This is a genomic window from Bartonella sp. AC329YNZD (assembly GCF_042196685.1).
In the GTDB taxonomy this organism is placed as follows: Bacteria; Pseudomonadota; Alphaproteobacteria; order Rhizobiales; family Rhizobiaceae; genus Bartonella.
Window position 1 is genome coordinate 173,015 of record NZ_JBHIQS010000001.1, and the last position, 57,671, is coordinate 230,685.

At 36.7% G+C, this 57,671-nt stretch carries 45 protein-coding genes (2 of these 45 running past the window's edge); 22 read left to right on the forward strand and 23 right to left on the reverse strand.

Annotated elements, in window-relative coordinates; translation table 11 throughout:
- Together ACFIMW_RS00715 and ACFIMW_RS00720 are read left to right on the forward strand one after the other, a co-directional pair.
- A protein-coding gene (locus ACFIMW_RS00715) for a response regulator (RefSeq protein ID WP_375606339.1) crosses the window boundary here: on the forward strand, nucleotides 1–255 show its final stretch. Its footprint begins 450 nt before the window's first position; only the last 255 of its 705 coding nucleotides appear in the window; its start codon lies off the left edge, out of view; the stop codon is at nucleotides 253–255.
- An 8-nt stretch (nucleotides 256–263) separates the two neighbouring features.
- Nucleotides 264–1,604: an ATP-binding protein gene (locus tag ACFIMW_RS00720; protein ID WP_375607754.1), complete on the forward strand. Its 1,341-nt coding sequence runs from the start codon at nucleotides 264–266 to the stop codon at nucleotides 1,602–1,604.
- A 46-nt stretch (nucleotides 1,605–1,650) separates the two neighbouring features.
- Here the strand turns inward: ACFIMW_RS00720 and ACFIMW_RS00725 are convergent, their stop codons facing one another.
- Together ACFIMW_RS00725 and ACFIMW_RS00730 are read right to left on the reverse strand one after the other, a co-directional pair.
- Nucleotides 1,651–2,151, reverse strand: a complete 501-nt coding sequence (locus ACFIMW_RS00725) for a YbjN domain-containing protein (RefSeq protein WP_375607755.1) — start codon at nucleotides 2,149–2,151, stop codon at nucleotides 1,651–1,653.
- A gap of 374 nt (nucleotides 2,152–2,525) precedes the next feature.
- Nucleotides 2,526–2,789: an accessory factor UbiK family protein gene (locus tag ACFIMW_RS00730; protein WP_375607756.1), complete on the reverse strand. Its 264-nt coding sequence runs from the start codon at nucleotides 2,787–2,789 to the stop codon at nucleotides 2,526–2,528.
- Nucleotides 2,790–3,095: 306 nt separating this feature from the next.
- Here ACFIMW_RS00730 and lgt point away from each other — a divergent pair, with 306 nt between their 5' ends.
- The 4 genes from lgt (at nucleotide 3,096) to ACFIMW_RS00750 (ending at nucleotide 7,908) form a co-directional block, all read left to right on the forward strand.
- Entirely contained in the window at nucleotides 3,096–3,974 is an 879-nt protein-coding gene (gene lgt, locus ACFIMW_RS00735; RefSeq protein WP_375606342.1) for a prolipoprotein diacylglyceryl transferase, read from the forward strand.
- Complete coding sequence (locus ACFIMW_RS00740; RefSeq protein WP_375607757.1) at nucleotides 3,949–5,028, forward strand: class I SAM-dependent methyltransferase; 1,080 nt, start codon at nucleotides 3,949–3,951, stop codon at nucleotides 5,026–5,028. The genes lgt and ACFIMW_RS00740 overlap by 26 nt, the downstream gene beginning before the upstream one ends.
- Before the next feature lie 102 nt (nucleotides 5,029–5,130).
- Complete coding sequence (pgeF, locus tag ACFIMW_RS00745; RefSeq protein ID WP_375607758.1) at nucleotides 5,131–5,913, forward strand: peptidoglycan editing factor PgeF; 783 nt, start codon at nucleotides 5,131–5,133, stop codon at nucleotides 5,911–5,913.
- Nucleotides 5,914–6,975: 1,062 nt separating this feature from the next.
- Complete coding sequence (locus ACFIMW_RS00750) at nucleotides 6,976–7,908, forward strand: ribose-phosphate pyrophosphokinase (protein WP_375607759.1); 933 nt, start codon at nucleotides 6,976–6,978, stop codon at nucleotides 7,906–7,908.
- Here the strand turns inward: ACFIMW_RS00750 and ACFIMW_RS00755 are convergent.
- Nucleotides 7,905–9,404 carry a helicase HerA domain-containing protein gene (locus tag ACFIMW_RS00755; protein WP_375607760.1) on the reverse strand — a complete coding sequence of 500 codons (1,500 nt, stop codon included), beginning with the start codon at nucleotides 9,402–9,404 and terminating at the stop codon, nucleotides 7,905–7,907. The two genes, ACFIMW_RS00750 and ACFIMW_RS00755, sit on opposite strands and share 4 nt — an antisense overlap.
- 287 nt (nucleotides 9,405–9,691) lie before the next feature.
- Between ACFIMW_RS00755 and ACFIMW_RS00760 the strand changes: the two genes are divergently transcribed.
- Both ACFIMW_RS00760 and pth read left to right on the forward strand, forming a co-directional pair.
- Nucleotides 9,692–10,321 carry a 50S ribosomal protein L25/general stress protein Ctc gene (locus ACFIMW_RS00760; protein WP_375607761.1) on the forward strand — a complete coding sequence of 210 codons (630 nt, stop codon included), beginning with the start codon at nucleotides 9,692–9,694 and terminating at the stop codon, nucleotides 10,319–10,321.
- A gap of 76 nt (nucleotides 10,322–10,397) precedes the next feature.
- The gene (gene pth, locus ACFIMW_RS00765) at nucleotides 10,398–10,973 is read left to right on the forward strand and encodes an aminoacyl-tRNA hydrolase (RefSeq protein ID WP_375607762.1); all 576 of its coding nucleotides are present in this window, start codon (nucleotides 10,398–10,400) and stop codon (nucleotides 10,971–10,973) included.
- Nucleotides 10,974–11,387: 414 nt separating this feature from the next.
- On the opposite strand, the gene ACFIMW_RS00770 is transcribed toward pth, so the two are convergent.
- Complete coding sequence (locus tag ACFIMW_RS00770) at nucleotides 11,388–12,128, reverse strand: L,D-transpeptidase (RefSeq protein ID WP_375607763.1); 741 nt, start codon at nucleotides 12,126–12,128, stop codon at nucleotides 11,388–11,390.
- Nucleotides 12,129–12,398: 270 nt separating this feature from the next.
- Here ACFIMW_RS00770 and ychF point away from each other — a divergent pair, with 270 nt between their 5' ends.
- Nucleotides 12,399–13,502: a redox-regulated ATPase YchF gene (ychF, locus tag ACFIMW_RS00775; RefSeq protein WP_375607764.1), complete on the forward strand. Its 1,104-nt coding sequence runs from the start codon at nucleotides 12,399–12,401 to the stop codon at nucleotides 13,500–13,502.
- Between the two features lie 155 nt (nucleotides 13,503–13,657).
- Here ychF and ACFIMW_RS00780 read toward each other — a convergent pair whose 3' ends face one another.
- The 4 genes from ACFIMW_RS00780 to petA all read right to left on the reverse strand — a co-directional run bounded on the left by ACFIMW_RS00780 (nucleotide 13,658) and on the right by petA (nucleotide 16,901).
- Nucleotides 13,658–14,098, reverse strand: coding sequence for a PRC-barrel domain-containing protein (locus ACFIMW_RS00780; protein ID WP_375606351.1), 441 nt, complete (start codon nucleotides 14,096–14,098; stop codon nucleotides 13,658–13,660).
- A gap of 103 nt (nucleotides 14,099–14,201) precedes the next feature.
- Entirely contained in the window at nucleotides 14,202–15,098 is an 897-nt protein-coding gene (locus tag ACFIMW_RS00785; protein WP_375607766.1) for a cytochrome c1, read from the reverse strand.
- The gene (locus ACFIMW_RS00790) at nucleotides 15,092–16,348 is read right to left on the reverse strand and encodes a cytochrome bc complex cytochrome b subunit (RefSeq protein WP_375607767.1); all 1,257 of its coding nucleotides are present in this window, start codon (nucleotides 16,346–16,348) and stop codon (nucleotides 15,092–15,094) included. The genes ACFIMW_RS00785 and ACFIMW_RS00790 overlap by 7 nt, the downstream gene beginning before the upstream one ends.
- A 4-nt stretch (nucleotides 16,349–16,352) precedes the next feature.
- On the reverse strand, nucleotides 16,353–16,901 hold the full coding sequence (petA, locus tag ACFIMW_RS00795) for a ubiquinol-cytochrome c reductase iron-sulfur subunit (RefSeq protein ID WP_375606354.1): 549 nt from the start codon (nucleotides 16,899–16,901) through the stop codon (nucleotides 16,353–16,355).
- A 740-nt stretch (nucleotides 16,902–17,641) separates the two neighbouring features.
- Here petA and ACFIMW_RS00800 point away from each other — a divergent pair.
- Nucleotides 17,642–18,118 (forward strand): tRNA (cytidine(34)-2'-O)-methyltransferase, encoded by a 477-nt coding sequence (locus tag ACFIMW_RS00800; RefSeq protein ID WP_375606355.1) that lies wholly within the window; start codon nucleotides 17,642–17,644, stop codon nucleotides 18,116–18,118.
- Between the two features lie 485 nt (nucleotides 18,119–18,603).
- Here ACFIMW_RS00800 and ACFIMW_RS00805 read toward each other — a convergent pair whose 3' ends face one another.
- Nucleotides 18,604–19,857: a CCA tRNA nucleotidyltransferase gene (locus ACFIMW_RS00805; RefSeq protein WP_375607768.1), complete on the reverse strand. Its 1,254-nt coding sequence runs from the start codon at nucleotides 19,855–19,857 to the stop codon at nucleotides 18,604–18,606.
- Nucleotides 19,858–20,102: 245 nt separating this feature from the next.
- Between ACFIMW_RS00805 and ACFIMW_RS00810 the strand changes: the two genes are divergently transcribed.
- From ACFIMW_RS00810 to ACFIMW_RS00830, 5 genes are all read left to right on the forward strand, one after another.
- Complete coding sequence (locus ACFIMW_RS00810) at nucleotides 20,103–21,134, forward strand: AAA family ATPase (protein WP_375606357.1); 1,032 nt, start codon at nucleotides 20,103–20,105, stop codon at nucleotides 21,132–21,134.
- On the forward strand, nucleotides 21,135–22,046 hold the full coding sequence (locus ACFIMW_RS00815) for a DUF58 domain-containing protein (protein ID WP_375607769.1): 912 nt from the start codon (nucleotides 21,135–21,137) through the stop codon (nucleotides 22,044–22,046).
- Nucleotides 22,043–24,841: a DUF4159 domain-containing protein gene (locus ACFIMW_RS00820; protein ID WP_375607770.1), complete on the forward strand. Its 2,799-nt coding sequence runs from the start codon at nucleotides 22,043–22,045 to the stop codon at nucleotides 24,839–24,841. Before ACFIMW_RS00815 ends, ACFIMW_RS00820 begins: the two co-directional genes overlap by 4 nt.
- Nucleotides 24,838–26,934: a glutamine amidotransferase gene (locus tag ACFIMW_RS00825; RefSeq protein WP_375607771.1), complete on the forward strand. Its 2,097-nt coding sequence runs from the start codon at nucleotides 24,838–24,840 to the stop codon at nucleotides 26,932–26,934. Before ACFIMW_RS00820 ends, ACFIMW_RS00825 begins: the two co-directional genes overlap by 4 nt.
- A gap of 594 nt (nucleotides 26,935–27,528) precedes the next feature.
- Nucleotides 27,529–28,413, forward strand: coding sequence for a metallophosphoesterase family protein (locus ACFIMW_RS00830; RefSeq protein ID WP_375607772.1), 885 nt, complete (start codon nucleotides 27,529–27,531; stop codon nucleotides 28,411–28,413).
- A gap of 1,380 nt (nucleotides 28,414–29,793) precedes the next feature.
- Here ACFIMW_RS00830 and ACFIMW_RS00835 read toward each other — a convergent pair.
- The 12 genes from ACFIMW_RS00835 to ACFIMW_RS00890 form a co-directional block, all read right to left on the reverse strand.
- Nucleotides 29,794–30,618, reverse strand: a complete 825-nt coding sequence (locus ACFIMW_RS00835; RefSeq protein WP_375607773.1) for an outer membrane protein — start codon at nucleotides 30,616–30,618, stop codon at nucleotides 29,794–29,796.
- A 768-nt stretch (nucleotides 30,619–31,386) separates the two neighbouring features.
- Nucleotides 31,387–34,332: a bifunctional [glutamine synthetase] adenylyltransferase/[glutamine synthetase]-adenylyl-L-tyrosine phosphorylase gene (locus ACFIMW_RS00840; RefSeq protein ID WP_375617354.1), complete on the reverse strand. Its 2,946-nt coding sequence runs from the start codon at nucleotides 34,330–34,332 to the stop codon at nucleotides 31,387–31,389.
- Nucleotides 34,333–34,409: 77 nt separating this feature from the next.
- The gene (locus ACFIMW_RS00845; protein WP_375607775.1) at nucleotides 34,410–35,792 is read right to left on the reverse strand and encodes a sensor histidine kinase; all 1,383 of its coding nucleotides are present in this window, start codon (nucleotides 35,790–35,792) and stop codon (nucleotides 34,410–34,412) included.
- On the reverse strand, nucleotides 35,789–36,475 hold the full coding sequence (locus ACFIMW_RS00850; protein WP_375607776.1) for a winged helix-turn-helix domain-containing protein: 687 nt from the start codon (nucleotides 36,473–36,475) through the stop codon (nucleotides 35,789–35,791). The genes ACFIMW_RS00845 and ACFIMW_RS00850 overlap by 4 nt, the downstream gene beginning before the upstream one ends.
- Before the next feature lie 71 nt (nucleotides 36,476–36,546).
- The gene (locus ACFIMW_RS00855; RefSeq protein ID WP_375607777.1) at nucleotides 36,547–38,058 is read right to left on the reverse strand and encodes a Do family serine endopeptidase; all 1,512 of its coding nucleotides are present in this window, start codon (nucleotides 38,056–38,058) and stop codon (nucleotides 36,547–36,549) included.
- A 186-nt stretch (nucleotides 38,059–38,244) separates the two neighbouring features.
- Entirely contained in the window at nucleotides 38,245–38,697 is a 453-nt protein-coding gene (locus ACFIMW_RS00860) for a cytochrome c-type biogenesis protein CcmH (protein ID WP_375607778.1), read from the reverse strand.
- Nucleotide 38,698: 1 nt separating this feature from the next.
- The gene (locus ACFIMW_RS00865) at nucleotides 38,699–40,678 is read right to left on the reverse strand and encodes a heme lyase CcmF/NrfE family subunit (protein ID WP_375607779.1); all 1,980 of its coding nucleotides are present in this window, start codon (nucleotides 40,676–40,678) and stop codon (nucleotides 38,699–38,701) included.
- A gap of 7 nt (nucleotides 40,679–40,685) precedes the next feature.
- Nucleotides 40,686–41,165, reverse strand: coding sequence for a cytochrome c maturation protein CcmE (ccmE, locus tag ACFIMW_RS00870; protein ID WP_375606368.1), 480 nt, complete (start codon nucleotides 41,163–41,165; stop codon nucleotides 40,686–40,688).
- Nucleotides 41,166–41,475: 310 nt separating this feature from the next.
- Entirely contained in the window at nucleotides 41,476–42,234 is a 759-nt protein-coding gene (locus ACFIMW_RS00875; RefSeq protein ID WP_375607780.1) for a tetratricopeptide repeat protein, read from the reverse strand.
- Nucleotides 42,235–42,531: 297 nt separating this feature from the next.
- On the reverse strand, nucleotides 42,532–43,950 hold the full coding sequence (locus ACFIMW_RS00880) for an ATP-binding protein (protein ID WP_375607781.1): 1,419 nt from the start codon (nucleotides 43,948–43,950) through the stop codon (nucleotides 42,532–42,534).
- Nucleotides 43,947–44,615 (reverse strand): response regulator transcription factor, encoded by a 669-nt coding sequence (locus tag ACFIMW_RS00885; protein ID WP_375607782.1) that lies wholly within the window; start codon nucleotides 44,613–44,615, stop codon nucleotides 43,947–43,949. The genes ACFIMW_RS00880 and ACFIMW_RS00885 overlap by 4 nt, the downstream gene beginning before the upstream one ends.
- Nucleotides 44,616–44,629: 14 nt before the next feature.
- The gene (locus ACFIMW_RS00890) at nucleotides 44,630–44,866 is read right to left on the reverse strand and encodes a hypothetical protein (RefSeq protein WP_375607783.1); all 237 of its coding nucleotides are present in this window, start codon (nucleotides 44,864–44,866) and stop codon (nucleotides 44,630–44,632) included.
- A gap of 342 nt (nucleotides 44,867–45,208) precedes the next feature.
- Between ACFIMW_RS00890 and ACFIMW_RS00895 the strand changes: the two genes are divergently transcribed.
- The 4 genes from ACFIMW_RS00895 to ACFIMW_RS00910 all read left to right on the forward strand — a co-directional run bounded on the left by ACFIMW_RS00895 (nucleotide 45,209) and on the right by ACFIMW_RS00910 (nucleotide 49,824).
- Nucleotides 45,209–47,359, forward strand: a complete 2,151-nt coding sequence (locus ACFIMW_RS00895) for a transglycosylase domain-containing protein (RefSeq protein WP_375607784.1) — start codon at nucleotides 45,209–45,211, stop codon at nucleotides 47,357–47,359.
- A gap of 17 nt (nucleotides 47,360–47,376) precedes the next feature.
- A complete protein-coding gene (locus ACFIMW_RS00900) occupies nucleotides 47,377–47,973 on the forward strand; it encodes a DUF1214 domain-containing protein (RefSeq protein ID WP_375606374.1) in 597 nt (198 codons plus the stop codon).
- Nucleotides 47,966–48,505, forward strand: a complete 540-nt coding sequence (locus ACFIMW_RS00905; protein ID WP_375606375.1) for a hypothetical protein — start codon at nucleotides 47,966–47,968, stop codon at nucleotides 48,503–48,505. Before ACFIMW_RS00900 ends, ACFIMW_RS00905 begins: the two co-directional genes overlap by 8 nt.
- Nucleotides 48,506–49,038: 533 nt before the next feature.
- Nucleotides 49,039–49,824 (forward strand): DUF1499 domain-containing protein, encoded by a 786-nt coding sequence (locus ACFIMW_RS00910; RefSeq protein WP_375607785.1) that lies wholly within the window; start codon nucleotides 49,039–49,041, stop codon nucleotides 49,822–49,824.
- A 1,311-nt stretch (nucleotides 49,825–51,135) separates the two neighbouring features.
- On the opposite strand, the gene ACFIMW_RS00915 is transcribed toward ACFIMW_RS00910, so the two are convergent.
- Nucleotides 51,136–51,297 carry a hypothetical protein gene (locus tag ACFIMW_RS00915; protein ID WP_375607786.1) on the reverse strand — a complete coding sequence of 54 codons (162 nt, stop codon included), beginning with the start codon at nucleotides 51,295–51,297 and terminating at the stop codon, nucleotides 51,136–51,138.
- Between the two features lie 2,279 nt (nucleotides 51,298–53,576).
- Nucleotides 53,577–54,173 (reverse strand): hypothetical protein, encoded by a 597-nt coding sequence (locus ACFIMW_RS00920; RefSeq protein WP_375607787.1) that lies wholly within the window; start codon nucleotides 54,171–54,173, stop codon nucleotides 53,577–53,579.
- A 254-nt stretch (nucleotides 54,174–54,427) separates the two neighbouring features.
- On the opposite strand from ACFIMW_RS00920, the gene ACFIMW_RS00925 reads away from it, so the two are divergent.
- The 3 genes in view from ACFIMW_RS00925 to ACFIMW_RS00935 are tightly spaced (each overlapping or abutting the next) and all read left to right on the forward strand, a layout consistent with a single transcriptional unit that may run on beyond the window.
- Nucleotides 54,428–56,095 carry a peptidase domain-containing ABC transporter gene (locus ACFIMW_RS00925; RefSeq protein ID WP_375607788.1) on the forward strand — a complete coding sequence of 556 codons (1,668 nt, stop codon included), beginning with the start codon at nucleotides 54,428–54,430 and terminating at the stop codon, nucleotides 56,093–56,095.
- Nucleotides 56,085–57,410, forward strand: a complete 1,326-nt coding sequence (locus tag ACFIMW_RS00930) for an HlyD family type I secretion periplasmic adaptor subunit (protein ID WP_375607789.1) — start codon at nucleotides 56,085–56,087, stop codon at nucleotides 57,408–57,410. The genes ACFIMW_RS00925 and ACFIMW_RS00930 overlap by 11 nt, the downstream gene beginning before the upstream one ends.
- Nucleotides 57,410–57,671, forward strand: the 5' portion of a protein-coding gene (locus ACFIMW_RS00935) for a toxin-activating lysine-acyltransferase (protein ID WP_375607790.1). 203 nt of this gene lie beyond the right edge of the window; only the first 262 of its 465 coding nucleotides appear in the window; the start codon lies at nucleotides 57,410–57,412; the stop codon falls past the right edge of the window. The genes ACFIMW_RS00930 and ACFIMW_RS00935 overlap by 1 nt, the downstream gene beginning before the upstream one ends.

A 57,671-nucleotide genomic window follows, 5' to 3' on the forward strand; every position in this document is an offset into this window, starting at 1 on the left:
TCACGGCGCGAACTCAAAAAAAGAGGAGAAATTATTAAATTAACCGATAAAGAACAAGAAATGATGATCATTTTTGCCGAAAATGCAGGCGATACAATTCCGCGCCATAAATTCGCGACCGATGACAGCAATATAAGTGAACGTGCCATTGATGTACAAATCAACCGCCTTCGCCGTAAGATCGAAAAAAATCCAGCTCTTCCTATATGGCTCCAAACTGTGCGAGGAATAGGGTATAAACTCTCAATTGAATAGGCACAAGAATGTTCAAACCTTTAAGATTTTTTTTTCGATGGCTAACGAAAAAAATGCCTAAACGGCTTTATGCTCGTTCTTTGATCATTATTATTGCTCCCATGGTGCTTCTGCAAACGGTCATTGCTTACGTCTTTATGGAACGTCATTGGCAAATGGTAACCGAGCGTCTTTCAACTGCTGTCGTGCATGATATTTCAGCCATTATTGATATTATTGAAACATATCCACAACAAGATAACTATGAAGATATCAAGCGTATTGCACAACAACGTATGGGATTAAACATTTCTATTCTCTCTCCTGCCCCCTTACCCCCACCAGGACCTAAGCCATTTTTTGCAATTCTTGATTATTTTTTAAGCGAAGAAATCACCCGACAAATTAACCGTCCCTTCTGGATCGATACCGTAGGAGATTCTGATCTTGTTGAAATCCGTATCCACCTTGGCCACAACATCTTGCGTGTCTTCGCTCCGCGCAGCCAAGCCTATGCTTCCAATACCTCTATTTTTTTAAGCTGGATGGTAGGAACAGCTCTTGTTTTATTGTTGATAGCAATTTATTTCTTACGCAACCAAATAAAACCAATTCAACAACTCGCTGAAGCGGCTGAAAGTTTTGGGCGAGGTCGTCCCTTACCAAAAGGATTTCAACCACAAGGAGCTGATGAAGTCCGTCGTGCAGGCATCGCTTTTTTACGTATGCGAGAACGTATTGAACGCCAAATAGAACAACGCACCATGATGCTTTCAGGAGTAAGTCATGATTTAAGAACCATTCTTACACGTTTTAAACTTCAGTTAGCATTAGCAAATACTGGCTTTGATATTAAACCGCTTGAGCAAGATGTAAGTGATATGCAAAATATGTTAGAAGATTATCTTGCCTTTGCCCGTGGAGAAGGAAGTGAAAGTGTCAAGACTTTTGATTTAAATGCTCTTATGCAAAAATTCTCCACCGATGCTCATCTACACAAACGTCAATTTTCTTACACCATTGAAGGACCTACAGAGATACAAGTACGTCCCCGTGCTTTCACACGCTTGGTTAGCAATCTTGTATCAAATGCATTTTGTCACAGCACGACCGTTAAACTAACAGCCAATTCTCAACAAGAATCTTTTATATTGATAATCGACGATGATGGACCTGGAATTCATAAAAATATGCGTGCAGAAGTTTTTAAGCCATTTTTCAGAATTGATAAAGCACGAAATCAAGATGCAAGTGGAACAGGACTTGGTCTTTCTATTGCCCAAGACATAGCACGCAGCCATGGTGGCAATATACAATTAGACGAGAGCCCACTCGGGGGATTGCGCGCTATTCTTGATATCCCCCGATGAATCATATTTCAGTAAACAGTCTGTAAAAAATAACAAACTTGATGTTTTAGGCATTCCCTACAGTTTCAAACAAAGTGTATTGCAATGCCTTGTAAGCGCTTTCTCCCGATAAAGCCACCATCTGAAATGCAACATAATGGCTTTCACAGGCTTTAAGTGCATGTATCAATAATGTTTCAACTTGTATATGGGATGGATGCGCCCCACCAGCCAAAAGAAGACCTTGCCGATAAATAACCGAGTTATTTCTTTGCCAATAATCAAAATGTCCCAACAACAATTTTTCATTAATTGCTAGCAATAAGCGCTGTATTTCGGCTGTTCGGGCATGTTCAATAGAAAGATCAAATGAACAAGCCAAATGAAGTGCCTCATGCTCTTCTATCCATGAAAAAGCAAGACGATAATTGGCCCGTTTTCCTTCCACACAAACGCTAATTTCATCTTGCGCATCTCGCTCAAACGACCAATCATATTCACAAGCAATCTGTTCAATAAAATCAACAGGATGCTCTTTTCTTTCTGTGGCGCAAAATGCAAGCCTCATCACAATCCTCAATCATCTTAAAACATTGTCAACAGAATATAAACCGCTTAAATTGTAACAATATTTGCTACAATCAAACCTCTTACACCAAACAAATACACATTAAAAACATCAACAAAACACAAACACCTAGAACACAATCGCGCTCTTTAGGGAAACCTGATAATCATGAAACGAATCATCAAGTTTTTTCAGTGTATTGATACAATTTGATAGCGCCAGCCCCCCTGATTCAAAAAAATGTATTTTTACCCAAAAAAAATCAAAAATAAATAAACGCTTCTCTCTAATAGACTCAAGATTAAGCATTTTTTAGTTTCATGCATCACATTGAAAAATTGGGGATATTTTTAAAAAATTCTTTTTTAGAAAAACTATTTTACTTTTTTTGTGTCTGCATTTTTTTCTAAATCATCAAGGCGCCTTTTCAAATCAGCATTATCAGCATGGATTTTTAGCACCAGCTCCTTAAAAGTCTCAAATTCTTCGCGTGAAACAAGATCAAGTTTGTTTGCTATCTTTTCAGCCTGCACACGAAAAGCTGTTCCAGCTTCACGCCGTATACCTTGCGCAACGTCAGCAGCATCTGTTGCTAATTTCGCTAATTCATCAAGAATACGATTTGATCCATTACGCATAACCTTTTTCCTTAAATTTTAATTATTGACACACGCATTATAGCATATTCTCATAACATTTAGATACTGTAATTTGTTCCTTTTACTCTATATTTTACATACTGTGCAGATTTTTCATAATGATTTTGTTTCAGATTTTTTAATATTCCTTTTATCACCATATTTTTTTACCGTGATAAATCAGTGGAAATCTCCCCCCCTTTCTGACTAGCCTCCCTACTGACTTGACCATTGTGTATTCATCTGTCATTTCTGACCATCAGAGTCACTTCATATTCATCTCGTATAATGTAAGATGCTTAACTCATGAACAATTTGTCTTGTCCAGCCATTGCTTTTCCGTCTTTTCTTGATCCTGTCATTATCCATCTAGGTCCCATAGCACTTCATTGGTATGGACTTGGTTACGTACTGGGTATTCTTTTTGCTTGGTGGTATGCGCAAAAATTATTAAAAAAAACATCTCTATGGTATAGAAACTATCCTCCTATGGATAAAGAAAAGATCGGAGATTTTGTTGTATGGTCTGCCATAAGTGTTGTTGTCGGAGGGCGTTTAGGACAAGTTCTTGTATGGGATCCCATTTACTATTTTAACCATCCAAGTGCTATTATTGCCGTATGGGATGGGGGAATGTCCTTTCATGGCGGACTTATTGGTATTATCATTGCTATGATCTGGTTTGCCCGTAAAAATCATATTAACATACGAGCCATGTTTGATATCATTGCGGCAGGTGCTCCTATTGGTATCGGCGTTGTACGAATCTGCAACTTTATCAACCAAGAATTATGGGGCAATATTACTACACGTCCTTGGGCTGTTTGTTTTCCTCTCGATCCTTACTATTTACCGCGCCATCCAAGCCAGCTTTACGAAGCATTTATGGAAGGATTTCTTCTCTTCATCATCCTGTGTCTTCTTATTTTTGGGTTCAAAGCATTAAAACGTCCCGGTACTGTATCAGGAACATTTATTATAGGCTACGCAGTAACACGCAGCATTTCTGAAGTTTACCGTGCGCCTCAAGAAGATCCAGAATGGTTTTCGACTCTTTTCCATTCTACTGGTTTTACCTATGGCATGGCTTTATCTCTTCCCATGCTTCTTGTAGGGTTTTATCTTCTTCTCCACGCCTTTAAATATAAACCGACAGAAAATGGCCAATCTCAAAGAAAAAATTAAAGAAATTATTGTCCTTAATGGACCAATCACTGTTAGCCAATATATGACGTTGGCACTTACAGATCCTCAATTTGGTTATTATCAAACACAAACACCTTTCGGACGTGCTGGTGATTTCATTACAGCACCTGAAATAAGCCAATTATTTGGAGAAATGATTGGCATTTGGACTCTTGCGAGCTGGAAAGCTCAAGGGTGTCCTCACCCTTTTATTCTCGCTGAAATAGGTCCAGGACGAGGAACTTTGATGGATGACATTTTGCGAACCATCCAAAAGCTCTCTCAAACGGCATTTAATTCTGCTGAAATTTTTCTGATCGAAATAAGCCAAAAACTCGCAAAAGAACAAAAAAAGCGCCTTTGCTCTTATCAAAAACAAATCCATAGCATTGAAAATTTTAATCAAATTCCTTCAAAACCTCTCTTCCTCATTGCTAATGAATTTCTCGATACACTCCCTATCAACCAATATATTAAAGTCAATGGAAAATGGAAAGAGCGCCGCATTACAGTCAATCAAAATGGAGATTTTATCTTTATTGCTGCCCCGCATAAACTTCCCTCTTCTTGTCTACAAATCTATTGTTCTAAAGTGCCTGACGGAACAATTTTTGAACATGCCCCCTTACGGCATCAATTCATGCAACAAATCAGCCACCATTTAGTGCAAGTGACAGGTTCTGCTTTACTTATCGACTATGGTGCTTGTGAGCTTGCCTTTGGCGATACCTTGCAAGCACTCTCAAAACATAGATTTCGTGATGTTTTTGATGCCCCTGGTGAACATGATTTAACATCCCATGTTGATTTTTCTTTTTTAAAAAACATAGCTCTTGAACAGGGCTGTTTTGCTGAAATCTTAGAGCAAGGAGAGTTTCTTTTTAAAATGGGGCTACTGGAGCGCGCAAAACAGCTTGGAGTTGGCAAAAGTGCTCCTTTACAAGACAAAATCCGCCAAGACATTGAACGGCTCGCTGGTCCAGATCAGATGGGAAAATTATTTAAAGTTTTACATTTCAGTGATAAAAATATCTCCATACCTCCCCAATTTTGATGATCGGCAATTTTGTCAATAAACACATCATTATCTGAAATATTCATTGACAAATATGAACATCTCCATCCTCACTTTAAATAATCTCCATAAGGAACTTTTATGAAATCTATCCCTCATCCCATTCTTGCAAAAAATCTTTCTACTTTACACACCCATGGAATAAAACATGGATTTTTTACACGTCAAGGTGGTTTTTCAAAAAATCTTTATCATAGTCTTAATGTTGGGAAAGGTTCAAATGATCAACCTGAACATATCGTACAGAATCGTCTTTTGATCGCCAATTATTTTTCTATTGAGGCGCAAAATTTAGTTACGGTCAATCAAATACACTCCTGTAACGTTGTTGTAGCTCATCAAGCAATTATCGGTAAACCTCCTAAAGCTGATGCTCTTGTTACGACCACACCAGGACTCGTTATTGGGGTTCTTACAGCAGATTGTGGACCCATTCTGTTTGCTGATCCACAAGCTGGAGTCATCGCTGCAACTCATGCTGGCTGGCGTGGAAGCTTAAATGGAATTATCGAGAAAACAATTGCTGTTATGGAAAAACAAGGAGCCAAAAGACAATCAATAACAGCAGTCCTTGGACCTTGTATTGGCCCTTATCACTATGAAGTAACAAACGAATTTTACGACCAATTTATTGATTACCACAGCAAATACCAAAAATATTTTTTAAAAACAGAGAAAATAAATCGCTTTTATTTTAATCTATGGGCATTTATTATAAACCAACTCAAAGAAGCAGGTGTTAATGCTTCTTGTGTAAAGCTTTGTACCTATCAAGATGAACAGCGTTTTTTCTCCTATCGCCGTGCAATACACCGCAACGAACCCGATTACGGACGGCAAATTTCTGCTATTATGCTAAAATAAGTATTTTTGTCTCAAAAAAAGATCAAACCTGCAAACAAAATAACGCCAATAAAAAATAAATAAGCTCTTTTGTACTATGTTTTTTTCATAAAAATTCTTATTGGCTCCACAAGGTATAAAAACTGTAGTGATGAGAAATAAAAACTACAAGACTTTGATTGATAATAATAATTTACTATTTTGTATGTTGAATGAGAGACCCGAATATCGTAAGATTCTTTCATTTCAAACCTGCTTATCTTGAATCAATCAAAACTATTCGCTTGCACGTTACAAGCGGGATTAGCGTGTGGATAAAATTTATATAAGAAAGGACTAAAATGGCTCTTATGAACCGTCTTAATGCAAGATCTGTCGCAATATTGGGAGCAGGAAAATATAATGATGGTGCCGGCTTGTTACTCCATAAGCGCACACTTCTTTTCAATGTTTGCTTATAATGTCCTTTAACAAGGAATTATTTAAACATAAAATATCATTGGAGCTGTTTTCTATATCAATTCATTATAGAAAAAACTAAATTGGATGATTAAAAATATCTTCACTGCCTTCACGATATCTACAAATAACAACACATCGTTTTAGAAAACACCTAAAGATACCAACAGAAATAAAAAACATGACACGCATCATGATAGGCAAGAGTATATTTAAAACGAATAATATATAGAGATGAAAAATATTTTTAAATTATGCAATAAAATGCATCGTGCTATGAATTATCTCATTTTTAAAATAAAAGAGTATATGCATTTAAATGAGATTTTGTAACAAAACTCTGTAAGCAATCTCATTAGCCAATAATCAAAACAGATAAATGAATAAGTTTTTCTCTATCACAGATACCCACCGTGCAAATAAATCACATCCTTTGTTTTTCTTACGACTTCAAGAATAAACTCTACAAAAAACAAAAATTTTTGAAAAAAGAAAACACATCGTATAGATCTTTAACAATAATCAATAAAATTGTAATGGTTTTGTAATTGTTTTCTTGCAATTTAATAAAAAGAAATTAAAAACCGTTTCGCATTCTCACCATAATTATTCAGAGGTTCTACTATGAAACTTTTCTGCGGAAATTCTAATCCACGCCTAGCTGAAGATGTTACAAATTATTTGAACATTCCCTTAGGCAAGGCAACTGTAAAGCGTTTTGCTGATCAAGAAATTTTCGTAGAATTACACGAAAATGTACGTGGACAAGATGTTTTTGTTTTGCAATCCACATCCTATCCCGCAAATGATCATTTGATGGAATTGCTCATCATGATTGATGCCCTTCGTCGTTCTTCTGCGCGTCGTATTACAGCGGTAATACCCTATTTTGGCTACGCCCGCCAAGATCGAAAACCTGGACCACGGACCCCCATTTCAGCAAAACTTGTTGCCAATCTCATTACTGAAGCAGGCGCTCATCGCGTTTTAACATTGGATCTTCATGCAGGACAAATTCAAGGTTTTTTTGATATCCCTACAGATAATCTCTATGCTGTTCCTGTCATTTCTCGCGATGTCAAAGTGAATTATTCTCTTGAAAATGTTATTGTTGTTTCACCTGATGTGGGTGGTGTAGTCCGTGCTCGCTCGCTTGCCAAGCGCTTGAACAGTTTGCTCGCTATTGTAGATAAACGTCGCGAACGCCCCGGTGAATCAGAGGTGATGAATATTATTGGAGATGTATCGGGAAAAGATTGTCTTTTACTTGATGATATTGTTGATTCAGGTGGAACTTTATGCAATGCTGCAAGTGCTTTGCTTAAACATGGTGCCAATAGTGTCACAGCTTATATCACGCACGGCGTTCTTTCTGGTAATGCAATCGAACGAATTACCAATTCAGAAATGAAGGAACTGGTTATTACAGATTCAATCATGCCAACACAAGTTATTGAGGAAGCACATAATATTCGTGTTTTACCCATTGCCGATCTCATTGGAGAAGCAATAGCAAGGACAGCAGCAGAACAATCCGTTTCAAGTTTATTTGGTTAAAGTGGTTCCTTGGGATCTCCTGGCGCTGTTTCAACACCAAGATCAGGAAATGCAACAATGCGTTGGCCACTAAAATGCGTATGAATAACAATGAGACCGCGTTCTTCAAAGTAGGTTAAAAGCCGACGGACGCGGTTTAAAGAATGAGTCCCATAAAGACGTGCTAAAAATGCATCGGATGGACAAGGCTTTCCGCCCAATGCGGCCTGTGCCACATTCAAGAAGACTCCTTGAACCTCATCTTCTAAACTTTCTGATATCTGCAAAATATGTTTCCAACGTTCACTGACAGCCGTTTGTTCATCAACAAAAGCTTGTGCAATAGCCAATTTACGCCGAAATTGCGAAAGATTAAAAGGAACCTTTGACATACCATGGATACGGCAACGAACCGAAAAATCTTGATAAAGCACCGCTGTTGAGCGATAAAAAGATTCAGAATCCTCAAGAATTTCCTGAATGACATGTTCTGCTTGACTATTACGCTCAACATCAGAAAGTTCAGGAAATAAACTCAGATTTTCTTCCAACACCTCTTGTTTTTTATGTACCACCTCCTCTAACATCTCGTGCATTGATTTTTCCCTCATCGGCTCTCGTGTTAGTTTAAATGGCGTTAAAATTTCCTCTGGTGGAGCAGTAAAAACGAGCTCTTGCACATCATCCCGCTCTGTTGGAAGTGGCATTAATTTAGGACTAGAAGAGCGTGCTAAAGTTTCAACAGAACCGATAATGATTGGTAAGGGACGTCGTGATAAAGCGGGACCTAAAGCGATAAAATTTCCCCGCTCAAGATCTCTAAACATTTCTGCTTGGCGACGCTCCATTCCCAAAAGATCAGCAGCGCGCACCATATCAATATCTAAAAAAGTCCGCCCTATTAAAAAGTTTGAAGCTTCAGCAGCAACATTTTTGGCCAGCTTAGCCAAACGTTGTGTCGCAATAACGCCAGCAAGACCACGTTTGCGCCCCCGACACATAAGATTAGTCATAGCACTCAGTGAAATTTTACGTGCTTCATCAGAAACTTCTCCTGCAGCAGTTGGAGCAAACAATTGTGCTTCATCAACAACGACAAGCATAGGATACCAATAATCACGTTCCACATCAAACAGTGCCCCAAGGAAAGCACCCACAGCACGCATCTGTTGTTCAGTATCCAAACCTTCAAGATTAAATACTACAGAAACCCGATGTTGTCGAATGCGATGCGCAATACGCGTCAATTCTAATTCGCTCCGTTGAGCCTCTACAATAACATGACCAAATTTGTCTGCCAAAGTTACAAAATCACCTTCTGGATCAATCACACAATGCTGGACCCACTGAGCACTTTGCTCTAGAAGACGGCGTAAAAGATGTGATTTACCTGAACCAGAATTACCTTGAACAAGAAGACGTGTTGCCAATAACTCTTCCAAATCAAGAAGTGCTGGCATCGATTTATGCAAAGCACGACTCTCTGATATCTCACCCAAGGCAATCTCAACCTTCATAACATCTCCAGTGTTTGATTTTGAACATATCAGCGCATATTGGTTGATTCTCCATCCCGTACCATAATGTGTAACATTTCCTCTTTTTTAACGATAGAAATCATCGATTTTTCCCACAACTCTTGCATCTATGAATAGTTTGAATTATAGAACAGACTTCTGCGTAGACACCCTTGGAGGCAACGCAGAATGGAGCAATCGCTGCTTATCAGCGCATATCTTCATATCCATGCAAAAACTGTTATTGTTTTTGAAGGATCTCCAATCATGTAAAAAGGACTTAAATTATGAGCAAAAGCTACACTCTTAAGGCCGAAAAACGCGAGCGGGTTGGTAAGGGGTCCTCCCGTGAACTTCGCCGAAACGGTCTTATTCCTGCTGTCATTTATGGTGAAAAACAACCTCCTTTGGCAATAACAGTTCCCTATAAAGAAATTTTCTATAAAATTCACGCTGGTGGCTTTCGTACCACCATTGCAACGATTATTCTTGACAAGCAAAAAATTATGGTTTTGCCAAAAGATTATCAATTAGATCCCGTGCGTGACTTTCCCCTCCATGTAGATTTCTTACGCATTTCAGCAAAATCCGTTGTAGAAGTGAATATTCCTGTCCACTTCCTCAATGAAGATACGGCACCTGGACTTAAAAAGGGTGGTGTCCTCAATATTGTTCGGCACGAAATTGAATGTACAGCTCCAGCAAGTGCTATTCCTGAAGCTATTGAAATTGATCTCTCCAGCTACTCTATCGGTGATTCTATTCACATTTCAGCAGTGCAACTGCCCAAAGGTGTGACTCCCATCATCCAAGATCGAGATTTTACCATTGCAACCATTGCAGCTCCTGCTGGCATGGATGTCAGCGATGAAACCTCTGAACAAGAAAATGATGATGAAGACAAGCAAACTTCATAAAACTCAACAGGCGGAAATTTTTTCCGCCTTAATTTATGAGACATTACCCTTACTCATACTTTGACTGAAGATACACATGTGGCTTATTGCTGGTCTTGGCAATCCTGGTTTACAATATCAAAATAACCGCCATAATATCGGTTTTATGGCTGTTGATGCCATTTACCAATCTTTTTCTTTTTCTCCATGGTCGAAAAAGTTTCAAGCAGAAATCTCCAATGGTTTCATAGATAATGAGAAAATTTTTCTTATAAAACCGCAAACTTTTATGAATTACTCTGGTCAAGCTATCGGTGAAGCTTTGCGATTTTATAAATTAGATTTGAAGAATTTGATCATCATTTATGATGAGTTAGACCTGCCTCCGGGAAGAGTCCGTGTAAAAATTGGTGGAGGAAATAATGGACATAATGGTATTAAATCTATTGATACCCATTGTGGTACTAATTATTGCCGTATACGCATAGGAATTGGTCATCCTGGAAGCAAAGAACTTGTTCATCAGCATGTCCTAGGAAATTTTACCAAATCTGATCAAGAATGGCTTCCCCCTCTCTTAGAGGCAATCGCAAAAAATATCGCTCTCCTTATAAAAGATGACAAATCCCTCTTTATGAATGAAGTTTCACAAACAATAAAAAATAAGAACTGACCCTAACAGCTTATTTCTCTCATCAATAAAAAACAACTTTTCTCTATAAAATCTATACATATAACTTATTGATTTATAAAAATTAATTGTTTTATATTCTTGAATAGAAATGCCAAATATCACAAGATTTATTTTAAATCTATTAATAATGAAACCATAAAAACCATTGGCTTACACCTCACAAGTTGGAGGATATATGGATAAAAACTTTTGAAAAAAGAAAGAAAAATGCCTCTTATAAATTTCGTCAAAGGCAAAACCTGTTGGGAAAATATGAAAGCTAGCAAATAGAACAATGATATTTGTACATATCTTTTGAAACAGAGAAGAGATCTATACTCTTTTTTTGGAAAAAGAGAAGATTGAACAGCAAACCAAAATACTCAATGGTCCTCTCCAATCTTCTCCCTAAAATTAAAAATCATCCGGCTGAATGGTTGATTGTAGTGGATCGTAGCCATTTAATTGTTGACTGTAAACTGTAGGGTTACTCCTATTGTTTTGCAACACCACAACACGCGAACCAACGGGAACACGATTATAAAGATCAATAATATCTTGATTGAGCAAACGGATACACCCACTTGAAATAGCACGCCCAATTGACCAAGATTCATGTGAGCCATGAATACGGAAAAGTGTATCTTTTCCATTTTTGAAAAGATAGAGTGCCCGTGCGCCCAATGGATTATCAGGACCTGGAGGCATTCCTTTCCCTAAATGACCATAACGTTCTGGCTCTCGAGCCATCATTGCTGCAGTAGGAGCCCAATTAGGCCACCGACGCTTGCGCTGTACAACCCCTTCACCTTCAAATGCTAAGCCTTCTTTACCGACTCCAATCCCATAACGTAAAGCCTTCCCATTTTCACCAATAAGGTAAAGAAAACATTCTTCCGTATCTATAACCAATGTTCCAGGGGGATAAGATGTATAATAAAGCACTTCTTGTCGCCAAAACTTTGGATCAATTGTCGCAAGATCAACAGCAGGTAACAAATAAGCCTCATTCGTTACAGGACCGTACAAAGCCTGTATTTCTGGTGGAATGTATCGAATTTGTTGAACAGGAATCGACGATATATCTGACGGATGTGTAGCACACCCAGCCAAAGCTAAAAGTGCTAAAATTAAAAAGGTACAACGAGATAACACTCTTCTATTTTCTCCGATTAATTATTTATGCAGATTTGCATACCATGAAAAACTTAGCACAATATTAACATTAATTCGAAGTTTTCTTATCCTTGTAACTAAGGAGAGCATTAAGATAAGAAGAATTTTAAAAGATAAAAAAGTAGATTATCTGTTATTGTAGACTTTTTTCTCATTTATTGCAATACAAAGACTATAACTCTTCTGAAAATATGCTATAAAAAGGAAGCTTTATCTTGACCATAAAATCAATAGAAAAGAAAGACTCTCATGGGCTTTAAATGCGGTATTGTCGGATTACCTAATGTCGGGAAATCAACTCTTTTTAATGCATTAACAAAAACAGCCACTGCACAGGCTGCCAATTATCCTTTTTGTACCATTGAACCCAATACCGGTGAAGTTGCTGTTCCAGATTTACGAATGGAAAAAATTGCATCAATTGCTGGTTCAAAAGAAACGATTCCTACACGCATTAACTTCGTTGATATTGCGGGGTTGGTACGAGGAGCCTCAAAAGGCGAAGGTTTAGGGAATAAATTTTTAGCCAATATTCGTGAAGTCGATGCCATTGTCCACGTTTTACGCTGTTTTCAAAACGAAGATATTACCCACGTAGAAGGACGTATTGATCCTGTTAGTGATGCAACAACGGTTGAAACCGAACTCATGCTTGCAGATCTTGAAAGTCTTGAGAGACGAATCGTACAAATCCGTAAACGGGCAATTGGAAAAGACAAAGAAGCCCTTACAATTCTACCCATTATGGAAAAAGCATTAAACATACTGCAACAGGGAAACCCTATCCGCTTATTACTCAAAGATATCTCTTCTGATGAACAGAACATTCTTAAAAGTTTAAATCTTTTAACCTCCAAACCTGTACTTTATGTTTGCAACGTAAGCGAAAATGACGCCGCTCATGGCAATAGTTTTACCCAAACAGTTGAAAAAATGGCAACAGAGCAAAATGCGCAAAGTATTATCATTTCGGCTTCTATCGAAGCGGAAATCACGCAACTGAGTGATGCTGAAGCCTCAGAATATCTCAATGCTCTAGGACTCTTTGAACCAAGTTTAAATCGCCTTATTCGCGCTGGTTATCATTTACTTGATCTCATTACTTACTTCACCTGTGGGCCTAAGGAAACGCGAGCATGGACAATTGCGCGTGGTACCAAAGCTCCCCAAGCAGCTGGCGTTATTCACTCAGATTTTGAGCGCGGCTTCATTCGTGCACAAACCATCAGCTACAATGACTATATTGCTCTGGGTGGAGAAAGCGGTGCAAAAGAAGCAGGAAAAGCCCGCGATGAAGGAAAAGAATACATTGTGCAAGATGGCGATATCATGTTATTTAAACATAATACTTAAATCTTCACTCTATCTTAATAGTTTATTTTGAAAATTTTGTATTAAGTTCATGAGAGCTTACCGCAAAAGTTCCTAAAGGTCTCCTGAACAAAAAACAGGTGCTACCATTATTGTGACAGCAACTGTTTTATCCATTCAAGAATGGAAATATAAAATTAGCGCGTCCAACGCCCTTCGTATTTAAATGTTGGAGCGTCCTTTAAAGAATCTTTTGTCGCATTTGTAATAAGTTTCCACTTACCATAATCATTTGTCATCTGGATTGTTTCTGGAGAAACGACCACATAACTCTCCCCTATACCAAGGAAACCACCAACTGCAACAACAAATCCCGCAATATTATTTTCACGTAAAATAATATCTTTTACTTCACCAATATTTTCATCTTCTATATTATATACCTTAGCACCTATAAGGCTAGAAGCAACAAAATCCGTTGCTAAAGGTGTTACATAACGCACAGAATTATTTATCCCTACCTGTACAATACCTGTCGAAGAAATCATTTCAGGTTTAGAAGGTCCTTCAAAAGACTGCGCATAAGTACTAGAAATCATCAAAATTGACATAAGAGTAGTACATGAAATTTTTTTCATTTTAACATCTCCGTTTTTACTTTGCTTTTACTTTATAAAACCTCAATGCATTATAAACAGATTTGTTCCTTATGCTTTTTATACTCTTTCAAAACCAATCGCCTTATCCTTTTTTCTTTATTTCGTCTTTTGTTTCTTTCTCAAACTCTTCTTCTAAACTACGCCAAATACGACCTTTTAAAATATAAACAAGCCCTGCAAAAATGATTAAAAATAAAATAACACGAAAACCGGTTTTTTTACGAATTTCCATATGAGGATCAGCAGACCACATCAAAAAAGCAGAAACATCACGAGCGTAATGTTCAACGGTTTCTGGGGTTCCATCTTCATAAGCAACTACACCATCACTCAAAGGAGGTGCCATAGTTAAAAAATTACTGGCAATAAAATAAGGATTATACCAATAACCATCAGCAACTTTTACCTTCTTCGGCGCTTCCTGATATCCTGTTAAAAGAGCTGTAATATAATCTGGACCAGCCGTATCATAATGAGTCAAAACATCCGTAATTAAAGCAGGAAAAGGCAAAGATACACCACGTGCACGTGCCATCAATGACAAATCTGGAGGATAAGCACCATTCAAAACCTGTCTTGCTTCTTCTTCATACGCAAAGGGAGAAGGAAAATAATCCGTTGCAACCCCAGCACGTTTAAAAAATTTTCCTTCTCGATTAGGACCATCACGCACTTCATACTGCCCCGCCAAAACTTTAATCTGTTCTTGATCATACCCAAGAGCTCTTAAATTGCGAAAAGCCACATATTTTAGCCCATGGCAGCTGGAACAAACTTGTTTATAAACCTTTAATCCGCGCCTCAATTGCGCCTTATCGTATAACCCAAATGGACCTGAAAAACTCCATTCTTGTTTTTTAGGAACCTGTAAAGGAAAAGAAATAAATCCCTCTTCCTGATCAGAGGCACCACCAGCTAAACCCTGAGCAGAAAAACTCATAGCAACAATAACAACCAGCCCGACAAAAACATTTACCATAGTCTCTTTTTTTTCTGTTTTAAATCTTGCATAATTGAAGAAGGAAGAGAATAATTTTTTTCAAACGCTGGCAAAATCGGCAAAATAACCAAAAAAAATATAAAATAATAAACCGTAGCCAATTGTGTCCATAAAAGAATTTTGTCACTTATTTCTCTTGCCCCCAACCAACCAAGAAAAACGACATCAATAACCAACGCCCAAAAGAAAATTTTATAAACAGGTCGATATCTTGCTGAACATATTTTAGAGCGGTCTAACCATGGCACAAAAATTAAAATGCAAATCGAACTGACGAATAAAACAAAGCCAACAAAGTTTGAAGAGAAAATACCAATATCAAAAGTTATAGCACGAAGCATCGCATAAAAAGGCAAAAAATACCATTCTGGAACCACACGAAGAGGTGCCTTTAAAGGATCTGCCACACTATAATTTTCAACCTGCCCCATATAATCGGGCATATAAAACAAAAACCAGGCAAAGAAGATGAGAAAAACAGTAATAGCAAAAATATCTTTGATCAGTGCATAAGGCGAAAATGGAACCGTTTCCTTATCTGACTGTATAGCAAGACCCGTTGGATTTCCTTGCCCAACACAATGAATTGCCCAAATATGAAGCCCCACAAAAAGAAGCAAAACAAATGATAAAACATAATGGAAAACATAAAAACGATTCAACGTTGGTTGTCCTACGACATAACCACCAAGAAGTGTCTCATGCAACCAAGACCCCACTAAAGGAATCGTTTTGAAAAGCCCTGCAATCACTGAAGCAGCTGAAATAGACATCATCCCCCAAACAAGCACATAACCAAAAAACGCTATTGCCATCATGATGATATAAATAAAAATACCTGTAACCCATACCATTTCTCGCATATTTTTATAAGAACCATAATAAAGTCCACGTGCCAAATGGATATAAACAGCAATAAAAAAAAACGAAGAGCCTACACAATGCCATGGACGAAAAAGCCAACCAAACTGCCCTTCACGCCGAAATCGTTCACTAGTTTCAAAAGCCAAATGAATATCCGGAACATAATGCATAGCCAAGACAATACCTGTCAATAGCTGTGATAAAAGCATAATGGTTAAAATACCGCCAAATGTGTAAAAGTAATTAAGATTACGCGGAACAGGAAAAATCACAAATGCATTATAAAAAAAACGAGGAAGAGGAAAACGCTTATCAAACCAACGAGCAAGTGCATTTTTAGGACAATAAGGAGAAAACCTTGTCATAACCTTATCCTATTTTGAGCAAAGTATCAGAAAGAAATTGGTAAGGAGGAATAGCCAAATTATAGTTAGCTGGACCCGAACGCACTCTTCCAGCTGTATCATAAACAGACCCATGACAGGGACACAACCACCCTCCAAATTTACCCGATTGCCCAAGTGTTACACAGCCTAGATGCGTACAAAGATTAATAACAATAAGCCAATTTTCACGTCCTTTACCTGCTGAACGCGCAAAATCTGTTGCTTCCTTTTCACCTTCAAGATTAGGATTGCGCGCTTGACGATCTTTTAGAAGTCTCAATTCAGTAGCGCGCGCATCAGCAATTTCTTTTGCCGTACGATTTCGAATAACAACAGGCTGTCCTCGCCACTTTACCGTTATCGACATCCCCTCTTCAATACCAGAAAGATCAACCTCAACAGAGGAAGATGCCAAAACAGCTTCATCTGGACGCAACTGACGGATAAAAGGCCACATAACCGCTCCCATTCCAACTGCTCCTGCAACAGCTGTTACCAAAAACAGAAAATCCCGCCTCGTTTGCTCACCCATGGCCTTAACTTAAAGAGACACTTTGCTAAAACATCCTTTTTACCATACCCTCTCCCATTGTACAATGCTTGATCACTCAGTTACCTCAATCATAAAAACATCCCCGTAAAAACTCCTGCCATTTGTATGGTTTATACAAAAAACTGTTTTATAATGATAATTCATCATTTTACAGAGTGAATGAAATCCTGAAACACCGTAAGGTTTTTTCATTTCCAACCTATTCATATTAATTCAATCAAAATTACTCTCCCGCCCGTGAAAATCAGAGATAGCATGTAAATAAACACTTCTAAAGAAAGATAGTCTTATTATGACCATATCTCAGTAAACAAGTTGAGCTTATCGGTTATTTCTTTAACACATTTACAGCATCTCTCCCTCCCTCAATTCCAACTGGTTGTATGAGTATTTTTTTCGCTTCTGTTTTTGCATAAGCTTCTGTTTTTGCATAAAAAGCATATTTTGTTGATTTTAATTAAAATGGATGATCTAACCTCATTAAATATCCCACTTTTCAACATAATGAGCCAATCCATTCATGGATCGCTCAATAAAATGAAGTCCCGAATAGGGAGCTTCTCTCTTATCCCAAACAGATCTGTATACATAACTTTTTCCCTGAAATTTAAAGGGAATAAAAATTAACCGTAAAAAACATGTATTTCTCAAAGCATATTTTTCGAATAAATTGTGGTATTTCTTTACAAAGTCGAAAGAAAAATCATATTACAGAGAACATGACACTTCATATAGCTCTTTTCCAACCTGATATTGCTGGTAATACTGGAACGATTTTACGTCTTAGCGCTTGCTTTGGTTTACATGTGCACATTATTGAACCTGCAGGCTTTAATCTGTCGGATCGTAATCTCAAACGCGCAGGATTGGATTATCTCGAATATGCTTCCTTAGAACGACACATTGATTGGCAACATTTTATAAGCTCCATGAAACACTTTAACCGCCGCCTGTTGCTTTTAAGTACAAAAGCAAAAACATGCTATACGCAGATATGCTATCAAAGAAATGATGTTTTACTTTTTGGTCGGGAATCAGCTGGAGTTCCCGATTATGTTCATGAAACGGCCGATTACACACTGAAAATTCCCATGCAACCACAGGCACGCTCTCTCAATCTCGCCATGAGCGTGGCTATAACAACAGGAGAAGCATTGCGCCAAATTGGTTATTATGAAAGAAAATGTATTTTATAAAAATATAAATTATCACGAAAAACAATAATACAACATATAAAGAACAGTTAGAGCGTATAATGCCTATCATTTTTAAACAATTAAGTGCTTGTAAAATAAACATTTCTTAGTGCCCATCACATCCATTTCATATCACCTCATATCACCACCTATGAATGATTAAATACTCCTCATAGTAAAAATCCAGTGAACATCCCCCTCTTTATGGTCATACAAGGTGCAAACCGCTATCACTATTCTCTTTATTCGTTCTCATTTTCGAGAATCCTTATCTTTGAGATGGTTTATAAGAGACATTTTCCCCCTCTGTAATCATTTTTCCTCACTTGTGACATGTAAGGCAATAATTTTGATTGATGTAATATGAACAGGTTTGAAATAACCTTACAATATTGTGGACTCTTCTTTCACATGAATAATGATTATTATAAATTAATATGTTGACTTAAAAAATATAAAAAACAGTGGGTTTATAAACAGAAATATTATAAATCAATTTTTTCTAATAGTGCATGACGATCCATTAAAAATCCGCTTTCAATCCATATCATTTCTAGCTCTTTAAGCTTTTTTCCTAAAAGTATACCTTTCGTAAAACCTTTTTTTATTAAATCGTTACCATTAATAGGAAAAGTTGGAATTTGCCATTTTTTGGCAAGTTGATAAAGCTTAATATAACCCTCTGCTTTTTGCAAAGCATCACTTTTTTCCAGATGATCAAGATGTGATGCAGCGACAGACAACGATAATTGATCTAAAACTGGCTGTCGTCCATGAAAATAAATCAGTTTTTGCACAAAATGATCAGAACAGTTTTGGTTTATTATTTCTAACTCTGCCCATTCTTTTAATCGCGTTGTTTCCTTAAGAGAAAAACGCAAGCGCTGTGCCATTTCATGAAGACGCATGGGATCAGGAGGAAGAAGGCTTTCTAGCCGTAACAATGGATCAACTTTCCAACCAAGAGCCTGTTCTGTCTTCACCAATGCGTGAATTGCATCAATACCCCATCGTTCTGTTTCAGGGAAAATGAGTGCCAAAATTCTGCTTTGTCGCATCCATAAAAGAGCACGCGTTGGATCAAACGCCGCAAGAAGCTTTTTCATTTCTACCCAAATACGTTCAGAAGAAAGTTTTTTTAAACCGTGTTTTAAACGAACACATGCCTTCAATCCTTGCACATCAGGTCGCCCTGCTCCATACCACGCAAAAAAGCGAAAAAACCGTAAAATACGCAAATAATCTTCGCCAATACGATCTTCTGCAACCCCAATAAAACGAACTGTTCGGCTAGCAATATCACTCAAACCTCCCACATCATCATAAAGGTTGCCAGCAGCATCACAATAAAGCGCATTTATCGTAAAATCTCGCCGTTCAGCATCTTTTTTCCAATCACGACCAAATGCCACTTTTGCATGACGACCATCCGTTTCAATATCGCAGCGAAGCGTTGTAACCTCATAAGAACATGAATGAGCAACTACTGTTATTGTACCAAACGCAATCCCTGTAGGAATAGCTTTAAATCCTGCTGCTTCTACACGTGCGATAATCTGTTGCGGCAAGCAGGTTGTGGCAATATCAATATCACTAATAGGCTGCCCTAGCAGTTGATTGCGTACTGCTCCCCCTACAATACGCGCCTCTTCCCCCTCCACAGACAAAACACGAAGAAGTGTTTGGATATCACTTTGTTGTAACCACGCAACCTGTTTGAAGTTCTGTCTTATATTCACCCTTTAACCTTTCAAAAAAGTTGTCTTCATTGCTTTAAAAAACTCTCTTCATAAAACAATTTTTTTAAGACATCCCTTATAAAGCACGTCTATTCTTCCAAAGAAACTTTTCTCTTCTATATGAATATGAAAAAAAACGGCATATGATACTTCATTTCTTCTCATTTTCTGTTACAAACAATAAGATATCCATTATCATGCAGAGAAAATTACCATTTTTGCGACAAACGCCTTAAGGAAGAAATATGAGTCAACATGATCCATCATCCAATTCTATAAAAAAGGTCAATATCAATCATGAAGCTCAAGTCATTATTGATGATATTGATACGGCACACAAAGAGTTGGATATTTTACAAAAAGAAATTGACAAAGTTATTTTTGGGCAAAATCAGGTAATCGAATATGCTTTAATCGCTATTTTTGCTGGTGGTCACGCCCTTCTTGTCGGTGCTCCAGGACTTGCAAAAACACGTCTTGTTGAAACATTGGGAACAGTCTTAGGGCTTGATGAAAAACGCATCCAATTCACTCCTGACTTAATGCCATCGGATATTATTGGTTCTGAAATTATGGATTCCGATAAAGACGGTAAACGTTCTTTTCGATACATTCAAGGTCCTATTTTCACGCAACTTCTCATGGCCGATGAAATCAATCGTGCTTCCCCACGGACACAGTCAGCCCTTTTACAAGCTATGCAAGAATATCATGTTACTGTTGCAGGTACCCGTTATGATTTGCCACAACCTTTTCATGTTCTTGCAACGCAAAATCCTCTCGAACAAGAAGGGACCTATCCACTTCCTGAAGCACAACTGGATCGCTTTTTGATGCAAATCGATATTGACTATCCTGACCTCACAACAGAGCGACGGATTATTTTAGAAACAACAAAAGAAAAAAAATCAAATGCAAAACCAATTTTATCCGGCAAAAAATTGCAAAAAATTCAAAATATCGTTCGCAAAATGCCTCTTTCAGAAAATGTGATTGAAGCTATTTTAAAAATTGTCCGCTCATCTCGCCCTCATAAAGACAATAGCCTTGCTAATACTTATGTTTCTTGGGGACCTGGTCCACGGGCATCACAAGCCCTTTCACTTTGTGTTCGCGCTCGTGCTCTTTATTATGGACGCTTAGCTCCTTCACTTGATGATGTTGAAGCATTGGCCTATCCCGTATTACAACACCGCATGGCTCTTAATTTTTCTGCCCGTGCTGAAGATATAACCGTAAAAGATATTATTAATAACCTTGTGAAAGATGCTCTTTGAATGGCTCTTGGCAAAAAAGTTTTACAAAAGCCTCCATTGTCGCTGGCAAATGAACTGCATAAGGATACTGGCAAAATGCCATATTTCCTTTTACAAGCGCGTCATATCGCTAATACATTGATAACCGGATGGCATAGACAACGTAAAAGCGGTAATGGGGAAAACTTTTGGCAATTTCGTCCCTATATGGAAGGAGAATCCATTAGCCGTATTGACTGGCGTCGCTCAGCGCGTGATGAAAATACATATCTCCGTGAACATGAATGGCAAATGACACAAACCGTTTGGCTTTGTCCTGATCAGAGCGCATCAATGCATTACTGTTCGCGCTTTTCTAAAATCTCTAAAGGTAATCATGCCACTCTTCTTACCCTTACCTTGGCATCCCTTCTTGCACGCAGTGGCGAACATATTGCTATTCCCAACTTAATGTCCCCCACAATGACATCCAATGTCGTAGAACGAATAGCCTTTGCTTTAGAAAATCATTCAGATGAAAATTCATTTCCGAATTTTTCAACGATTACACGCTTTTCACATGTCGTTATAATGAGTGATTTTCTCGACTATCCTGAAAAAATCATCCAACATTTAACCGTTTTAACTACAAAACAGGTGACAGCTCATTTAATTGAAATTTCTGATCCCGCAGAAGAAAGCTTCCCCTACACAGGTCACACAGCATTTTTGGATCCTGAAACGAAAGAGAAACATGTTTCCACTAAAGCAGAAGATCTTCGTAAGAGCTATTGTAAACTATATCACGCAAGGCGACAAGAATTGGTAAATTTTTGCGCACGCCAAGGATGGTCTTATCACGTTAGTACAACGGATCAACCTTTAACAGAGACCATTTTTCATCTCGCAAATACAATGAGCGACTCTCCATTGCAAAAAAGGAGGGCACTTTGAGTTTTGCTGCTCCCTTTCTGTTACTAGGGCTTTTGTTCCTACCGGTCATTTGGTGGCTATTGCGGATAACTCCTCCATCTCCGCGTAAAGAGCTTTTTCCCCCTTTTCGCTTCTTACCCAAACCAACTCATCAACAAGAAACAGCAAAACATACACCTTGGTGGTTGCTCTTGTTGCGTTTAACCATAGCGGCACTTGTTATCATAGCTCTAGCACGCCCCACTTGGAATCAAAAACCAATAAGCCTTTCTGGGTCTCACCCCCTTGTACTCATTATTGATAATGGTTGGGTTTCTGTAAAAGAATGGAAAAAACGCATCTCTATCGCTGAAATACTCCTTGCACAGGCAGAAAAACAGCAAAAAGATATTTATCTTGTTGCAACGGCTGAACATGATATCTCCAATATAGAGCCCCAACCAGCCAAGATTATAAAACAGCATTTAATGCATTTGCAACCGCGTCCTTGGCCTGTCAACCGTGTGCATGCCTTCAAAAAACTCAGCGAAATAACCAAAGGAAAACCTCTTGATATTGCTTATTTAAGTGATGGATTACAAACAAATGAAGATGAGCAAGCTTTTGCTCTTCTTGAAGAACTAAAACCTAGAAACTTCTTGTGGTATTTGACTGATATTTCCGATTTAACCGGCATAACATCCATAGAAAATAACAATGGAAACATGGGCGCGCGTATTATCCGCTCAACAACACACAGTAATACTCCCGCTATACTCAGCCTTTACGATTCAAATAATCAACTTCTCGGTCAATTTACGAACAATTTCTCTGAAGGAGAAACAACAGTACTTGTTCCTTTTAATGTACCACTTGAACTACGCAATGATATCGCTTGGATAAAAATAAACAATCAAAACCATGCTGCTGCAACCTTCTTGGTAGACAGCCATAACAGGATAAGCCGTGTTGCTCTTCTCTCACCCGATACCAATGAAATGGCACAGCCTTTACTTGCTCCATTTTATTACATTATTAAAGCCTTACAAGGTCATACACAGCTTATAACAGCCGGTGGAAGAGAACTTTCAACGGATATTGATCATTTGCTTAAACAAAATCCATCTGTTTTTATTATGGGTGACATTGTTAACATGCCGGAAAATGCAGAAAAAAAACTTTCTGATTTTGTGAATAAAGGGGGAACACTCATCCGCTTTGCAGGAGAAAAACTCAGTAGCGCAGAACATTACGATAACCTTCTTCCGATACCACTGCGCCCAGGCCAACGTTCCCTTGGAAGTATTATGTCTTGGACAAAACCACAAAAGCTTGCACCTTTTGCAAAAAATAGCTTTTTCTTTGGTCTTCCCTTTCCAGGAGATGTTACTGTCTCTCGCCAAATCCTCGCAGAACCAAGCCCAGATCTTTTTGAAAAAACGTGGCTTAGCCTTTCGGATGGAACTCCTCTTATTACCGCAGCAAAACGTGGTAAAGGAACCCTCATTCTCATTCATGTTGCTCCTGACCCAACATGGTCTAATCTTCCTCTTTCTGGCTTTTTTGCACAAATGCTGCAAAAATTAATCACATTAGATTCTAACGAAAACACAAACCTAACACACAGAGAAAAAAGAACAGTGGTACAAAACCCTTGGCGAACTATAGCCGTTGACGGACAATTACAAGTACCATCCTCTGATATTGTTCCACTGGTCTTTGATGCTCAAAATCCACCCCGTCCTTCCTATCATACCCCACCAGGACTTTATGGTGTCAAAAACAATTTTTATGCGCTTAATCTCTTAACTCATTCATCGCGCTTGATGAAACAATCATCATTGCCACCTTCTCTTAACAAGAGTCCTTTATCTTACGATATAAAAGAAAAAAATCTTACCGGTCCACTTTTAGGATTAGCCATCTTATTATTCGCCTTTGATAATTTTCTCATTTTATGGATGGGAGGTATTTTTTCTTTCAATAAACGGCATAATATGTTTTTCCTCCCTCTCATAATTCTTATTGCCTTGTTTGCATATGCTCCAATTCTTCATGCACAAACGACAGAAAATCATCATGATAGTGTACAAGCCGCTGGTGCAACACATCTTGCCTACGTTATAACCAACAATCGTGAAATTGATACAACGAGTAAAAGTGGTCTAGAAGCCTTAAGCCAATTTATTGCAGAGCGCACAATGCTTTCCCCTGGCTCTGTTACAGCACTTGATCTCGATAAAGATGAACTCTCCTTTTATCCTCTTATTTACTGGCCAATTGATGTTGAGAGTCCTATACCAACTCCCAAAAGCCTTGAAAAAATAAATAATTTTATGAAACATGGGGGAACAATTTTATTTGACACACGCGATCAGATAAAGAGCAATCTTAATCTTGAAGGAGATGCCACTCCAGAAACGCAAAGATTACGAACCATCTTAAAAGGATTAAATATTCCATCCATTGAGCCAGCATCAACCGATCACGTTGTTGCACGTTCCTTTTATATTATGCCAGATTTTCCTGGTCTCTACCGTGGTTCACCTTTATGGGTTGAATCCTCATCAACAAACAAAAAAAATAAAAATTCTCTTGCCAGTGGTGATAACGTAAGTTCTCTTCTCATCACCGCAAATAACTTTGCCGGTGCTTGGGCACTCGATGAAAAAGGAACATGGAAATATCCCCTTGTTCCCAATGATCCAATGCAACGTCTATGGGCATTTCGCGCAGGTTTAAATATTGTTCTTTATGTGCTTACAGGAAACTATAAAGCGGACCAAGTTCATGTTCCTGCGCTCTTGGAACGCTTTAAAAGAGAAAGAAGGCAATGATACCACTTTTTACTTTTCAGCCTTTCTTACCACTCTTTTGGATTCTGCTCTTAAGCGGAATATCCTTTCTTTTTGTCGTTGTTGGTCTTGTTACGCAACGTCAAGGTTCTATATTTCGTCTGATGGCATTAAGCGCCCTCATCCTTGCTTTGCTTAATCCAATGATCATAAAAGAACAGCGCGAACCACTGAAAAGCACAGTGGGAATTATTATTGACCGCAGCAAAAGCCAAACATTTGGAACACGTACAAACGACAGTGATGAAGCGCGCGCGCAATTAACTCAAGTATTGGCGCATTATCCACAATTTGAACCACGTTTTATTGAAGCTGGAAAACTTGCTGATAATCAGTATGCGCCCTCAACGAATTTGTTTGAGACTTTAACACAAGCAGTATCTGATGTACCACTCTCTCGTTATGCAGGAACCATTTTTATCACTGATGGACAAGTGCATGACATCCCTGACCTATCAGATCTTCATCATGAAGTACCTCTCAATGCTTTGATTACAGGATACTCAGATGAATTTGATCGCCAAATCAAGTTTATTTCTCCTCCACGCTTTGCCCTTGTCAACAAACCACAAACGCTCTCTATTTTGGTAGAAGATAAAGGCCCCGCCAAAAAAACAATACCACAGAAAGCAAATATTACACTAAGCGTCAATGGACAAGACATTGGCCATTATTCTGTAACTCCTGGCGTGATTTTTCAAACTGAAATTACTCTTCCTCATGCTGAAAAAAATATTATCCAAGTTATAACTGATCCATACAAAGGTGAACTAAGCTTTGAAAATAACCGCGCTATAACAATTATTGAAGGAATCAGAGAAAATTTACGCGTTCTTCTTATTTCAGGTGCTCCTTATAATGGAGAACGGACATGGCGAGACCTTTTGAAAGGTGACTCCAATATTGATCTTGTTCACTTTACTATTTTGCGTCCCCCCACCAAAGCAGATAATACGCCCTCAAGCCAATTATCCTTAGTGGTCTTTCCCACAAGAAAGCTCTTTGTTGAAGAAATTAATAACTTTGATCTCATCATCCTTGATGGCTACCAGCACTCTACTGTTCTCCCCTTAATCTATTATGATTATATCGCCCAATATGTACAAAAGGGGGGTGCATTGTTGATGGTAACAGGACCTGAATTTACCCAAAAAAACTCACTTGCGAAAACACCTTTAATAAGCATTCTACCGGCATTGCCCAATGGAACTATTATTGAAAAACCTTTTCGCCCCACATTAACCAAAGAAGGTGAGCGCCATCCTGTCACAAGGGGTCTTGCAACACTTAACCTTCCAGCTTCTCAATGGGGACAATGGTTGCGACAAATTGCTATTCAAAATATAAATAACGGAATCGCCCTCATGAAAGGAGCCAATGAACAACCACTTTTAATTCTCTCCCATGTTGATAAAGGGCGTGTAGGCATGTTGCTTTCCGATGAAAGTTGGCTTTGGGCTAGAGGTTTCGAAGGCGGAGGTCCTTATGCTGCTCTTTATCGACGAATTGCCCATTGGCTTATGAAAGAACCAGAACTTGAAGAAGAAAAATTAAGTGCAACCAGCAGCAATCATCATTTAACAATTCGCCGCCAAACCCTCAAAGAGCATCCAGAGCCCGTCGAAATAATCTTTCCCTCTGGAAAAAAAGAAAATATTACTCTCACCAAAGAACAAGAAGGCCTTTTTACTGCAACTGTGACCACTGATGAGACAGGAGTTTTTACCATTAAAAATGGCGATTTAACAATACTTTCTTCTGTAGGGATGCTCGATAATCTTGAGTTGTTTGACTTGACTTCAACACAAGAAAAACTGGCCCCCATTATTAAGCACACTGGTGGCTACATCGGACGTTTACACCCTGAGGGAAAAGAAAATTTTCATCTTCCTCCATTCAAGCTGATTCAATCAAAAAAAAGTCCGTCCTCTTCCCCAGCACATTCAATTGTTCTGAAAGAAGCAACCGAAACCCGTTTAATCAATACCTTTTATTTTTCGATATTTTCTGGCTTTTTTGCACTGCTTGCCTGCCTTTTACTGTTGAGCAGCATGTGGTATTGTGAAGGCCGTTAAAAAATCTGAAATTTAGTATAATAGTTTTTAAATTTAGCTTATCCTTTTACGTATTTACTTGTCTTTTATAATTATATAACGTATTGATTTATAACTCAAAATACAGTGGAATTCTCCTTATTTCCAATATCCTCATATTAAAATAATAAAAAACATTCTCTTGCGTATTATTAGAAGAAATGCTGTATGGATAGAAACCATTGAAGAAAAGAGTGAAATACCTCTTATAAATCCTCTTAAAGCAAAGCAAGAATTTTCATAAAATTGGGGGAAAATAGTATGATGTTTTTTATTTGCACCTTGTATAAGCGTAGAGATGGTAGTGTACAGTAAGCCCTATATAGTTCACAGAAGCTTTCCATTATAATATCGAGTACCGTCTTGAAATTAGCTCAAACGCATTGAGAAATGTTTTTTACAAATATGTGAATGTACGACACAATGATATTTTATTAGGGATATTCTATTTGGAAAATTCCGCTTGAGACATTCTTTTTTGCAAGCTAATTTTCATTTTACCATCTTTCTTGCCTTTAAACACTAAGTTATCTTATGTTTATTCTTTAAATCGTTTTTAATACTCTACGAGCTTTTATGTTTTATCTTGCCCATATATCGGATGTACATCTTTCCCCTCTCCCACAACCTTCCCTTTTTGAACTTTCTGGGAAGCGTCTTACCGGTTATCTGAACTGGCAAAAAAAACGTAAGAGTCAGATGGCAACAAATGTCTTAGAAACTTTAATGGATGCCTTGAAAAAAACAAAGCCTGATCACCTGGTGATCTCTGGTGATCTTGTCAATCTTGCTCTCGATAAGGAATTTGAACAAGCGTATCGTTGGCTCCTTAACTTAGGACAACCCCAAAATATTTCTTTGACATTTGGAAATCATGATGCCTATGTCCGCGGCGCTTTACAAAAAGCATGCACTCTTTTTAAACCTTGGATTACAGGTGACATCCCTCAAAAAAGCGTCTTTCCTTATATGCGCATTCGTAAAGATGTTGCCATCATAGCAGCTTCTTCAGCCATTGCGACATTGCCTTTTCAAGCTTCCGGTTATTTTGGTAAAATGCAAGCGCAAACTTTACCGCTCTTTTTAAAGGAAGCAGCACAATGCAACCTTTTTCGTGTCGTCATGATTCACCACCCCCCCTTTCCAAAGGCAACGTCTTGGCATAAAAAACTACGGGATATAAAACGTTTTCTAGACATTATCAAATACCACGGTTGTGAGCTTATTCTTCACGGACATACTCATTTACCCACATTGAATTACATTGAAGGACCAATTAAAAAAATTCCTATTGTTGGTGTTCCTTCCGCATCACAAGCTTTTGGAGATAAAAAACCGCCCGCAGGTTTTAATTTATTTTCCATTGAACGCTTACAAAATCAATGGCATTGCCAATTACAACGTTATAGCATTATCAACCCCAAAAACGAGATTGCATGTACTGAAACAATTAATCTTTAAACACCTTCATAGTTGCCCAAACAACCAAAAATGAAAATATTTTTATTTCATATCCCTTTGGAAATCATAATTCTTATTTCCTTTTTCTCCTTAAAAGATAAAGTTTCACCTTCTCTGTCAATAGATCAATTTTTCTCAGACAGTTCCATCTGCAGCCCCACTTATGTGACTAGCTTTTTACAAACTTATCGGTTTTGGTTTTCTTCCTTCCCGCCCTAAAGGACGAAAATTCTACCACATCTGATTTATAAATAATTCGGCTTCTTGTCTCAAGGGTTCCAGCTGCTAATCGCACATGTGATTTACTTCACAAAGCTCTACACATAAACCCTGCTTTGAATTTCATCATCCACTCCTCCAAAAGCATCTAATGCGTAAAATCCTTATATTATTACAATGATGATATTTTATAGAATAATAGAGAAGCTCATTCAGCTTCTATGCCTGAAAATCAATGGCTAAAAAAGCCAAATAATAACTAAAGTATATAATTTAAATAACCCAATATACTTGTGATTCATAAACAAATGATGTTGATTGATTTATCGTAAATAGATTTGAAATGATCCATTACTATTTCACTCAAAATTTATTATCGTACATTAAAAAATTAGGAAAAATAATAGATTATGTTTCGATAAAAAACATAGGTAATAATATTTTTTATGTCTCAATAAATTCCTAATTTTTCATCTATTTTTTCCTATAAATCACTTTATAATACTCTTTATAATTATTTTATTATTGAGTTACATTGTGGATGTAATTTTATGTTCTTTAGAATTTTTTGCGAGCTTTTTGTTATTAAATAAAATATTTTACGATACCGCAAAACAGAAAAGTTGATTGTATGAGAAATCTTTCAAATAAAATAAAATGCCATTAGCTTGCCAATTCACATGTTGGTTTAAAAAAGCATCTTTTAAAGCACCCAAACCCATTTCCCGACGGCACCTATGAATGATGTAATGTTAAGTCCATTTAGCAACACCATCTTCACGTTTATGGAAAAGCAAGCTCGTATCAAATCTCATACTTCGCCACCCCCTAATGTAGCGAAAGTTTTTAGCACTTAATATGGTTCATAAGAAGCATTTTTATTCTTTCTTGAATGTTTTTATCTCACGAATCTCCCTCTTTTTGGTGTGCAAAAGACATGGTTTTGATTGGTTCAATATAGTATAGGTTAAAAATGAGAAAATCTTATGACACTTGGGTCTCTGACTCAACATGACAAAAAGTAATTTATATTTACAAATCAAAGTATTGTTCGAATAAAATAGTAGCTTTTTTGAGTAAAGGATATTTACTAGAACATATCTGAAAAACAAAAGCCTCATTCGAAAATGAGACTTTTGAAGTGTTTAATTCTGCAAAAAATTAAAATTTATAAGCTACACCCACACGGAAATCGTTTGTCTTGTAGCCCATTTCAAATTTATCCTGTATGAATTTCTTTTTGCCAAAATCTGAATAACGATATTCTGCACGTACAATAATATTATCAGTCATTGCAAAATCAATACCACCTCCAAGGGTATAACCAATCATGGTCTTTTTTTCATCATGCAACCAATCAGAAAAATCAACTTCTCCATTTTTGCTATCAGCTACTGCCGCAAAAATATTCTGAAGCTGCGTATAAGCAATTCCTCCAGAAACATAAGGCATCATACGTTCAAGTGCAAAACCAACTTTCACTCGCGTAGCACCAGACCATTTTTGTTTTAAAGTATGCTGTATAGCCTCAATAGGCAACGCTGGAGATTCCTCCTCATGAGAATCGCTTGCGTGACCTGTTCTTTCTAAAGATTTTGCTATTCCTTCAGTTTGATTTTTTTGTAGAGGAATATCCTTCGTACTTTTTTTATTAGACCACATAACATCCGTATCAATACCTATAATAAAACCATTATCGATATCAATATTGGAACCTGCATAAACGCCCCCGATAAAACCAGAAAGTTTAGGCAAATTCTCTTTTCCAACTGGATTCCATATCCCTGTCTCTTTTTTTAAATAACTTGCAGTCGTTTTGCCTGAAAAGTTTCCAATCTGCCCTCCAAGATAAAATCCTGTCCAAGAAAAAGAAGGCGCTGCAATAACAGGAACAGGCTGTTCAGGAATAACGCTATCCGCCGCCTGTACGATAGAAATTGAAATTAAAGAAAATATAGATGTTGAGATTAAATACTTTGTAATCATAATTGCTCCCCTAAAAGCTAATGTGATACATAAATAATAGTAAATCGTTTCACATTTTTTGCAAAAAATCTATAGCAAAAATGACACAGTTAAAAACTTTAAACTCCTATTTAAAAATAAAATTATTTTTTAATACATAATTATTATAAATAATTTAAAAAATTTATTTATAATTTTCTTAAATTATTACTTTATAATAGCTTTCATAGATGGATATTTTATTATTATCCATAATAATATAAACAACTCCAATATCAATTTTGTTTAAAAAATAATATATATAATCAATAAAACTTTTTATCATATTTACTTCAATATATTTGTATAATAATAAATAATATATATCCACTACCTCTATAATATTTTATATAAATCTAATATTATAAAAACATTATTGAATATATTATTGTGTTTAATATCTCTAACTTGATAAGTATATCTAATATAATACTACTGATTTATAACTGATCCATATTCTTGTATCATATACATGAGCAACATCATTCGCTAAAATCTAGTACTTATTTCTTTTTGTATAAAGAATAACACCTAGAATGACTTTTTTGATAGAGAAACTCTTTCATGACACTTGAGGAAATAAGTAGAGAATGGTTTTTACTCTCTAGATCTCTCAAACCTATATGACATAAAATATCAAAATTAATATATAAAAATGGAATTAATAATTTTTAAGCTTCTATAATATATTTTTATGATTTTATCTAATAATCGCATTCAATAATTTCATAAAAGCATTATAAAATACATTTAATGTTTCATGACTTTCGTAAAAACTGAACAGACTAATTGCCCAGTTTCTGCAATTAATTTTTCAACACGAAGCAAATCAGGTTCCCCAACACTCTTTAACAAAAGATCACTTAATCCAGCTGGCATATCATTGGGATCAAGAGAATCATTTAAGCAAAGTCGTATAATTTGACTCAAATTTGTATAGAGACCATAGGCATAATGTAAATCAGCAACACATGACTGATTAAGAAAACTATTTGGTAAATTATCTAAAATATCTGCTGTCGTCTCTCCAATGTGAAACTCAATGACATGCGTAATAAGAGAAAATTGAGCAATAAACTCCAAATCCATAATGCCACCAGACATCGTTTTTAAATCCCATTGATTTTTTGGCGGCTTTTCTTTTGCAATCAAGGAACGCATTTCACATACTTCTTTTGCAACTTCCTTCTTATCACGAGAAATAGCAATAATTGCACACACTTCATTTTCTAGCTTTTGTAAAAAATCAGGATCTCCTGCAATGCCTCTAGCCCTTGTTAAAGCAAGATATTCCCATATCCATGCTTCTTGGCGATAATACTTTTTAAAAAATGGAAAAGAAACAGCAATAGGTCCTTTATTGCCTAATGGCCGTAATCTTAAATCAACGACATAAAGAACACCTTGGCTTGTAAGAGTGGATAAAGCAGAAACGAGGCGCTGTGCTAAACGCGTATAATATTGAGAGATATAAAGAGGCTTTTCTCCATCAGATATTTCTGCATCATCATCGTGTTCATAAAGCAAAACGAGGTCAACATCAGAATCTGCCGTTAATTCGCGACTTCCAAGCTTCCCCATACCCAATATGCCAACACGCCCCCCTTTAATACGACCATGAAGACGAGAAAATTCCTCTTGAACGGTAGCAAATGTTTTTGTAATCATAAGATCAGCAAGCGCAGTAAAAGCAAAACCCGCTCTTTCTCCTGTAATTGTACCATTCAAAATTCGAATACCAATCAAAAAACGTTGTTCATCTGCAAAAATTCTTAAATGGTCAAGAATTTCCTCATAAGAAAGAACATTTTCAAGAAAATATTCAAGCCGTTTTTCTAAGTACATTTTGGTCGGTAATTCTGAAAGAATATTCGGATCTAACATTCCATCAAAAACATGGGACCTGCGTGCAATAATTTCTGCAAGACGTGGAGCAGCCCCCATAATAAGGACAAGCATATCCAAAAGAGAGGGATTAGATTGCAAAAGACTAAAAAGTTGAATTCCTGAGGGTAAGCCCTGTAAAAAACTATCAAAACGCAACATCGCCTCATCAGCTCGCTTTGTCGCGCCAAAAGCTTTCAAAAGAGCAGGTGTTAATTCCGTTAATCTCTCGCGTGCTTCGGCTGATTGCGTTGCTTTATAACGACCACAGTGAAGGGTGCGCATAATACGACAAATATCACTTGCTCTTTCAAAGCCTAAACGGCTTAACGTTATTAATGTCTCTGGATCATCTTCTTCACCTGTAAAAACTAAATTACCAATTTCTAAACCAAGTTCTTGCTCATTCTCAAACAGTGCTGCATAATGCTTTTCAACAACATGAAGTGTTTTTAATAAATCGTCAATAAAACTGCTCCTATCGTGATAGCCCATTAAATAGGCAACACTCGTGAATTGAGTAATATCATTTGGGAGAAGATGCGTTTGTTCATCTGCAAGCATCTGAATACGATGTTCCACATTTCGCAGAAAAGCATAACTTTTTATAAGACTATCTCTCGTTTTCTCACTAATCCAACCAAGCGCATGAAGTTCTGCCAACATTGCAACCGTCTGACGTCCACGCAATTGAGGAAAACGCCCACCAGCAATAAGTTGTTGTGTCTGAACAAAAAACTCAATCTCACGAATACCCCCACGACCTAACTTTATATTATGGCCATAAGCTGCAATTTGACCATAACTTTTATGCGCATGAATTTGACGTTTGATCGAATGAATATCAGCAATAGCAGCATAATCTAAATACTTCCGCCACACATAGGGAAAAAGCTCTTTGAGAAAGTTAAAACCCGCCCTCTTATCGCCAGCAACTGGACGTGCTTTAATCATGGCTGCTCGTTCCCAATTTTGCCCACGCCCTTCGTAATAACGCAATGCAGTCCTTACTGGTAAGGCCAAAGGGGTTGATCCTGGATCTGGACGAAGCCGAAAATCAAGACGAAAAACATACCCTTCCGCAGTACGTTCTTGAATGATACGGATTAATCGACGTACCATTTTAGAAAATATGTCGACACTTTCAGAAAGATTACCAATATGAGATGATGTTTCATCAATAAAAACAATAAGATCAATATCAGAAGAATAATTAAGTTCCCCTGCTCCTAATTTTCCCATCCCTAAAATAATTAAACCACAGTCTTTTTCTGGATTTTCGCGGCTTAGCAAATTAATCTTACCATGATCATGTGCTTCTCTTAAGAGAAAACGCAATGCTACACCTAATGCTGCTTCACTCAAACGTGTCAACCAAGCACATGAAACTTCGTAAGTAAAAACACCACCCAAATCAGCTAAAGCAATGAGAATATGCGCTTCTCGTTTTTTGCGCCTTAAAGCAGCCATTAATGAAGTTTCATTTATAGTTTCATCCTGATCAATAACCGTAATATCATCTATAATTTCGCTCAGTCTTGTTTCTATATCAACGTTTAATAAAGTACTAAGATATGATGGATTGGCAATTAAAACCTCACGCAAAAAAGGAGATAAGGTCATAACCGAACTGATAAAATCAATCTGCGTTCCACTCTCTGAAATGATGGAAACAAGCGGTTCTAAACCTTCTTTCCTTGCTTGTTCTTCCATATCTTTTAGCCATTGGGAACTACTTTTATCGAGAGGGCATAAAGAAAGAAGCGGTGTTTTTAAAAAAGCTTGTTTCGTCTGTGCTCCCTTGAAAAGCATTTTTTCTTCCTTTCTATTGCATTATACTTTTAAAATAGTTGTTACATATGAAAAGAGAAAAATGAAGAAAAATATCTTTAAGGAAATAACAAAACAGCCCTGAGCCCTGGATTTGCATCTTCAAGTAACAATTCACCGCCATGAAGCTTCATAACTGCTTTTGCTATACTTAAACCAATCCCAAAACCAGCTTGTGTACGACTTTCTTCAAGACGAACAAATCGTTCTGTTACTTTTTCACGTTTATCCTCTGCTATTCCTGGTCCATTGTCGCTCACAACAACTAATAAATGTTCATCACGATATTCCATTGATAAGCAAACTTTTGCTTTCCTTCCACCTTTAGGCGCATATTTAATCGCATTATCTATAAGATTAAAAATTGATTGCGCAACAAGCTCACGATTCAATTTAAGCTCTTTATCAAATATATCCCCCAACTGAAGTAAAACACCTGACTCTTCAGCAAAAGGTTCGTAAAGTTCAATAGCATCTTCAAGGATCAATTTCATATTCATCATCTCAAGATGCTCAATTGCACTGCTCGCTTCAATGCGTGAAATCATTAAAATTGCATTAAATGTACGAATAAGTTGATCTGATTCAGCAATAACACTATCAAGTACCTGACGATATTCAAGCTTTGTTTTATTTCCTGAAAGCGCCTCTTCAGCACGATTTCTAAGGCGTGTTAACGGTGTTTTTAGATCATGAGCAATATTATCTGATACTTGACGCAAACCAATATTTAACTCTTCAATGCGATCTAACATAACATTAAGATTAGTTGACAGTCGATCAAACTCATCCCCTACTCCAGAAACAGGTAAACGCCCACTGAAATCACCATTCATCAAACGCTGTGATGCAGCCGTTACGTGATCAATCCTTTGTAAAGCCCTCCTGCCAACAAAAAACCATATGAGTAAAGCCCCCCCAACCATTGCAGCAAGTGCAATGATTACAGCTTTATGAATAACCGCCGCAAAACGTTCTGGCTCATCCAAATCGCGTCCGATAAGAATCTTCATAGCATTAGGCAAATCAACAACAACTGCCAAAGCGCGATGTTCACTTGTTTTGCCAGGTTCTCCAAAACGGGAATACAAAAAAGAGGTAGAAATAAAACCGCTCTGATTCAAAAGGCCTAATTCAATACGTGCGACATTTCCTGCTAAAATACGCCCCATAGGATCCGTGACAAGATAAAGAAATGCACCTGGTTGTCTTGAACGATAATTAATAGTGCGCATTAATAAAGATAGCCCCCCATAATTATAAGCATTTTCAATATACTTTAATTCTTCATGTAAAGCCTTTTCAGTTTGCTTTGTTAACAATGAAACAGAAAAGGCTGTCATATAAATAGAAAGCCCTGTTGCTACCAATCCAAACAATAAAATATAAAGTGCTGAAAGCCTTAACGCTGTCGTGCGCATTATATTAATCAAACGATTCATGCTTTATTATCTGGCGCTTTCAGCATATATCCAGCTCCACGTACGGTATGGAGAAGTGGAACATCAAAATCTTTTTCAATTTTGGCTCTCAAACGGGATATATGAACATCAATAACATTTGTTTGTGGATCAAAATGGTAATCCCAAACATTTTCCAAAAGCATAGTGCGTGTAACAACTTGCCCCGCATATCGCATTAAATATTCAAGTAAACGAAACTCTCGCGGTTGCAATAGGATGTTTCTATCTCCCCGTTTTACTGTATGTGCCAACCGATCAAGCTCGAGATTACTTACGCAATAAACAGTTTCTGCTTCTTTAGGATTCTTCCGCCGTTGTAACACTTCAACACGCGCAAGAAGTTCAGAAAAAGCATAAGGCTTTGTCAAATAATCATCTCCCCCTGCACGCAACCCCGTGACACGATCATTAACTTGCCCTAATGCCGACAGAATAAGAACCGGTGTTTCATTGCCTTTAGCACGCAATTCAGCAATAATAGAAAGACCATCGCGATGCAAAAGCATTCGATCAATAACCATAACGTCATAATTTTCCGTGGTCGCTAGAGTATATCCCGTATCTCCATCATAAGCCACATCAACAGAATGCCCTACTTCCAAAAAAGCTTTTTCGAGATAACGCCCCGTCTCATGATCATCTTCAATAACGAGTATCTTCATAAAACGCATCTCCATTATTTTAGTGTGTTTTAGGACAAATTTTAATAAACATTTGTCCTAAAACCAAAGCTTTATTTTTTGAAAATTGGAAGAGCAACAAAACGATTTTGATCATTTGTTCGCACTTGTAAGAGTATAGCTTTTCGTCCTAACTGCTGAGCATTTTCGATTGTGCTAATAATATCAGAGACTCGTTTAACCGGTTTATTATTCACTGTCACAATGATATCACCAGGGCGTATCCCTTTATCTGCTGCATCTGAATCGGAATCTACATCGGTTACAACCAACCCTACACCATCATCAGAAGGAATAACAATCAAACCATAATCTTCCAATGTTTCATCTAAATCACCGCGTCCACTTGAATATTTTGAACCCTCTTCCTTACTTTCATCTTCAGACATTGAAGCAAGTTTGACTTTGATATTCTTCTCTTTACCTGATCTCCAAATCCCTATATCAACCGTTTCTCCTGGTTTAATATTTGCAATACGTCTCGCTAACTCACGCGCATCGGCAACCTTTTCATTATTCACTGAAATAATGACATCACCAGCCTTAATACCAGCCTTTTCTGCTGGTCCTTTTAACGGATCAGTAACCAAAGCGCCTTTTGCTTCTTTTAGACCTATTGAATCAGAAATCTCCTTTGTTACCGGCTGAATCTGAACGCCTAACCAACCACGCTGAACTGAACCTTTTTCGATAAGTTGCTGTACAACCTGTTTGACAGTCGTTGCCGGAATAGCAAAAGCTATCCCAACGTTTCCTCCAGAAGGAGAAAAAATTGCTGTATTAACCCCAACAACTTTTCCATTAAGATCAAAGGTTGGTCCACCAGAGTTTCCTCTATTAACAGCAGCATCAATCTGAATAAAATCATCATAGACACCCGTGCCAATATCACGTCCGCGCGCTGAAACAATCCCTGCTGTTACAGTTCCACCAAGGTCAAATGGATTTCCAATGGCAACAACCCAATCTCCAACACGAAGCTTTGAATCATCTCCAAAATCAACATAGGAAAATTTCCTGTTATCATTTACTTTTAGTACGGCAAGGTCGGTTTTGGGGTCTTTCCCAATGAGCTTTGCATTCAATTTTGTACCATCATCAAGAACAACAGAATAACTTGTTCCCTCTGAAATTACATGATCATTGGTCACAATGTAACCATCAGACGAAATAAAAAAACCCGATCCAAAAGCGACAGGGCGGAGTCGCTGCGAATGATTGGGAAAATTATTTTTAGGTTTATCAAGATCATAAAACTCTTTAAAAAGCCTTTTCAAAGGGTGTTGATCTGGTAATTGATCAATACCCGGACCACTAAAAAAGTTGCTAAAGAACCAATCTTTTTTCTTTTTATTGCTCTTTACTTGTACTGCAACAACTGCCGGCTTCACTTGAGCAACGATATCTGCAAATCCCTGTTGTGGTATTAACGAAGTCAATACAGAACTTGCATGAGCTTTTGTCGTCCACAAGCTTGATGTACATCCACTAAAAAACAGTGCACTCTCCAATACTGCGGAAAAACTTACTGCAACAAATGTTTTAAAGAATGTTTTTTTTAACATTTATTCTATGCTCCTATTCAATCATTCCTTTATCCCAATTTTGATAACTTATAAAATACCAGACCTTACCGTTTTGTGTCTAAATTATTAAAATTTTGTAAGGTTTCAGTATTCCCCAATATAATACAATAAGGTTGAATGTTCATTGCAGATAATCTGAATTTTTTCTTTATATGTACATCATTTTTAATGCAATGGCATTTTTGATTGTTCTTTTTCATTCACATAATCCATTATTTTTTCACGATTATACCGTCTTAACTGGAAAAATATGACACTGACACCAATGATGATAATTATCAAAGGCGAAAACCATAAAAACCAAGTTGTTTTATTTAAGGGTGGTTTCAAGAGAATAAATTCACCATATCGTTCAACAAGAAAGTCAATGACTTGCTGATTGCTATACCCCATTTTTAATCTTTCCCGAACGAAAAGCCGTAAATCACGTGCTAAAGCAGCATCTGAATCATCAATTGATTGATTTTGGCAAACAGGACAACGCAAACGCGATGAAATATCTCGTGCGCGCGCTTCAAGAGTTGTATCCTTTAAAATCTCATCCGGCTCTACTGCTGTAGCTAATCGAAAAGGGTACGCTGCCATTAAAAAAAATAAAATCCAATAAAATTTTTTCATCTCAATGTCTTCTCCCCAAATTTAAAGCACGCAGCACCCTGTGGTACACGCCAATGCGAAACCAATACCCCAGAAGAGAAAGACATCCTCCCATAGCCATTATGAAAGCCCCTAACCAAATACATATTACATAAGGCTTCCACCATATGTGCACAACAAGACCCCGATTATCGATATGTCCCGGTACAATATAGAGCTGCGATAAGCCATGATTTTGAAGACCAACTTCCGTTGTTGATGTATTTTGACTTGAATAAAATCGCTTTGAGGCTGTTACATAACCAACAATATTTTTATTTTCATATACTTTAAAATAAAACTCCATTGCCGAATAATTTGAACCAACACCATCATGCACTGCATCAAAATAAAGAGTTTTATCCGCTATTGTCACCCTATCTCCTATATTCATGGTTAAAATACGTTCTTGCCCCAAATTGGCCACACAAACAATGCCAAATAATGTAACGCCTAATCCCATATGTGCCATTGCAGCACCAAAAACAGACCATGGCAATCGCAAAAATCTCTTCACGCATACTGAAAAATTTGTCTTGCCATATCCACTCTTTCCCCACAGATTTGCTAAACTGCCTAAAAAAACAAATGCTGAAAGCCCAATGCCTAAAACTGCAAAAATATCATGCAACGATATCGCGTAAAATGTTATAAAACAGATGATACTAACCAATACAAAAACAAACCACAACCGTTCAAAAACTGCGAGAAAATCACCGCGTTTCCATGCCATCATTGACCCAAATGGAACAAACAACAACAGCAAAAGCATGAGCGGTCCACAGGTAAGATTAAAAAAAGCAGCTCCTACAGAAATTTTTTGCCCTGTGAACATCTCAATAAAATAAGGATAGAGCGTACCAATCAATACGGTTGCTGTTATTGTTATGAATAACAAGTTATTTAAAACAATAAATCCTTCACGCGAAATTGGTTGAAAAAATCTTTCTGTTTTAAAAATAGGGATACGCAAAGCAAAAAGAAGAAAAGACACTCCCGTAAAGAAAAATAAAAGTGCAAGAATTGCCTGCCCCCGTGCTGGATCAATAGCAAAGCTATGAACAGAAACTAAAAGTCCCGAACGAACAAGAAAAGTTCCCATTAAAGAAAGAGAAAAAGTTAGCAGCGCCAAAAATAAAGTCCAACTTTTTAATATTTCTCGTTTTTCGAGAACGAGAATAGAATGTAAAAGAGCTGTTCCTGAAAGCCAAGGCATAAACGAAACATTTTCAACAGGATCCCAAAACCAGTAGCCCCCCCATCCTAGCTCATAATAAGCCCAATAAGAGCCAACCATAATACCCAATGTCAAAAAACACCAAGAAAGTAAAAGCCACGGACGAATCCCACGCGCCCAAATTCTATCAACATGTCCCATAATCAATGCCGCAACGGCAAAAGAAAAACAAAGTGAAAAACCGACATACCCTAAGTAAAGTAGCGGTGGATGCATTGCTAATGCGATATCTTGTAAAAGAGGATTGAGACCATTTCCCTGCAATGCTGGTGGATTTACGCGTAAAAATGGATTGGATACAAAAAGAATAAATAAAAGAAAAGCAGTTGTAATCCAACTTTGGCAAATTAAAACAAGCGTCTTAAAATCTTCTGGCAAATGTTGGTTAAAAAAAGCCATCAATGCACTAAAAAAAGCAAGACTTAAAACCCATAACAACATAGAGCCTTCGTGGTTGCCCCAAACACCTGTAATTTTATAGAGCATCGGTTTTTCTGAATGAGAATTCTCAACAACGTTCAAAACAGAAAAATCAGATACGACATAAGCATAAATTATCACTAAAAAAGATAAAAGCAGTAATGTAAAAGTGATATATGTTAGAGGAACAACTGTTTGCATTAACAAACGCTCTCTCCACCAAAAACCTAAAGCAGGTAAAAATGCCCCTAATAAGCTTACTGAAAATGCTGCAGCTAAAAAAATATGACCCAGTTCGACAAGCACAATCGAATTATTTCTCCATAATGTAATGTTTTTTCAAACGATCAGCTGTTTCTTTAGGCATATAAGTTTCATCATGTTTTGCTAAAATACGCATCCCAATAAAAAAGCCCTGTTTATCGAAATGCCCTTCTACGATCACCCCCTGACCTTCACGAAAAAGATCCGGTAAGGCACCATTGAAAACTACTTTTTCATGTTTTTTGTTATCCGTTACAAAAAAAACAACGCCTCTCTCTCCAACATATTGAACAGTTCCCTTTTCAACAAAGCCACCCAAACGCAAAGGGCGCCCCGTTAAAATATCTTCTCTTGTAATTTCAGAGGGCATTCTAAAAAAACTGACCGCATGACGCATTGCATACACTATGAGACTTGCTGCAATTGTCATAACCAAACAACATAATAATATGATCAGTAAGCGCTTTTTTTTTCGCTGCTCTAAAATAACCTTCAACGAAGTAGAACTTTTTAAAGATTGATTGTTCATAGACACTCTGCGAAAAAATTTTAAATACGTTATAATTAAGTATCAATATTTTATTTTTTAAGAGCTTTGCACATCTTCTACATAGGTGCAACTTTTTATCCAATCTCTCATCTTTGCTAATAAGCTTACCAATAGCTTTCTTACTTTTTTCACCAATTTTTATTTAATATATAACCACTTATATTGCGCTCTTTCCATTCTTCATTTCTGTTCTTTAATCGTCTCTACACATACCTTTCTCTTCTAGAATGCCCCCTCTTTTATCTTCCTAAACAGCTTTTCTCTTTTATTTTCTCATCTCAATTGACGCCTATTCCTTTTCTTTGTATGGCCCACTCGATAAATCACGTAACTGAATCATCATTTTTTCAACACGTGATCGTCCTGAAAAATTTTCAGGCATTGTGTCAAGAAAGCTTTGCAAAAATTGCACTGCCTGCGCAGTTTTTCCTGCTTGATGCAATGCATCAGCCAACAATAAACGTGGATAAAAATCTGTTGGCGCTAAATCCGCTGCTTTTTGAAAAGCATTTTGTGCTTCTTGCGTTATCATGCCTCCTTCATAACCAACCAATGCTAAACCATATCCTACAAGCCTTGGAGCTGTCTCTCCATTCAAACGAAGTGCATCTAAATAAGCATTGACCGCCTCTTGAAAATGGCGCTCTTCAAGATACCCTACTGCTAACGCATCTGCGAGCTTGCCATCACGAGGTGATCGGAAAAACAGCACTTGTAAGCGAACAAGCTTTTCTTGCTGACTTAGAATTTTAGGATCTTTATCCATTAATTCGCTAAAAAAATAGCTTTTCACTTCCGGATTACCTGTCAGCCCATAAATACTCCATGTGATGAGAAGAACAAATAAAACACTTAAGGCCTTAAGAATATTCCTTTTTTTATAATGCATATAAAGCTTGTTACACTCAATCGTATGCCTATGACTTCTATCACCATCCATGGTTTGAACTTTTCCTTCTTTCTTTATCCTATCGTCAAAACGGAGTGAAAGAAAAAGAACACTTGCCAGAAAAGCCAGAAAAAATGCTGCAAAAATGAATAAGAGCATATCACTTTTTTCCAATACCAACAGAGAATCTCTCGCTTACCTTTTATCCTCTTCATAAGAAGAGTGATGCTAAATGATAAAAATCATTTTTTCATGGAGTACATTATAAACTTATATAAAATATATTGTTCATTTCTCTCATATAGATCACCTCTATCAAGAAAACAAAAACAAGGCTTTATTTTCTATTTTGATTATAAATACAGATCTTCTGAAATGCCTCCTTACCTTTTTGTATTGTCTGAAAATATTGCTTTACACACCTTATAGATGTTTTCTGATAGAGGAAAAAATATGTTATTCTCCTATCTTGGGTAATAAAACTTTTGCATACAACCCACCCAAATCAGAACGCGATAAAAAGAGATTGCCGCCATATTCATTGACCATATCTGAAACAATTGCTAACCCTAAACCTGTCCCCGGTTTACTTTCATCAAACCGCCGGCCTCTTTTTAATGCTTCATCAATTTTATCTTCTGTTAAACCAGGACCATCATCTTCAACAAGGATACTGAAATATTTCTCTTCTTCAACATTTTCTTCTATACAACAAGAGATCAACACCTTTGTGCGAGACCACTGAGTAGCATTTTCAATCAAATTTCCTATAATTTCTTCTAGATCTTCCTTCTCTCCAGAAAAAACAATATCATCAACATCCATAATAAATTCAATTTTTTTTTCAGGATTAAGCTTTTTCATAACCCGCACTAAACGATCAATCACACTGCGAACAGATGTATGATAGATAATACTATCGCATTGTGCTGCAATCCGCGCCCGCTGAAGATAATGATTGATTTGAGCACGCATAATTTGCGTTTGCTCTCTCAACAGACACGCCTTTTCTCCGTGCATCTTATCGGTCTCATTCATAATCACGGATAGAGGCGTCTTCAATGAATGCGCGAGATTACCAACCTGTGTGCGAAATCGCTCAATAATACGCTGATTATTATTAATGAGAGCATTCATCTCTTGTACAAGCGGCATCACTTCACTGACTAAATCCGTATTCACATAATGAACTCTTCCTTCGCGAATATCATTCAATGCACGTCGAATAAGCTTCAACGGTTGAAAACTAAAGAAAATAATAGCAATATTAATAAGAACACTCCCAATACCAAAACTCCAAAGAAAAATTTGCAAAGTTTGCTTAAATTCCTTTACTTGGGCATGGGCTTCATCGATATTCCCAACAAGCCGAAAACGTGCAATATGATTTTTATTATCAAGAACAACATCACTCTCAATCACTTGTAGCTTTTGGCCATCGTTTCCCTTGATCCGATAAGAGCGAAAAAATTTATTATCAAAAGGTATATCGACTTCGCTTGGGGTAAATATCTTTCCTGTTCCCAATGAGGGAGATGTCAATCTTCCTTTTAAATTATGGGATATCGCAACAACTTCCCAATACCATCCCGTTGTTGGATCAGAATAACGAATATCATCAATCTCAGCCCCTCCTTTCAAAATGCCTTCCGGTGAAACCATGACTGTTGCAATAAGACTGTAAAGTTGAGCAGAAAGGATACGCTCTAAGCTTTGTTCAGTTGAACGTTTATAAAATAAAATACTCACTGCAGAAATCGATAAAAGAGAAATCACAACCCATAATGTTGATAAAATCATAACACGTAAACTGAGAGACCGCGTAATGACAAAAAATAGCTTCCCAAACCAATTATCCTCCTTGAAAATATTCATTTATCACCTGGCGTTCTGACGCGATATCCCATTCCTCGAATAGTCTCAATAAAATCTACTCCAAGCTTTTTCCGTAACCGACCTACAAAGACTTCCACCGTATTCGAGTCCTTATCAAAATCCTGATCATAAAGATGTTCGGTAAGCTCCGTTCTTGAAATAACCCTGTCACAATGATGCATGAGATACGAAAGAAGTCTAAATTCATAAGATGTTAGTTTAATCAATTGACCATCCACAAAAACACGAGACGTCTTCGTATCCAATAAAACATTTCCACAACATAATGCACTTGTCGCATGTCCGGTAGCGCGACGAATTAATGCCCGTAAGCGCGCCATTACTTCCTCCAAATGAAATGGCTTCACAACATAATCGTCAGCCCCTGCATCAATACCAAGCACCTTATCAGACCAACGATCTCGCGCCGTTAGTATTAAAACAGGCATGGAGTACCCTTCTTGACGCCACTTTTCAACAACACGAATACCATCAATAGACGGTAAGCCTATATCAAGGATCACTGCGTCATAAGACTCTGTACTGCCTAAAAAATAAGCCTCTTCACCATCGAAAGCACTATCAAAAACATATCCTGCATGCTTTACAGCTTCTGCTAATTGATGGTGAAGATTCCGATCATCTTCAGCAATTAAAATACGCATGACAACATCTAATACTAATCGGCAGGAACCACAACCTCAACACGGCGCAATTTCTCACCATTACGGGCTGGCACAACAACCACAATTGCACACATATCCCTTCCATCCTCAACAACCAGTTTTGAACGGACGAGAACCCCCTTCTCCTGAATTGCAACCTTCTTCCCAACCTCAGCGCAATCAGCTGCTCGAACAGAATCTGCTCCTAAAAAAGATGCTAACATTACAACTAAAAAAACTTTTTTCATCATAGATACTTTAATAACTTATTATTCTTCCTTCTGAAGAATAAAAGAAATAATGTTTTTTTTTGGTCGATTAAAAAATCACAAACGGAAACAATTTATCATTTATCTTACAGAAGAACATATTAACATTACTCCAAATTTTTAAAAAATAAAAAAAATATTTTTAATAATGATAATAAAATTTATTCAATAAAATAATAAAATATTAATATAATATCTTACAAAAAATGCATAATTCTAAAACAAATTCTTTCTCTGTTATAACTATAGAAAAAAAATACTTCTACTCCATATACTTATTGTAGATTTGTTTGGTTGTATTGCTTTGCCATAGGCTCTCTTTAAATGTTTGATTTTTTTAAAAAAAAGAAAGGGCAACACCGTAAGCCATTTCATAGTCCTGCTCTCATTGAATTAGACGCACGATTAGACACAGCGCTTTATCACATTCGTTCTGCTAACAGTTTTTTCTGGAAAAAGGCAAAAATCGTCTCACAAAACTTTCATCTTCAAGGATGGAAACGTTTTATTGTTGAAGTTCTCGATGAAATACTAACATTAGGGTTGATGGGATTTACTCTTTTCACCATTTTGGGCATTTCTGTTTTTGAACTTACCAAAACAGATTGGTCTTCTCCTAAAAACTTTTCCATTCTTTTTCTCGATCTCTATGGAAATCCAATTGGACACCGTGGTGCAATGCCGGCTATTTCTGTCCCTGTTGAAGAAATGCCTGACACTGTTATTAAAGCCGTTCTTGCCACAGAAGACCGTCGTTTTTTTGATCATTGGGGCGTTGATTTTCAAGGACTTACACGGGCAATTTCACAAAATATTCAAGCTAAAGGGGTGGTGCAAGGTGGTTCAACTCTCACACAACAATTGGCTAAAAATTTATTCTTAACAAACGAGAGAACCATAACACGTAAAATCAAAGAAGCTTATCTTGCTCTTTGGCTAGAAGCAAATTTTAGTAAAAAGCAGATTTTGCAACTTTATCTTGACCGAGCCTATATGGGAGGAAACAATTTTGGTATTGCAGCCGCTGCAAAATTTTATTTTGGAAAAGATATCCGTCATGTATCTTTGAGTGAATCTGCTATGTTAGCAGGACTCTTTAAAGCTCCAACAAAATATGCCCCCCATAGTCATCTCTTTGCTGCTCAAACACGTGCCAATGTCGTCCTTTCTAATCTTGTTAATAGTGGCTTTATGACAAAAAGCCAGATTATCAATGCGCATCGCCACCCTGCTAAGGCACTTCCCCAAATAGAAAATAATCAGCCAGATTATTTTCTTGATTGGGCATTCGAGGAAGTCAAAAAAATGCGCAATCAACTTCCAAGCCATAGTTTAATTATTCAAACAACCCTTGATCCGAATATTCAAAAAGCAGCAGAAGAATCAATTGCCTATCATTTACATCAATATGGTCAACAATATCGTGTAACACAAGCAGCCACCGTTATACTCGATAATAACGGTGCGGTATGTGCAATTGTTGGAGGACTAGATTACAAAAAGAGCCAATTTAACAGAGCAACACAGGGCGGTCGACAACCTGGTTCTTCATTCAAACCTTATGTTTATGCAGCCGCAATGGAACATGGATTATCACCCTCAACAATCGTTCTAGATGCTCCCATCAATTGGGGAGGTTGGACACCCAAAAATAATTCTGGTCGTTATTTGGGGAAAATTGATTTAGCAACAGCTTTAGCCTTTTCCATTAATACAGTCCCTGTTTATCTCACCTACCAATATCTTAACCGCGATACCCAACCTATCATAGATCTCATCAAGAATATGGGGATTAACGCGCATATTTTATCACACAAAACGATGGTTCTTGGCACTTCCAACATGACCCCCATGGATCAAGCTACAGGCTTTAATGTCTTTGCCAATGGAGGAATAGCGGGTAATCGTCATGGGTTTACGCAAATCAAAACAATTGATGATCGTGTTGTGTGGGATTTCGAACATAACGGAAAAAAACTACACCGAGTTCTGAGTGAACAATCAGCAGCTTATATGAATCAAATGATGGTGGGTGTCACAACACGAGGATCTGGTAAGCGTGCTGCGTTGCCCATGACTCTTGTCGCTGGGAAAACTGGAACATCACAATCTTATCGTGATGCTTGGTTTGTTGGCTTTACGGGAAATTATACGGGAGCGGTATGGATGGGAAATGATAATTTTTCACCGATGAATCGTGCTTTTGGGGGTGGCGTTCCTGCCATGATATGGCATCGTATCATGCTTGCTGCGCATCAAAATATTATGCTCAAACAGCTCTATGGTGTTAAAGATTCTCTCCTTCCTTATCAGCCTCCAGTACTTTCTTCCCGTGTAGATTCTGAAGTTCCTTCCCCAATACCCTCTACGCTTTCTCCTGAAACATTAAATATCGTGCGATTGATTAACAAAGATCTGAAAAAACCATCTGCAATTTCTTTGAAGATGAAAACAACTGGAGATTCAACATTTTGAATTCAAGATATTCACTGATGTTTTTTAATATCACCATTTTCTTTTTTATCTTCGCTTTTTCCATTTTATGTGGAAAACTGAGTGTCGATTATGTGCTCAATTCCTTTCCTCATTTTGGACGCTTTAGAATTGGAAAATGGAGTGCTTATCCACAAATGGGAACTGCCAATATGGATCCTTATACCCGCGCCCGCACCGCTAAACAAGGCATAGTTTCACTCGGACGAACTGAAGGTATTCAATTCCAGATTTGGCAAGATAACCAAGGGCGTCCACTTCATCATCACTGTCATTATTTGCTCAAAGGCACCATCCCTGAAACCCGTCTTTTTACCCTTTATACAGCTGACAAATCCCTTAAACCCTATACTTCATCCAAAGAAATACCTTTTGAACTTCACACTAACAATATTATCTATGAGCATGATGGCTCATTGCGCATCAATATTTCACCCACACCGCAAACCGGTAATTGGCTTGCAACAATTAGTCAAAAAGAATTCGGGCTTATTCTTACTTTATACGATACTCCAATCATCTCAGCAACGGCATTACAAAAGCTCACAATGCCCTCTATAGAACAAATTCCATCAGGACAAATAAATTGTGATTAGATTTATTTATACCGCACTTCTTGCAATCATTGGCGCTATTATCGTTCATATTTGCGTTCTCTTTCTGATCCCCTATTGGGCACAAGATAATATATGGACAGCACTAAAAAAATCTGGAACCTCTTATCAATTTGTCGATTTTACGCCCAATAATCCTATTCAGCAATCTGCTGATCCACTCTTTCTTCTTAAAGTCTGCAGATTTAATCTTGAAAATGGACCTGTTCATTTAAAAGCTTTGAAAACACGACAATTTTGGTCACTAGCAGCCTACACACACGACGGAATTATTTTCTATAGCCTTAATGACCGAACAGCCCCTGATGCGACACTTGATCTTATCATTGGAAAACCAATACAAATCATAGAACTCAAAAAATCAAAACCTAAAAAAAATGCCAATTCAGTTTTGGTTGCTAAAAATTTGAATGAAGGGTTTGTTATTTTACGTATTTTTGTCCCTTCTTCCCTTGCAAAAAAAGAAAGTGAAGCTTTTCTTTCATCTGCGACCTGTCGCATATTTTATGAATAAAAACGGACTAACCTCTCATTTGTACAATACCTTACTTTCTGTACAAAATACATGAAGCCTATCAAAATGGTTATCTTTTTTCTCTATTAATCAAATATTCGAATTCAGATTTATCTGATTGTAGATCCCTAAATTTTTTATTGAGGTAGAATGAAATCTCTATTGCACATAATCATATCCTATTTGAGACGCATTATCTGACAGAAAAAATTCCCCGCCATTAGAAGAGAAAAATCAAGAGTAAAGTTCTAAAAATATATGCTGCTAACAACCGTAGAACTTGTTATTTGAGTTTACTTCTTTTTATTTACAAAAATTCCCATAAAATTCGCATCAATGACATAATAAATTATAGAAGAAATATTGTTTACCTTCAATGAAGTGCTAAAATAACCGCTGGAAACTTATAAGACATTACGCATCCTTGACCTCAAAAATAAGTGCTTTATTTTTGGTTTATGAGCAGAAGCTTTTTGTAAGATAGCACTCTGAAAAAACTTGGCTTATAGTTTACAATTGAGGGGAAAAACTTCATGAAGAAGAGATATGTTCGGTTCGTTTCAAGAGCAGCAGTATGGTCCCCTCGATTTGGTGGTTTAGCCTTCTTTATTTTATTATTTTCGGTCATTTTACAACGTTTTTCCGTACTTAACGTAAGCGACTTCATAATCTTGATAGGTATCTCTACTGGCTGTGTAATTATTTCTCTTTTTCTGGCTCTTAAAGCACTTCATAGTTTGTGGGTCTATGGTGCTCTAGGGGGAATGAAAGCTTTAAAAGGGATCATTTATTCATTAATAACTGCGACACCATTGATGCTCTTTTTTGGACTTTGGTTTACCTTACCAGCTCTTTACGATATTTCTACCGATACACAAAGACCACCGGCTTTTTTTCGCACAATACGTCCCAGCGATGCTTTACCGCTCAAAAGTGTTTTGACTGAACAAGCAACATTACAGATCTCACAATGGCCAGAAATGTCAGGGCGCCGTTATGATGGATCACCTGACCGTATTCGCGAATCTGTTCTCAATGTTTTAGAAGCCTATGATTGGCCTGTTGTAGCTCAAAAAAAGTTTAAAGGTGAAGAAGATGCGCTTTATATTGAAACAATGGCCAAAACTTTTTACCTTGGCTTTATTTCAGATATTGTTATTCGTTTAACGAATGAAGGGGATACAACTTTTGTTGATATGCGTTCTGCTTCTCGTTATTTGCCAAGAGATTTGGGAACCAATGCTGCTTTTATTATCGATTTTATGGATGCGCTTGATACAGAAATCGCCTCACTTCCTCTTTCTCAAGATGATGAGTAGAAACTAGAAGTATAGTAAGTTATATTAGTAAATCAGCTTATTTTTCAATAAATTATGATATATAAAAAAATAATCACTTTTCAAAAACTATAAACTAAAAATTCTTATACAAAAGATAATATTCTTAAACCTAACCATTCTTGAAATAATGAAAAAGATTAAAAAAATAGGAAATAAAAAAACAGAAATATTGATAATAATATTAAAGTCTCTGTCTAAATGTAATCAGTAAATATTTTTTTAAGTTTAATATTATAAATTATTATAAAACTCATATCAAAACATTATCATATAAAGATAATAAATAATACATTATCATATAAAGATAATAAATAATCATTGTTCATAGAAATAACGTATACAAATAAAAACTGTTATAGAAAGTAATATAGTAAATATAATGAAAAAAAATGTCGTGAAAAAATTTTTTTCACAATTTCTTTGTTACTATAACCTTTAAATTTATAATGTAAAAACATGGAATAGAAAAATATAAAGAAAAAACATGTAGAAGATAATAATTCTGAAATAATACGAATAATATCAATCATAAAAAATCCAAATTAAAAACATATAAAAACAATAAACATTAATATATATTATTTCATATAAAAATTAATAATTTAAAATAATATAAAAAACGAATTTATTATTAATTAATGATTTAATTTTAATATTTTTTTCATTACATACCTTAGATACATAATACAATTTAAATAAATATAATTAAACAAAAAATGCAAAAAATAATTCATAAAATATATTAAAATTATAGATAACAAATAAAATTTCCAAATTAATCTATAATTATAAATTAATAATGAATAATCATTGTTCATAGAAATAACGTATATAAATAAAAAATGTCATAGAAAATAATATAAAGAACAAAAATATTCTTAACAAAATTTTTTTCCAAATTTCTTTTTTACTATAACCTTTAGATTTATAATATGAAAACAATGTATAGAAAAATATAAATAAAGCACCTATAGAAAATAATAATTCTACAATAATACTAATAAGCTCATTCATAAAAAAAATCCAAAATAAATATATAATTTTGTAAAATTATGCACCTAAACCTTCCAGTCAAGTTTGTAGACACATAATTATGCCTACAAGCTTGTTCATTTTAGAAATATCTGCTAATTTTTATATTAGCGGTAACATTCATAGGCTGTATATCCCAAACCTGTACCAAATCCTACTGCAGAGCCAACTCTTCCTCCTAACATTAGACCTTACATAGCGCCTATTGGTCCTCCAACTGTCCCCCCCCATAACTCCACCAATTACCACTCCCATATTCTATCCCCTACGTCCCATTGAAAATCCTGCTGAGAGATAATCTCCAACAGTACACCCAGGTCGTGATTCACTGCTTGAAAAATTCATTGATGAAATATTTGACCACGTATTAGAAACATAAGACCAACCATTAGAAAAAATAGAACTAAATGAACCAAACATATAAATCCCCCTTTATATTTTGTAAAAAAACATATCAGAACGATACAATTAAGATGGTTAGCATGCAGTTTAGCACGGCTATTAGCACTCTATCAAGCTACTTAGGGGCTTATTTAGCCAATCGGCTTACGCTAGAATTTGGACGACGCGTTTACACCCATCTTTTAAGGCTCTCCTGCCTGTTTTACGCCATTAGCAAATGGGAAAACTGTTTTCACATATTGGAAAGATTAATACAATTCGTGCTTTTTAAGAAAAAACTCTGTAAAAAAATAAACTTAGCAAATTTGATTATAAACTTATAGCTACATAAATTTATAGATACGCAAACAATCTATAACAAAAAATAGAATTTTCGTATAGAATGTTGCTTTTTCTATCTCTTTTTAACTAAGTCAGCTCATTTTCTGAAATGTAAAAAGTCTACATAGATATAAAACAAATACTAAAAATAAATCTTATTTAACCTGATAAAAAACATATCATATATAATAATATTTTAATTTAAAATAATTTATCTATTTTACGAATGATTTTATATATATAGAGATATAGATAGAAATTTAGAATTCTATAAATAATAAACTTAACTCAAATAAATCTAATTTTATATTCTTTTCAACTTCTTAATCTAAGTATATAAGAAAAAATTTTTAAATTATACATAATAAGAAAGTCAAAACATAATATATATAATTAAAAATAATATAAACTTATTTAAATGAAAGTTGTTTTTTATAATAAGTTAAATATAAATACTAATATCTAATATATTTAAAAGAAAAATAAATAAAAAAAATGCTAAAAAGAACAAAAAGAACAAAACAAATGTCTTAAGCGATTCCTTTATACTATTTTTCCAACTGTCACCACTGTATCTATAAATTAATGCAAATAAAAATATAAAAATAAATATTGAATACAACACATCAAAAACATTACTCATTAATAGTGAAATAATATTATCACCAATATACATAATAAACATCCGAAATAAAATATCTATTATCACACACAAAAATATCCCTGAAATCAGTTTAGCCATAGCTTTAAAGTATGTTTACAATATCACTGATCTCAGAAATATCTTACTAGCTATTTTCTAAATAAATTAGAAACAGCCTCCCTCCATTTTACGGATGGCATTGATTGTACTTATCTTTTAAACCGTTAACAGCTCCCATTACTCCGCCTGCGGCTGCTCCTTCCGGACACCACTTAATAAACCAATTAATGCTCCTGTGCCTCCCTTTATGACCGCTGATTCAACATAATCGCCTACTTCACAACTTGGATTCGGATGGCATTGATTGTATTTATCTACCATGGCGTCACCAGATCTTCTAGTCCACCTACTACTGCTCCACTCACAAAGCCAGCACCTGCACCTCCTAGTTTAGCAATAGAACCTCCGACTGCACACCAGCAACACCTCCTACTAATGCTCCTACGATGCCGCCTGCGCTTGCTGCTTGGGAATGAGCGCCTGCGCTACAATCATCTTCTTCTGGAAAAAGCCAACTTTTTGGATGTGAGTTACTAATTGAATTATGTGATGAGCATGCTATTTAGCAAAAAATAAACTATAATTTGTAAAAATATATAAATTATAATAAATAATAAAATACTGATAACAACTTTATTTTATATTATTTTAAAATTCCCATATATTCAATTAATAAATTTGCAGCATAATATAATATAAAAAACCTAACTGTTGATAATGTTGTCCTTTTTATACTCCAGTTCTCACCTTTAAATCTATTGTAAAAAAACATGCAAAGTCCAAATCCAATTGCTGTCACTAAGGAGCTAGTAAAAGTATGCATAACAAAAAATCCAGACTGAAATTTCATCTACTTTATGAAGTCTTTAATATATATAGAAAGTATAATTCAAATAATAAACTTAACTTAATTAAGTATAATTTTATATATAAACAATATTTATAAAATTCCCATATATTTAACTAATAAATTTCCAGCATAATATAATATAAAAAACATAATTGTTGATAATATTGTCCTTTTTATACTCCAGTTCTCACCTTTAAATCTATTGTAAGAGAACATTAAAAATCCACATATAAACGTTGCCAATAAGGAGCCAGTAAAAGTATTCATAACAAAAAAATCCAAAATAAAATATCTATTATTACACACAAAAATATCCCTGAAATCAGTTTAGCCATAGCTTTAAAGTATGTTTACAATATCACTGATCTCAGAAATATCTTACTAGCTATTTTCTAAATAAATTAGAAACAATGTCCCTCCACTTTACGGATGACATTGATTGTACTTATCTATCAAACCGCTAACAGCTCCCATTACTCCGCCTGCGACTGCTCCTTCCGGACCACTTAATAAACCAATTAATGCTCCTGCGCCTCCCTTTATGGCTGCTGATTCGACATAATCGCCTGCTTCACAACTTGGATTCGGATGGCATTCATTGTACTTATCTATCAAACCGTTAGCAGCTCCTCCTAATCCGCCTGCTAGTGCTACTTCCGGCCCCAATAATGCACCACTTGCTGCTCCTATGCCTCCGTGTATGGCAGCTGCTTCAACATAATCGCTTGTTTCACACCTTGGTGCCGTATAGCATTTATTGTATTTATCTACCACAGCGTCACCAGCTCCTGCTAGTCCACCTCCTATTGCTCCATTGACAAAGCCAGAACCAACACCTCCGGGTCCAGAAAAAAGACCTCCAACTGCACCAGCAATACCTCCTATTAATTCTCCTACGATGCCACCTGCACCTGCTGCTTGGGAATGAGCACCTGCGCTACAATCATCTTCTTCTGGAAAAAGCCAACTTTTTGGATGTGAACTACTACTTGAATCATGCGATGAGCTTGAACTACCCATTTAAATCCTCCTTTTATTATTAGAAACAACTGTATCATAATGATGCAGTGAGAAATTCTTTACTTCTTACTTTATAAGAAGTCAAACATAAGTTGTAAAAATAATAATAAAAATACTGTATAAATAATAAATACATTATGTTTATATTATATTCATACAAAATGTATATTTTGTTGAGTAATAATACTATTTACAATACTGTTTAAATATGCGACATCCATCGCTCTTTCTCTTAAACAAAATCATAAAATCAAATGAGTCATTCACAAGAAAAACCTGTAGCCTTCTCTTGGTTTACAAGAACAACAAAGAAATATATTTATTATGTCATCGAACTCAGTTGCGTTGCTGTTGTTTTGCGTTTGTTGGGCTTGGTAAATCCTTTTATTTTTCAAGCGATTATTGACCGTATTCTCCCTTTTCAGCGTATTGAAAGTCTCTATGCTATCGTTGTCTTGATGGTTGCTATCATGCTGTTTAGCACAGCTCTTAGCACTCTATCAGGTTATTTAGGAGCTTATTTAGCCAATCGGCTTACGCTAGAATTTGGACGGCGCATTTATACCCATCTTTTAAGTCTCTCTTTGCCCACTTTACGCCGTTGGCAAGTGGGAGAATTGTTTTCACGTATTGGAGAGGTTGATACAATTCGCGGTTTTTTAACAGGAACCATCACCACAACTGTGCTAAATGTTCTCTTTGCCATTATTTATATTGTTGCACTCTTTTCCATTAGTCCGAAACTGACCTTCATTGTCCTTATCATTTTACCTTTACAAATGGGTTCTTTAGCGTTGGTCGGTCCCTTCTTGCGCCACCAATTACGCCGTTCTTTCACTCTGCAAGCTGTCCATAAATCGCGCCTTATTGAAAGTTTTACCAATCTTGAAGCCATTAAAGCACACGTAAAAGAAGCTGCTCATACGGTACGCATGCAAGAAACTCTAGCACGTAGTCTGGATCAAAGCCTTACAACCAGTAAATTGCATCTTCTCAATGGAGCCATGAGCCATATTTTTGGTGATCTTTTCACTATTTTTATTATCTTTTTTGGTGCTCAAGCAGTTCTTCAAAACCAGATTACGCTAGGGCAACTTATTGCCTTTCATCTTCTTGCAGGCAATGTTTCTGGTCCTATCTTAAGCCTTGCATCCCTATGGGAAGAATGGCAGCATTTGAAAATCTCTCGTCTTCGTTTGGGCGATATTCTTAACTCCCCTCCAGAATGGGAAGAAGAAAAGCCGCCTCTTCAACTCAGTGCTCCTCCTCATCTTGAAGCCAACGATCTCTGTTTTTCTTATGGAGATAAGTCCATTATCAATCATCTTGATATCTGTTTACAACCTGGGCAACCAATTATGTTACTTGGTCCTTCAGGGTGCGGAAAAACAACCTTGGCGAAGCTCCTTTGTGGACTCTACCCCCCAACAAGCGGAAAGATATTGATTAACGCCCAACCTTTACAGAATTTTGATGTCCGTAGCGTGCGTGAAACTATCGCGTATTTTCCTCAAAATCCTTGCCTTTTTTCCGGAACCATTCTTGAGAATATGCTTCTTGCAAAACCAGATGCCACTAAAGATGAAATTGACGCTGCACTATATATTAGTGCTTGCCATGATTTGATTGCTCAGTTGCCTCTAGGACTCCATACTCAAGTAGGAGAGCAAGGTGGTTTTTTATCAGGTGGTCAGCGCCAACGCTTGGCTTTGGCTTGTTTCTTTCTGATAAACCCAAGCCTTCTTATTTTGGATGAACCTACTTCCGCATTGGATGACGCTGTCAGTGCACAAATTGTTGAGCATTTATATAAACTTTCACAAGATCGTATTGTTCTTGTTATTACCCACAAAAGTGACCTCTTTCCTCAGCATGCAACCGTCTTAAACTTTACTGATTTGGAGGCAAAAAATGGCAGATAAAGCTCCCTATTTGCGCCCTTTGTCACCAACGCTTCATATGGTGGTTGCTGTTTTGATTGCTTTATTTCTCTTTATTGTGATCGGCAGCTTTATCGCAAAAACAGAGATTGTTGCACGGGGGCAAGGAAGTGTTATTCCCACCACCTATGTTCAGCTTGTCCAAGCGCAAAATACAGGACGCATTGAAAAAATCCTTGTAAAAGAAGGGCAATTTGTTCATCAAGGGGATCTCCTTATTCAATTAGATCCCCGTGAAGCCCTCAATGAGTGCGCACGTGTTCAAGCAGATATCGCGCAACAAACTCTTCAAGCACAAATCGCAACAGCTATTTTAACAGCTTTGCATGAAAGTGATCCTTTGGATAAAGATTTTGTGACCAAAGGGCTTGCCTATCTGCCAGCTCCTCCTTCTGGCAACACGACTGCAAGAATAGAAGGTGAAAAACTCATTAGCGCTACCCTTCAATCTCTCCAAGATAAATTAAGAGCGCTAAAAGCACAAGCGGACCGCGTCGAGCGCAGCGGTGCAACACAACATGCGCAATTAGATAGGTTGGAAGATGATCGTCAATTAAGCCAAGGAAAATTAAAAGCTGCAAAAAGCCTGATGGAAACAAAAGTCATTAGCCAAGCCGTTTACTTAGAGCGTTTACATGACTTTAAAAATGTCGAGCATGAAATTTTAACCAATCAAAGACGTTTGGAAGAAAATGCCGCCGAAATAAATACCCTCCGCCAACAACGGAAAAGTCTCATTTCCGATGAAATCGCCCGCTATCGGCAACTTTCGCGTGAAACAGAACTGAATCTTCAAGGATTAAAAGCAAAGCTTGATAGCACTCAATACCATCTTGACCACTTATCACTTTATGCACCTGTTGATGGACGTATCGATGATTTAAGTATCCATACTTTGGGCGGCTTTGTAGAGGCTGGTAAAACTCTCATGCGCATTGTCCCTGGTGCGGGCGGTCTCATTATTGAAGCATTTTTTGATAATCGAGATATTGGTTTTTTAGAAAAGGGCCAACGTGCTTACATCAAGTTTTCTGCCTTTCCGCCTGAACGTTTCGGTGTTATCCACGGCTCAGTCGTTAATGTAGGCGCTACAGCACGCTATAATAAAGAAATTAATGGTGTCTACGCTGTTTTAATCAAAATTGACCAAGATCATATCACTTTGAATAACAAACAATTTAAATTTATCCCTGGCATGACTGTAACAACGGATGTCATTACCTCAAAACGGCGTCTCATTTCTTATTTCTTTGAACCTATCACCAAAATTTTAGAACAGTCCCTAAAGGAAAGATAATGTCTGTAAATGAAAATCCATCACCATCACTCATAGATCCTCTTACGGCTTTGGGTGCCATGGTTGTTTTAATGCTTACATCTCCCTTATACCGCCGCTGGCGAATTTGGGATATAGACCGAAACTTAGGTCCAGCTTTACAGACTGGGCAATACAAGCTCTATAAAAATGAACGTGGAGAATTTTGCGCCTTTATCACCTGGGCTTTTTTAGATGAGAAAAATCATCAATCTATGCTTGAAAAGGGAGAATTTTTACCCG

Coding starts and splice junctions, on each gene's coding strand:
- ACFIMW_RS00725 (WP_375607755.1), bottom strand. CDS start 2,151: ATGAGGCTTGCATTTTGCGCCACAGAAAGAAAAGAGCATCCTGTTGAT.
- ACFIMW_RS00840 (WP_375617354.1), bottom strand. CDS start 34,332: ATGCTTTTCAAGGGAGCACAGACGAAACAAGCTTTTTTAAAAACACCG.
- ACFIMW_RS00900 (WP_375606374.1), top strand. CDS start 47,377: ATGTTTTTTAATATCACCATTTTCTTTTTTATCTTCGCTTTTTCCATT.
- ACFIMW_RS00885 (WP_375607782.1), bottom strand. CDS start 44,615: ATGCGTATTTTAATTGCTGAAGATGATCGGAATCTTCACCATCAATTA.
- ACFIMW_RS00915 (WP_375607786.1), bottom strand. CDS start 51,297: ATGTTTGGTTCATTTAGTTCTATTTTTTCTAATGGTTGGTCTTATGTT.
- ACFIMW_RS00800 (WP_375606355.1), top strand. CDS start 17,642: ATGACACTTCATATAGCTCTTTTCCAACCTGATATTGCTGGTAATACT.
- ACFIMW_RS00760 (WP_375607761.1), top strand. CDS start 9,692: ATGAGCAAAAGCTACACTCTTAAGGCCGAAAAACGCGAGCGGGTTGGT.
- ACFIMW_RS00875 (WP_375607780.1), bottom strand. CDS start 42,234: ATGCTCTTATTCATTTTTGCAGCATTTTTTCTGGCTTTTCTGGCAAGT.
- ACFIMW_RS00830 (WP_375607772.1), top strand. CDS start 27,529: ATGTTTTATCTTGCCCATATATCGGATGTACATCTTTCCCCTCTCCCA.
- ychF (WP_375607764.1), top strand. CDS start 12,399: ATGGGCTTTAAATGCGGTATTGTCGGATTACCTAATGTCGGGAAATCA.
- ACFIMW_RS00755 (WP_375607760.1), bottom strand. CDS start 9,404: ATGAAGGTTGAGATTGCCTTGGGTGAGATATCAGAGAGTCGTGCTTTG.
- petA (WP_375606354.1), bottom strand. CDS start 16,901: ATGGGTGAGCAAACGAGGCGGGATTTTCTGTTTTTGGTAACAGCTGTT.
- lgt (WP_375606342.1), top strand. CDS start 3,096: ATGAACAATTTGTCTTGTCCAGCCATTGCTTTTCCGTCTTTTCTTGAT.
- ACFIMW_RS00925 (WP_375607788.1), top strand. CDS start 54,428: ATGAGTCATTCACAAGAAAAACCTGTAGCCTTCTCTTGGTTTACAAGA.
- ACFIMW_RS00860 (WP_375607778.1), bottom strand. CDS start 38,697: ATGAAAAAATTTTATTGGATTTTATTTTTTTTAATGGCAGCGTACCCT.
- ACFIMW_RS00730 (WP_375607756.1), bottom strand. CDS start 2,789: ATGCGTAATGGATCAAATCGTATTCTTGATGAATTAGCGAAATTAGCA.
- pth (WP_375607762.1), top strand. CDS start 10,398: ATGTGGCTTATTGCTGGTCTTGGCAATCCTGGTTTACAATATCAAAAT.
- ACFIMW_RS00895 (WP_375607784.1), top strand. CDS start 45,209: ATGTTTGATTTTTTTAAAAAAAAGAAAGGGCAACACCGTAAGCCATTT.
- ACFIMW_RS00835 (WP_375607773.1), bottom strand. CDS start 30,618: ATGATTACAAAGTATTTAATCTCAACATCTATATTTTCTTTAATTTCA.
- pgeF (WP_375607758.1), top strand. CDS start 5,131: ATGAAATCTATCCCTCATCCCATTCTTGCAAAAAATCTTTCTACTTTA.
- ACFIMW_RS00750 (WP_375607759.1), top strand. CDS start 6,976: ATGAAACTTTTCTGCGGAAATTCTAATCCACGCCTAGCTGAAGATGTT.
- ACFIMW_RS00785 (WP_375607766.1), bottom strand. CDS start 15,098: ATGGTAAATGTTTTTGTCGGGCTGGTTGTTATTGTTGCTATGAGTTTT.
- ACFIMW_RS00780 (WP_375606351.1), bottom strand. CDS start 14,098: ATGAAAAAAATTTCATGTACTACTCTTATGTCAATTTTGATGATTTCT.
- ACFIMW_RS00855 (WP_375607777.1), bottom strand. CDS start 38,058: ATGTTAAAAAAAACATTCTTTAAAACATTTGTTGCAGTAAGTTTTTCC.
- ACFIMW_RS00740 (WP_375607757.1), top strand. CDS start 3,949: ATGGCCAATCTCAAAGAAAAAATTAAAGAAATTATTGTCCTTAATGGA.
- ACFIMW_RS00930 (WP_375607789.1), top strand. CDS start 56,085: ATGGCAGATAAAGCTCCCTATTTGCGCCCTTTGTCACCAACGCTTCAT.
- ACFIMW_RS00880 (WP_375607781.1), bottom strand. CDS start 43,950: ATGAATATTTTCAAGGAGGATAATTGGTTTGGGAAGCTATTTTTTGTC.
- ACFIMW_RS00845 (WP_375607775.1), bottom strand. CDS start 35,792: ATGAATCGTTTGATTAATATAATGCGCACGACAGCGTTAAGGCTTTCA.
- ACFIMW_RS00825 (WP_375607771.1), top strand. CDS start 24,838: ATGATACCACTTTTTACTTTTCAGCCTTTCTTACCACTCTTTTGGATT.
- ACFIMW_RS00910 (WP_375607785.1), top strand. CDS start 49,039: ATGAAGAAGAGATATGTTCGGTTCGTTTCAAGAGCAGCAGTATGGTCC.
- ACFIMW_RS00720 (WP_375607754.1), top strand. CDS start 264: ATGTTCAAACCTTTAAGATTTTTTTTTCGATGGCTAACGAAAAAAATG.
- ACFIMW_RS00890 (WP_375607783.1), bottom strand. CDS start 44,866: ATGATGAAAAAAGTTTTTTTAGTTGTAATGTTAGCATCTTTTTTAGGA.
- ACFIMW_RS00790 (WP_375607767.1), bottom strand. CDS start 16,348: ATGACAAGGTTTTCTCCTTATTGTCCTAAAAATGCACTTGCTCGTTGG.
- ACFIMW_RS00920 (WP_375607787.1), bottom strand. CDS start 54,173: ATGGGTAGTTCAAGCTCATCGCATGATTCAAGTAGTAGTTCACATCCA.
- ACFIMW_RS00850 (WP_375607776.1), bottom strand. CDS start 36,475: ATGAAGATACTCGTTATTGAAGATGATCATGAGACGGGGCGTTATCTC.
- ccmE (WP_375606368.1), bottom strand. CDS start 41,165: ATGAACAATCAATCTTTAAAAAGTTCTACTTCGTTGAAGGTTATTTTA.
- ACFIMW_RS00810 (WP_375606357.1), top strand. CDS start 20,103: ATGAGTCAACATGATCCATCATCCAATTCTATAAAAAAGGTCAATATC.
- ACFIMW_RS00815 (WP_375607769.1), top strand. CDS start 21,135: ATGGCTCTTGGCAAAAAAGTTTTACAAAAGCCTCCATTGTCGCTGGCA.